Origin of the sequence: Pseudoalteromonas sp. SCSIO 43095 (assembly GCF_023650455.1) — a bacterium.
GTDB classification, from domain to species: Bacteria; Pseudomonadota; Gammaproteobacteria; order Enterobacterales; family Alteromonadaceae; genus Pseudoalteromonas; species Pseudoalteromonas tetraodonis.
Map to the genome: position 1 here is coordinate 519,043 of NZ_CP087996.1, position 57,671 is coordinate 576,713.

A 57,671-nucleotide genomic window follows, 5' to 3' on the forward strand; every position below is an offset into this window, starting at 1 on the left:
TTAGGGTTTTCAATTAACTGCTCATAACTTAAATTATAAATAGCTAAGCGGTTAAATTGCTGCCAATGGCTCATCAATTTTTCATAAAGCTGATGGTACAAAGTAAATTCATTTAAATCACAAAAATAGGGTTCGTTTTCAGCAAAGTAATTAGTAAACACTGAAAATGCGGTTGCATGAAAGTTTCGACTCAGGTTAATAAACTTAGCATCTGGGAATAAAATATAAATTAACCCTAAGTTTTGGTAATTGCTAGGCAGTTTATTGATCACAAATGCGCAATTGCTCCCAGAAGAACTTAAGGTATCTAAATACATGGCTCTGGCTTGGTTAATTAAAGGCGTTGTTAGCTTAGTTAAGCATTGAGGGTAGCGTAACCCTTTTTTTTGTTCTAAAAAAGCGACTATCTTATTACTAATACTGGTGTCTTCTCCAAGCGTTGCCCATTGACTGTGTCCTGCTAACATCTGCTCCAGTAAGGTTGAGCCGCTTCGTGGCATACCAATAATAAACACGGGCGTAACTGGATACTGCTTATTTAGGTTTGCAAAATTGAGCACACTTTCATTATTATATTCAATAAGTTGATCATAAAACCCAATTAAATCTTCAGTTTTAAATTCACTGAGTTTGTGTTGTTGCTGATTGGCAATCACAAAATAGTTAAACGCTTGATCAGTATCGTCTAACTTGTCGTAACTTTTAGCTAAAGCATAGTAGCAGACCATTTTTAAGCGTAGGTTATTTGTTTGAGTTAAAAAATGGTGTAATTGAACGATGTAATTATTTGCTTTATTAAAACGTCCTAATTGTACCAATTCAAATAAAACATAAGCCGTAACCGGTGCTATTCCAAGCTTTAATGCTTCCTCAAGCGTTGACTGTGCTTTATCGAGCTCGCCAAAGGTTAAATAGTGCTGAGCTAAATAATAATGGGTATCTGGGTTGTCTGCGGCAATACTGGTTGCGTACTCGAGTACTTTTTGCGCATTTTCAGGGGAGTTAACCGCATTAAATGCATCACTTAGTGCATACAAAGGTTCTAGTAAATAAGGGAGGTGCTGACACGCTCGTTGTAGTATATAGACAGCGGCATCAAATTGTTCTAAACGCAGCGCCACCTTACCTAGGCCAAACAGAGCATCACCATTATCAGGCTCTGCTTGTAAAAGCGTTTTGTAATGAAACTCAGCTTCTCTAAGCTTGTTTTGTGCTAATAAATGATCCGCTTTTTTTAGTAACATAATCCAAACAATATTCTTTTTATTAACTATAACCCTAAAACAGCAAAATAAGCGAGAGTAAGATTATTATTTGAGGCCAATAAAAAGGCGAAATGCACCACACATTTCGCTTTTGAGTATCATTAACACATGTTAGAAAGTATAGGTTGCTTTAGCGTAGTAAAAGCCACCATTAATTCCGTATGGAGATGTTTCAAAAGCTTAATAAACTAAGCGCACCTCCTGTGAGTCCTCGAAATAGACTATAGATAAAAAAACTAAAGAGGGTAATGGGTGATTAATCACTACTTAACAAGTTGAAACAAATGATTTATCTAAAAATAATGCATAGTTAATCATAAGTAGGGCAGGGAAAGGGGGAAAAAGCAGGCATTGATATATAGTTATTAACTAAATAAGCTATTTTAGCTACTTTCTATTATTGAATTAAACTGACTTGCTATTGATATTTTCACCATGATGTTTTTTCCACTGTGCAAGTTTTTCTTTGTACTCATCCCATACACATGGACAGCAACTACCGCCGCCGCAGCACTCATCAGATTTTGGCCTTTCGGGTTTAGTGTTGGGTATGTTTTTTTGCATGTTTTTAATTAAAACTGAGGAAAATGAACATTAAGAATAAATGATTGAATAAAGCGTGTAAATTATTCTTTGTGAACTGAAAGCGCTGTGTGAGAATACAGGCTATGCGATTATATAAAGTTATCCATCGTGCGCCCTGGCGGGTTGCTAAAATAAGTAAAAAGCGACAACAACTACGCTTTCGTCGTGCTATGGTCGCGCTTAAAATTGCGCTTGCCCAAGAAAGGCAAGAAACCAAAGAAATGCTAATAATTTATAGGCGTTATACCCAAGGGCAAACAAATAAAGCAGAACTAAAACGCGCCAACGAGCAGTTTGTTGATATATTAAAAGGACTAGGGCTAGGCGTTTTTGCGTTATTACCGTTTGCACCATTAACTATTCCACTGGTTGTTAAACTAGGTCAGTTAGTAGGGGTTGATGTATTGCCGAGTTCTTTTAGTATGAATAAGCCGATTAAAGAAATTGATCAAGAAATTGCTCAACAAAACCAAGAGCAAGACTCAACGCCCTCAAAGAAGAAGTAAGCTAGCAGAACATAATTAGCTATACCTTTTAATAGTGCTTATTGTTATGCTAAGGCATCATTTTCTATTATGTGAGTCATTTAATGAGTGCTTTACTTCGTCATACCTCTTCAGGAATTCCTCTATCATTTATCGTTAAAAACGAACTAACCGATTGGCTTACGCAGCAACCGAGTTTTGTACAGCGCTGGCTAGCAAACACAGATTTTGAAAAATCAGGACTCGCACTAGTACCAAATCCAGAAACGGGTGAGCTAAGTCAGGTATTTTGTGTAATGCAAAGCGCTGATGATTTTTGGGCTGCTGGCGAGCTTGCCAGTAAATTACCTGCGGGTTGTTATCAAATTCAAGGTGATGAGTCTTTAGTTGCTCAACTTGCTTTAGGCTTTGTGTTAGGTGGTTATGAGTTTAGTGAATACAAACAAAAAGCCACCGCTAAAGCTCAGCTTGGTATTGCTGATAAAACATTATATGAACAAGTAAAACAACAAGCGGATGCCATTAATTTAGCACGCGATTTAGTTAATACCCCAGCTGCCGATATGATGCCGCAGCACTTATCACAAGTCATGAGTGACCTAGCAGATACATTCGACGGTGAATTTTCGCAGTGGATAGGTGATGAGTTATTAGAGCAAAATTACCCAACTATTCATATGGTAGGGCGCGCGAGTGAAAATAAACCACGATTACTTGACTTGAAATGGGGGGCAGTCGATGCGCCACAAATTACGTTAGTCGGTAAAGGCGTGTGTTTTGATTCCGGTGGACTTGATTTAAAGCCCAGTTCAGGCATGCGCAACATGAAAAAAGACATGGGTGGGGCCGCGCATGTTATTGCCCTGGCTCAGCTAATTATGGCCGCTAACTTACCAATCCGCCTTCGTGTTTTAGTGCCTGCGGTTGAAAATGCTGTTTCGCGTAATGCATTTCGCCCTGGCGATGTAGTAAAAACCCGTAAAGGTATTATGGTCGAAATAGACAATACCGATGCAGAAGGGCGATTAGTTCTGTGTGATGCTTTAAGCGAAGCACAAAACGATGATCCTGAATTAATCATAGATTTTGCTACATTAACCGGTGCGTGCCGCGTTGCTTTAGGTACAGAGCTACCAGGTTTTTTCTCAACGGATCGCGCTGTAGCAAATGCCATTATGGACTCGGGCATGCAAGTTAACGACCCTGTTTGGCAATTGCCGTTATTCGAGCAATACAAACCATTTTTGAAAAGCGATGTGGCTGATATGGCTAACTGTGCAAGTACGCCATTTGGTGGCGCAATAACCGCTGCGCTTTATTTGAAAGAGTTTGTAGAGCCAAATACACCATGGGTTCACTTTGACGTAATGGCATGGAATTTACGTGCATTACCTGGGCGTCCAGCTGGAGGTGAGGCACTGGGTATTCGTGCAGTATTTACTTACCTACAAAATCGATTTAACTAAATTAAATATACCTTGAGTTATTAGATGTTAAAGTGCATATAACTCAAGGGGTAAGCCATCTGGATCGGCAAAAAAGGTGAATTTTTTGCCGGTTATTTCATCTTCTCTAATATTTTCGACGATGACATTGTGTGACTCTAAATAATGTTTAGCAGTATTAATACACCTAACTTTAAATGCTAAATGTCTAAGTCCTTGAGCTTCGGGGTAGCTTGGTCTACTTGGCGCATCATTAAACGAAAATAATTCTAACTGACTTCCATCAGGTAAAGCTAAATCGAGTTTGTAAGACTGACGCTGTGCACGATAATGCTCATTAATAATCGTGAGTTTTAATATTTCACTATAAAAATGTTTAGAGCGTGGATAGTTGCTACAAATGATGGCTACATGATGAATGCCTAGTAGTTGCATATATTTTCCTTAAAAAGCAAAAAGCGCACTAAAAGCAGTGCGCTGTTTATCAATACATGTGCATGGTTGTATATTAGCTTTTAGCTAGGCTCTGCGTCTTTACACGCTTTTACAGCCGGTGCAACAAGCTCTAAACCCGTTTTATTACACGGTGGAAGCTCAGCATCACTAAGTGCAATAGGCGTTACTCGCTCGCCCCATTTTATATAGCTTGCCGCCCAAGTAAGGCCAGCTCCAAATGCCGCCGACATAATATTTGCATGCGGTTTAATTAAGCCTTGCTCAACGGCTTCACATAATGCAATTGCAATGGTGGCAGCAGAGGTGTTGCCATATTCACCAATATTGACCATTACTTTTTCGTCATCCACTTTTAAGCGATTTTGAATAGCTTGAATAATGCGTAGATTGGCTTGATGCGGAACTAGTACATCGATATCGTCTAACTTAAGATTGGCTTGTTCAAGCACGTCGTCACAGGCTTCACTCATGCCTTTAACGGCACGTTTAAATATTTCACGGCCTTCAAATAAAAGGTCTGATGGACCAATTGGCTCATATTTATTTAAATCACTGCCAAAATTAGTAATGTGTAAAATATCACGATCTTCGCTGTCACAACCGGTTTTAGTCCCTAATAAGCCTGCAGGTGTTTCTGCTGCTTCAAGCACAACGGCACCGGCACCATCACCAAATAATACTGCGCTATCGCGTCGTGCCCAGTTTACGTACCACGTCATGCGCTCAGCGGCAATAACTACGGCTTTTTTGATCATACCGGCTTGAATTTGCGCTGTCGCCGCTTGTAAAGCATATAAGAAACCAGAACATGCCGCGTTGGTGTCCATGGCTGCAGCGCCTGTGGCACCAATATTTTTTTGTACTAATGAGGCGGTGTTTGCAACTACCGTTGAGGGGGTGCACGTTGCTAAAATAACTAAATCGATATCTTTTGCATCTACGCCAGCACAAGCAATGGCATGTTTTGCAGCCACACTAGCAAGTTCAGCAGTACTTACATGGCTAACTCTTCGTGCCTTGATACCTGTGCGTGTGGTGATCCACTCATCGGTGGTATCTACAATTTCGCTTATTTCGTCGTTGCTGATGCTTGCTGGTGGAATGCATTTACCCCAACCAGTGATATGTGCGTAAGGCATAGTGTGTTCTCTTAAAAGTGGTATGACGTGTTCGTCTAATGAGGACGTTATATCAAAAATTAGCTGTTAACACTAGTTTATAGCATGGTTTGCTTAGTAATTACTGCTATTTTACGGACTATTTGCTGCATTTTTGCTTAAAGGTAATTGACTTGTTTTTATTGTGTTAATTAAAAGCTTTTAATGATTGTGCCTGTTTTACACAATAGCTCATAGGCTTTCTAAGCTTAATAGAATACAAATACTTTGTTGACCATATATGCTTGAGTGCGGCTGAGTGAGCAGCTAATATGAGGCGCTTATTATGAAATCATTACTTAAAAAGCATTATTTATAATGGATAACAAAGCAATGTATATTCAATCAGGTGAATCTTATTGTGTTAATTAAAACCGATCCTGCTATTAGCCGGTTATTAATGCTGCGCAGTGGCGCCATTGCTGTGCAGCTTATTGCAGTGTTAAGCGTTTATTTTTTATTAGAGCATCAAATTGCGCTCATGCCGTTGCTAGCCGTTATTACGCTTGAGGCGGTTTTTCAGTTAGCAAGTATCTTTGCTTATAGAAATGTTAGCCAAGCAAAGCCTGTTGGCATGCTGATGCAACTGACCGCTGACGTACTTTTTTTAACTATTTTGTTGTCTTTAAGTGGCGGTGCAACTAACGCATTTGTGTCGTTATTATTGTTACCTATTATGATAGCGGCAATTACATTGAGCGCTCGTGGGCTTGCCTATATTGCTGTGCTGGCTATCGCTGCCTACAGCATGCTACTGATTAAAATGCCAGAGCATAGCATGCACCAAATGAACATGAGTGGCCACTTTATTGGCATGTGGGTTAATTTTGTTATCAGTGCCTGCGTGATTGCGTTGGTTATTGGTGCAATGAACCGTGCTTTACAACAACGTGAGCGCACTATTGCTAAAGTTAGAGAGAAACAGTTGCGTAGTGAACAACTGGTTACTCTCGATGGCGCAGCGGCGCAAATTACTCATCAATTAGCAACGCCTATTGCTAATTTACAATTATTGTTTGAAGAGCTTGTAGAAGAGCATCCCAACAATGAAATTATTCAGCAAATGCAAGCGCCCTTGCTGCAATGCCGCACTCAGCTTAATGATTTTAGAAAGCTCTCTATGCAGCTACGAGATAAAAACACGCAAATACCTATAAAAGCAGAGCAGCTGCAAAATCAAATTCATGATACGTTGCTATTACAATACCCTAATCAACAAATAAACTGGCTTAATGAGGCGCCTAAAGCCACATTAAAAAGTGATGCCATGCTGCTACCTGCTATTTTAAACTTATTACAAAATGCAGCGCTTGCTAACGAAAAAAAAGGCCAAATGCAATTAGAGTTGAGTTGGCAACAGTCAGATGCGCAAAGTATTGCGTTAATTATTCGGGATTTTGGCGCTGGTTTTTTATCCTCCGAGTTAGCGGAGTTAGGCGGGCAGCTCATGCCCAGCGAGCAAGGCATGGGAATAGCGGTTATGCTATCAAATGTCACGTTTGAGCGTTTAAATGGTTCGTTAACTGTTTATAATCACCCCGATGGTGGAGCGGTGGCCAAGATACAAATGCCACTATTAATAACCGAGTCGGCGCTATGAAGTTGCTAATTATTGAAGATGACATTAACCTTGCTACCACTTTGGTAAGGCGCTTAACAAAACACAGCTTTAACTGTGAGGTTGCACATAACCAAACAGAGGCCTTACTTAGGGCTCGCCAGCAGCAACCTGATTGTATTTTATTAGATATGAAGTTAGCAGATGAAAATGGGCTGGCGCTTATTGCACCGCTGCGACACTTGTTACCCAAGGCGCATATTGTATTGCTTACCGGCTTTGCAAGTATAGCTACAGCCGTAGAGGCGATGCGCTTGGGCGCTAATGACTATTTAACTAAGCCTGTCGATATGGCAAGCTTATTAAAAGCGCTAAAAGTAGAGCCGGTATCGACAGTAACCGAAATTCCTGAAGAGGTTATGTCACCCGAGCGCTTAGAATGGGAGCATATTCAACATGTATTGCACAGCAACAACGGTAATGTATCAATGACTGCAAGGCAGCTTAATATGCATAGACGCACTTTGCAGCGCAAGCTACAAAAAAAACCAGTGCAACAATAAGCCCTCGCTTGAGGAAGCAATTAATGACTAATGCCGCCGCGCTAATAAAAAGCCAAAAAATTATACTGTTCGACGCCCAGTGCAAACTTTGTAGTGCGTGGTGTAATTTTATTATTGCTTACGACCCTCAGGCCATGTTTAAACTATGCAGTGTACAATCACCAAAAGGGCAGCAAATATTAATGCACTTTGGCTATTCGACAACTGATTTTGCCTCTATGGTTTATATTGAAAACGCTCAAGCATTTATACAAAGCCATGCATTTTTCGAGGTGATTAAACAGCTAGGCTATCCGTGGAAACTTAGTGGTATATTTAGTGTGTTGCCAAATCGTTTTAACAATTGGCTTTATGATAAAATTGCATCAAATCGATATACCTTATTTGGTAAATATCACTATTGCAGGATCCCTTCAAAACAAGACCAAGCCCACTATTTATAAGTGCTTTAATAGATGCCTGAATGTATTGGCTGTGCTAAAATCGCGGCGTTTAAATTTTAGCATTAAAAAGGCACTTACATGGCAAATACGGCGCACGCACTGCATATTTTAGTAAAACATAAAGAAATAGCAGAAGACATCATCAAGCAATTAGGCAAAGGCGCAAAGTTTCAAACTTTAGCTAAAAAGTATTCGTCATGTCCATCGGGTAAAAAAGGTGGTGATTTAGGTGAGTTTAGACGAGGCCAAATGGTTCCGCAGTTTGATAAGGTGGCTTTTAGTGGTGCAATTTTAGAACCGCATTTAGTAAAAACGAAATTTGGTTGGCATGTTATTAAGGTACTTTATCGCACATAAACTAACGCAATTTTAAGTTGCCGCTATACTTATTATTTGTTCAGTTTGTTACATGCTAAAGCAACTTGGAATAACTATGAAGCTTATTATTTTATGCTGCAGTTTGATTTTAATGGCAGTGGCATTTTTTGCCAGTAGCACTGAGCAAACGCTCACCCTTAAGCTCGGTAAACCAAGCACGCAAGACATACCAAAAAACCACTATATTTTAACGTTATTAGAAAAGAGCTTTGCAGAGGTTAATGTAAAGCTCAATATTGCCTACAGCATTGAGCCAATGAATACTAAAAGGATTTTGCAAGAGCTCAAACGTAACGGTGATGTTGATTTAGCTTGGTTAACTATGCCAAGCGCCCTTGCAGAGCAAAGAAATTTAATACACACAAGTTATCCTATTTACAATGGGCTGCATTCAAAGCGCTTGCTCATGGTTAAACAAAGTCGGTTAAAAGAATTTTCTGAGATCAAAACCTTGGCACAGCTAAAACCATTTATTGCGTTGCAAAAACAAAGTTGGTCAGACTTTTATGTTTTAAAAAACAATGGTCTAACAGTTAATGGTGATTTGAGTTATGAAAGCATGTTAAAAGCGTTAGATGAAGGACTTGGCGATTATTTTCCGCGTTCAGTTACAGCAATAAAAGCCGAAATACGTAAACACCCTCAGTATAACTTTGTTATTGAGCCACATATTATGCTGCAATACGATAATTACTATTATTTTTACGCAAACGAAAATAACAAAGCAATCATTGAGTTATTAGAGCAAGGCTTAACAAAGTTAGCAGATAGCGGTGAGTTGAACGCGCTTTATGAGCGCTATTATCATGATGTTGAGGACGGGCTTAATTTAAACAACAGACAGGTGTTTAACTTAAAAAATTAATAATGTTAGGCCGCAAAATGCAGCCTAACCCGAAAAATTATTGCTCCTGCTTGGCTTCTTCTTCACTTATTTGCTTAAGTGCTTGAATAAACGATTCACTCGGTTGCCCACCGGTAAGCGCGTACTTATCATTTATAATGAAAGTAGGTACTGAGGTTATTCCCATTTGTTTAAAGTTATTTTGCTCTTGGCGTACCGCTTGTACGTATTTATCTGAGTGTAAAATTTCCTTGGCTGTGTTTTTGTTAAGGCTTACTTTTTCTACCACATCCAGTAATGCATCTTCTTGATTTAAATATTTTAAATCGGTGAAGTGTGCCTCAAAAAACGCCAGTTTTAACTCAGTTTGCTTACCTTCTTCACGAGCCCACATTAGCAAGCGATGTAAATCAAAGCTGTTGATCATGATGCGTTTACCGTCAAAATTAAAGGTAAAGCCAGCTCGTTCACCCGCATCCGCCATGTTTTGACGATTTCGTGCGCTTTCTTCTTCGGTTAAGCTGTATTTTTGCTGCAAGTGCTCGTTTAAGTCTTGCCCTTCAAGTGGCATATCCGGATTAAGCTCAAAAGGGTCCATGTAATATCCGCACTCATTTCGTCTTTTAATTCTGCCAATGCGGCTTCTAAGTTTTTATACCCAATAATACACCATGGGCACATTACATCTGAGACGATATCTATTTTTAAGTTTTTCATAAGGATCCTTGAAGGATTGCTTTTTAATAACAATGGATATTGAGATGAAGTTTAGTTTATCAATCATTGAACATAAAAAGAGCAGCGAAAGTGCTGCTCTTTTATTGAATGTTTTCAGGTTAGCTGTTTAAACCAAATGGGTCGTCAATGCTGTGGCTTGGCTGGGTAAACCAACGCGGTCCGTCATCTGTCATATAGAAGTGATCTTCTAATCTCACACCAAACTCATCTGGAATAACCAGCATTGGCTCGTTACTAAAACACATGCCTGTGGCAAGCGGGGTTTTATCGCCGCCCACTAAGTATGGCCATTCATGAATGTCTAAGCCAATACCATGGCCTGTGCGGTGTGGGCAACCTGGTGTTTGGTATTCAGGGCCTAAGCCTTGAGCTGCTAAGTAACTGCGGGCTGCTTCGTCAACCGATTCACAGGTTTTGCCAATGGCGGCTTGATTGAAAGCTGCTAACTGGGCTGCTTTTTCAAAATCCCAAAATAGGCGCTGGCGACTGGTTGCTTCACCAAATACGTAGGTACGCGTGATATCAGACAAGTAATCGTGTACTTTGCATCCGGTATCAATAAGGACCATGTCGCCTTTTTTCAAAATTTGTGGATCTTTTACACCATGAGGGAATGAGGTAGCAAGGCCAAACAATACAATACAGAAGTAATTTCCCGGAGCACCTACTTTTTGATGCGCTTTTTTTATAAATTCTTCGACTTCTACTGTACTAATTCCTTCATAAAGCATGCTCGCCGTAGCCTGATGAACCGCTAAAGTCATATCCATGGCACATTGCATTAATGCTAATTCATTGGCTGATTTATGCATTCTACAATGTGCGGTTACAGGTTGTGCGTTAACTAGTTTTAACCCTGAACTGGCTTTATTGATGCCATCAAAAATAAAAAACTGTGCGCTTTCATCAATGCCCACGGTAGCGGTGTCACTAATATTCAGTTGTTTAAGCACTTTAACGAATAGCTGAAACGGGTTCTCGTGTTCTTGCCAGCCGTGTATTGGGCCATCAATGACTTTAAAGCCATCTAAAGAGCCAATTTCAAAATGGGGGGCAATGTATTGCACCTCACCCATGGCGGGTAAAATAGCGCCGACTAGTCGTTCACTGGCGTACCATTTCATACCGGTAAAATACGTTAAGTTAGTACCTGCATTTAAATATATCGCATCAATATTATTAGCTTGCATATAAGCTTGCGCTTTGGCCATACGCACTAAATACTCATCGGCCTGAATTGGCGTTACTGAGTGGGTCATATTGCTTAAACTAGCAAGTGCTTGTTCGGGTGTGTGTGTACCAATACCAACTGTGGTCATATATTTCTCCTACAAAATTTTGCATAGTGTGTAGGCTAAATGCGTTCAATTCAAACTAATTGCGATTAGTGAACAAGGGATTGAACAAATAGGGAGAGTTATCAAGTCCCTTATTCCCAAGGACTTGATAACCTTGGGCTATTTTTTCGCGTAGGGTAAACGATTGAGCTTATTCGCCGTGTGGTAGCTATCTAATCCGGTTACTGCAACGGTATTGATGGCTTGTAAGTCTAAAAAGCCATCACTTTGGAGTGCTGATTTATCTACATAAACATCCATTATTTCGCCAATAACCAGCTCAGTGCCATTAACAGCTAAGTGCTGATTCTCTACAAATTTTACTGCGTATTTTAGTCGGCTTTGTGCAACAAAAGGCGCTTTAAAGTCGTTTAAGTACTCTGTTTTGAGACCGGTTGCATTAAATTCAGACTCATCTTTAGCGTAACGTGCCGATGTTTGGTGTGCCTGCTGGTAAATATCACTATTTACTTGGTTAATAGTATAAACGCCTGTTTCTATAATATTTTCGAATGTATGCCTTGGTACGCTGTGCGGGCGCATTATCATGCCCACTAGCGGTGGGTGAGCGCCTAAATGAATAACTGAACTGACAATGGCTAGATTGGTATTACCTTGTAAGTCTTGTGTGCCAATTAAGTTTGCACTTTTAAACCCTGAAAGTGAATTGATAAAGTGTGTACGGGTATGTTTTTCAAGTGCGGCTATGCGGTCTTTCGAAAAATGCATGTGTTTGTTCCTTACCATTTTATGGTGTTTCCTTGCCAATCTAGGTAGGCAGGTTCGCCGTTGAGTTCTAGCTGTGGGTTTTCGTAAGTAAATTTAAATAATTGCTGAGCAACAAAGTCAGGGGTAAACAGTTTACCTGCGGGCACATTTTTTTGAAATGGCTTAGAGAGCTGTGTATCTGTAGTACCTGGGTGAAATAAAACAAGTTTGGTATTTTTAGCGCGACGAGCAAGTTCAATGGCGGCTGTTTTAAATAGCATGTTCAGCGCAGACTTGGATGCGCGATAGGTATACCAGCCACCCAATTTATTGTCGTTAATACTGCCTACACGAGCGCTTAAAGCAGTAATTGTGCAATGAGTTTTGTGATTAAGCAGAGGCACTATACTTTGTAAACACAGCAGGGGGACAAGTGTATTAGAGTGCAAAAGCTGCATAAAATAATCACTGTTAATTTCTTCGAGCTTTTTTTCTGGCATGTGCTGGTCGTTGTGTAATTGACCATTAAATATTATTACCTGAGCAAGCTCAATTTGTTGTGACTTTAACGACTGGGTTAGCTCATTTAGGCTTTGCGCCGAGTAGTCGCTGTGGAAATAGGTTACCCTGTCATCATTATGCTCAATATTCGATGAGCTGACACAAATTATATTAAATTGTGCTGCTTGCTGATTTAAATGACTTACGTAGGATTGTGCAATGGCGCTACTGGCGCCAAATAAAATCACTGTTTTCATTTTTCACCTTTAGATTTGGTATTGCATTGACCATTACTACACTGCGCATTGGGCATTAAAAAACGGCTTATATGATGGCGGTATTTTGCAAAAAAAGTGTAAGCATGATCGGCAAAAAAGCGAATTACGGGCAAACGAATTATTTTAAGCCAACGGTATTTGCCAACGGTGCGCCAAGCTTGATAAGTGACGTCTAAGCCGTAAATCATCTGCCCCTTATCAGTTTGGGCGTGCAATAAATCCATGGCATTTTGTTTATCGATTGCAGGAAAACGTTCACTAAAATCATCCGCATTTAAATCTTCTAGTGTAATTTTATGATCAACATCGGCACGTTTTAAATGTTGCATTTCTGCATTGCACAGTGGGCAATTGCCATCGTAAAAAATGATCATGTTATCGCTTTGTGTTTATTTTACATATGCTTTTTTACGACAAGACAATGCAAATGGATCTATTAAATATTCCCTCTTAGTGATATTAATAGGTCTCCAAGAAACGAAGGAGAGCTAGAAATGAGTGAACAATATGCCGCCTTGCGAGGTAATGTAAATCTACTTGGTCAATTATTAGGACAAACTATTAAAGATGCCCAAGGCCAAGAGATTTTAGATAAAGTAGAAGAAATTCGGGCTTTATCAAAATCATCTCGCAGTGGCAATGAAGCCGATCGCCAAGCGTTAATTGATGTACTCCATGCGCTTAGTGATGAGGAGCTTTTACCGGTTGCCCGTTCATTTAATCATTTTTTAAACTTAGCTAATGTTGCAGAGCAGTTTCATACCGTATCACGTTTTAATGATGTTGGTTTTTGCCAACTAAATCCTCTCACTCAAACATTAAAAACGTTAGCAGCAAAGGCCGAACAAGGTCAGCTTAATCATAATCATTTAGCCGACACACTCTCAAAGCTCCACATAAACTTAGTACTAACCGCTCACCCAACCGAAGTGACTCGCCGTACTATTATTAACAAACATGTTGAACTAAGCGATTGTTTAGCGTCGCTTGAGCGAACCGACAACCTTGCGCAAGAGCGCGAAGCGATATTAAATCGAATTGCGCAGCTTATTAGCCAAGCTTGGCATACTGACGATATTCGTCGTTCTCGTCCAAGCCCTGTTGATGAAGCTAAATGGGGCTATGCGGTAATTGAAAATAGCTTATGGGATGCCGTGCCACGTTTTTTACGTGAGTTTAGCCAGCATGTTAAACAGCATTTGAGCCTTGAGCTACCAGCCAACTACAGCCCGATAGAATTTACGTCGTGGATGGGGGGAGATCGGGATGGTAACCCGTTTGTAACCGCTGAGGTGACTAAGCAAGTACTCGATCATGGCCGTTGGATGGCGCTGGATTTATACCAGCGTGATTTAGAAACTTTGTGTGCTGAACTTTCAATGTCTGATGCCAGTGATGAGCTCATTAAACTGGCAGGGCAAGAGTTTGAACCTTATCGAGCCGTGCTCAAAGAGCTTAAAAACCAAGTGGCTGAAACAGTGATGTACTTAAGCGCTAAAATTAAAAACAAGCGTACAGAATCACAAGATTTAATAACTGATATTAACCAAATTAAGCACCCAATTGAGGTGTGTTATCGCTCATTGTTAAAATGCAATATGCAAGTGGTTGCTGATGGCTTGCTATTAGATGTGATCCATCGTGTAAATAGCTTTGGTTTGCGCTTGGCAAAACTGGATGTACGACAGGATTCGTCAAGACACAGCGATGTGTTTTCTGAATTAACTCGTCATTTAGGTATTGGCGATTACAATCAATGGGAAGAGCAAGACAAACAAGCTTTTTTACTGACAGAGCTCAATTCACGTCGTCCGCTAATTCCTAGGCATTGGCAACCAAGTCCAGAAGTGCAAGAGGTGCTCGACACCTTTGATGTTATTGCGCAACAAGATGAAAAAACCTTTGGTTTATACATTATCTCTATGGCACGAACTGCCTCTGATATATTAGCAGTGCAGCTATTACTTAAAGAGTCAGGCTGTGGTTTTGAACTGCCTGTGGCGCCTTTATTCGAAACCTTGGATGATTTAAACGATGGCCACAACGTCATCACTACACTTTTAAATAACGAGTGGTACCGTGGACACATTAAAAACACCCAAAATGTAATGATTGGCTATTCAGACTCAGCCAAAGATGCAGGCATGATGGCTGCTGGTTGGGCACAATATGAGGCAATGGATAAGCTCGTACAACTAGCGGATGAACGCGGTATTGAGCTTATTTTATTCCATGGCCGTGGGGGTACGGTTGGCCGTGGTGGTGCGCCTGCTGCACAAGCATTGCATTCTCAGCCGCCGGGGTCGTTAAAAGGCGGGCTTAGGGTAACAGAGCAAGGTGAAATGATCCGCTTTAAATTTGGCCTGCCTAATGTGGCATTACAAAGCTTAAATATTTATGCGGGTGCGGTACTACAAAGTAATTTATTGCCACCACCAGAGCCTAAATCACAGTGGCGCGAAGTAATGGCATTAATTAGCGATGTGTCGTGTGAGCATTACCGTAATGTGGTGCGCCACGATGAAAACTTTGTGCCTTACTTTAGAATGGCGACACCTGAATTGGAACTGTCAAAATTACCTTTAGGCTCAAGGCCTGCAAAACGAAATCCAAATGGAGGGGTTGAGAGCTTACGTGCTATTCCATGGATTTTTGCGTGGAGTCAAAACCGGTTAATGTTACCTGCATGGTTAGGTGCATTGAGCGGGCTTAAAGCCGCGCTTGAAAAATACGGTATAGAAACCTTAAGTGAAATGAGCTTGCAATGGCCATTTTTTAGGGCGCGTTTAGAAATGCTAGAAATGGTATTTAGTAAAGCGGATAGCTGGTTGAGTGAGCATTACGATAATGCGCTGGTGGAAGAGATGTATAAGCCGCTGGGTGTAGCTTTACGTGATGAACTTGGTGAAGCTATAACGTTAGTGCAATCATTAAGCCCACAAAAAAGCTTATTGGCTGATCAGCCTTGGATCAAAGAGTCTATCGGGCTTAGAAATCCATACACCGATCCGCTGAATGTATTACAAGTTGAGTTATTACGTCGTTCTCGTGGCGATGATAAAGGCAATGAAAACGATATAGATAATGCTTTGATGATCACTATGACCGGCATTGCAGCGGGTATGCGTAATACAGGTTAATCCAAAACTAGATTAGTTTTAGAGGGAACACACGACGTGTTCCTTTTTTTTACGTTGAATAGGCTGGTATTTAGTTTGCCAACCTTTTACACTACTTAGCCATTGATCAAATAAAAACTATTATGGCTTCAGCAACTTTTAAAGTGCAACATAATACAGCACTTAGCAATTCACACATTTCATTAAACGTAGCGCAAACGCAAGCTCTACGCAGTCAATTAAAAACTCAACGCGGTATTTTATACCCAAACGATATTTCAGCGCTTTGCACCGAGCTTAATGTTAGCGAAGATATTTTATTACAAGGCTTAGTGCCTATGGCTTCAGAGTTTTCGGTTGCACCTATTTCCAAATTTCATGTCGGCGCAATTGTAAAAGGGCTCGATTCACAAGGAAACACTACTTTTTATTTTGGCGCTAACGCTGAGTTTGACCATCAAGCACTTAGTTTAGTGGTGCACGGTGAGCAATCTGCCATTAATAATGCCTGGTTAAATGGCGGTAAAAAAATTCTTAAAATAGCGATTAGTGATGTCCCATGTGGGTACTGTCGTCAATTTATGAATGAACTCGCTGATGCGAAAGAGCTTGATATTTTACTGCCAGCACAAAACTTTAAATTGGCAGAGTTATTACCTCACTCATTTGGACCAACCGATTTAGGCAATGAGCACAGCTTATTTAACCCAGCAAAGCAAACTAATTGTTTTGAAAACGAACAACTTGATGAAAAGCTGATGAGTTATGCTTTAGCGGCTTATGTGCCGTACAGCCAAAATTACAGTGCAGTAAAAATAACTACGTTTGAAAACGGTGATTTTTATGGCAGCTATGCAGAAAATGCAGCGTACAGCCCGAGTTTATCGCCATTACAAAGTGCTGTGAGTCAGTTGTTTTTAGCAGGACTGAGCTTTGATAAGCAAACAGTAAAATCAGTTACGTTATTAGAAACGGCTGGTCATGAAAACCAATCTGGGGTGGCAAAAGCCGTGTTAGCAAGCTTTACTGGCTTGCCAACACTTGAGGTTATTAGCGCAACATTAGCCAAGTAACACTTTAGCGGCTTCAAGTACCACGGCAACCGATTTTTTCTCAATCTCGCCGTGGTCTACGTTAGGAATTTCTTGACGTGTTCTATTTACTAATACACCGGCAACACAGGCTGCTTGTAGGCCAAGAGCGGCACACATAGTAAATAAAGTAGCCGATTCCATTTCGTAGTTCATCACGCCTAGTTTTTGCCATTCTTCACAGCTACCCTGTAATGACTTAGGAACATAACCAGAATGCGTATCGTAACGCTCTTGTCCTGGGTAGAAGGTATCGCTTGAAGCGGTGATACCGATATGAAAATCGATGTTTAGGTTTTCACAGGCTTTTACCATCGCTTGAGTGGCAAAAAAATCAGAAACAGCAGGGTAGCACAGCGGTGCAAAATGCTGACTCGCGCCATCCAAACGAACTGAGGCTTGGCTAATTAAAATATCGCCTTCGTTAATGTGCGGCTGAATCGCGCCTGTTGTGCCAATGCGAAGAAAGCTACGTACCCCAAGTTGAGCCAGTTCTTCAACCGCAATTGACGTTGAAGGGCCGCCGATACCGGTTGAACATACAACCACTGAGTGGCCGTTTAATTGGCCTAAATAAATGTGAAACTCACGGGTTTGAGCAAGGCAGGTTGGATTATCTAAGAACTGTGAAATGCGTGCTGCACGATCTGGATCCCCTGGAACAATAGCCAGTTTTGCACCTTTTAAATCATCAATACACAGTCCTAAGTGAAATACCTTTTCCATAACTAAGCCTTTTTAATAAGAGTTGTTGTCAATTTAGCATGATTACGAGAAACCTAAATGAAGTACAGGACGGATGTCCGTATTGGTTTATTCATTAACTCTGAATATTCAATCAATGGCTAAAATTACTAACAAAATGAGCCAGTTGACTTGTTTGCTCAGACACTATATTCATACCTCAGAGCAAACCAGTAGCTAGCTAAAAGAGTTGTTAGCTAAATTTTAAGTTGTTTATATTCATAAGGTTAGTTAGTAGGTTTTGTATTGTTTTGCCGCTGACCTAACCTCGCAGAACACAACGTTCAGTGATTTTTATAACCACATACAATTAATTTTTAATTTATTCAGCGTTCGTCGTTTTGCATAACTACTCAATAATAGACAAGATATTCAGATTGAAAAAGGGTTTACAATGAGCACACAATTTCAAGCATTTAAAAATAAAGTTGAACACTGTTTATGTGCACCTGGCGATGGTGTATTCACGGTTAATACGGCAAAAGAACGCAAAGCAGCACTCAGAAATAAATTATATGGTCAAACTGAAAATGTCGATGCTTTATGGCGTGACTCGCTAAATGAATTACCTAACTCACCCCACAAAGCGGTTATGCTGGGGATTAGCTCTGATTGTGGTGGTGGTATTTTACGCGGTGCTAACTGGGGGCCTTTATTTTTACGTTCAGCTTTAATTGACCAGCAAACACAGTGTCGTTCATTTGATTTAGGTGATGTGCGCGTAATACCGCATTTATTACACGATAAATACTTAAACGAGGCAACAATTACCAATTGCCAAAAAGCGCTTTATGGCAATGACAATAACGATCATTTCGTAAGTCCACTGTCTATTACCGAAGATGTATGTGATAGCTTTTATGCAACATTTCACGATAAAGGAATTTTTGGCATTGGTGGCGATCATTCTATTAGTTACCCGCTGACAAAAGCGTACTTAAAAGCCAAACGCGAGCAAGGTAAACGTACGGCTATTATTCATTTTGACGCCCACACCGACTTACTCGTAGAGCGTTTGGGCATCGATTTATGTTTTGGCTCTTGGTGTACCCATATTTTAGAATTTTTACCCGCGCCACATCATTTAATTCAATTTGGTATTCGCTCAAGTGGTAAGCCTAAATCACATTGGGAAAGTACCTTTGGCGTTAAACAGCACTGGGCTGCTGAAATTATTGAGCGTGGCGCAGCCGCTGTTGCTGCCGATACAATCGCGCAACTAAAGGCTGACAAGGTTGATGAAGTGTATGTAAGCTTTGATATTGACGCACTAGATGCTCAATTTGCTTCAGCAACAGGTACACCTGAAGAAAATGGGTTAACACCACAGCATGCGCTTGATATTTTGTCAGCCATTGCCGATGAGTTTCCAATAACCGGAGCAGATATGATGGAAATCGCGCCGTTTACCGACAGCTCATTAGTGGGTCAATCAAGCTCAGAGACGACGCTTAGAGAAGGCGCTAAAATTTCAGCATTCTTAATTGCAGCAATGAATCGTTAATCCCACAGGCCCAAAATTGGCTATTTGTAATTAATCCGCTATATTAAATTTGCTTTTACCAAAAAAGTAACATCTTAAATTTTATATAGTGGGTTATTGTGACTAAGTGGTATTTCGTATTATTGCTCATTGTAAGCCATCATTGTGCGGCTAAACTTACTGTTGTAACAGAGAACTTTGCGCCTGCGCAGTATCTGGACGCGAATAACAATTTAGTAGGTGATGCTGCCGATAAAGTCCGATTGGCGCTTGATAGCGCAGGCATTGATTATTCAATCTCTGTAAGCGATTGGAGTATGGCTTACAATATTGCACTGAGAGATCCCCAAACCTGTATATTTTCCATTTCTCGTTCGCCTGAACGGGAAAATAATTTTATTTGGTTTGCTAAACTCGCCCAATTTGACACTAATTTTTACTCCCTTAAAAGCAAAGGTATTTCCTTAACTAATTTAGAGCAGGCTAAGCAATACCGTATTGCGGTTTTAAAAGATAACTACAGCCATCATTATCTACTTTCAAAAGGCTTTAAAGAAAACGAAAATTTAATGCTGTTTAGTAGTTTTGATAATATTTTTAAGATAATTCAAACACGAAGTTCGAGTATTGATTTAGTGGTTATACCTGCGCAGCGAATAAACCATGAACAATCTCATTTATTAAATAAATTACAACTCGAATTACTAATGCCAATCAATGCCCATCAAGCCCCTTTATATTTTGCCTGTAATAAAAACCTCCCCGATAACGTAAAGCAACAACTTAGCGTAGCTTTTTCTTCATATGAGTCTAAACTATAAATATTAAGCTTTTGATTTTTATTAGTTATTAATATTATTTAAATATCAATTGCCCTGTCTATAAAAGCGTCTATAATCCAGCTGCTTTTGCTTGTAAAAGCGATTATTTTGGAGTTATAAATGGGTGATTTAATCGGGATTGCGTTATTAATCTTGATGAGTGCGTTATTTGCGATGTCAGAAATTTCGATTGCCGCTTCACGCAAAATTAAGTTAAGAGTAATGGCGGACGAGGGCAATGTTCACGCTTTGGCGGTTTTAAAGCTGCAAGAGCAGCCTGGGGCTTTTTTCGCCATGATCCAAATTACGCTCAATGCGATTGCGATATTAGGCGGGATTGTTGGCGAGCAAGCATTGTCTCCTTATATGCAAGAAATACTACAGCTGTTTTATCAAGGTCCATTACTTGGGCAAATTAGCTTTGTATTATCGTTTTTAATTATTACCTCGTTATTTATTTTATTTGCCGATTTACTACCAAAGCGTTTAGCGATGATTTTACCTGAGGCCGTTGCGGTGAGAGTGGTGACAATTATGCGCTGGGTTACTTTTGCGCTCACGCCACTGGTACTATTTTTTAATGGCTTAACCAATATTGTTTTACGGGTGTTTAAAGTGCCCAGTGAACGTGAAGATATTGTGACCACTGAAGATATTGTTGCGATGATGGATGCTGGTGCTGAATATGGCAGTTTACAGCAACAAGAGTATGATTTAATAGGAAATGTATTTGATTTAGAAGCGCGTTTTTTATCAAGCGTTATGTCACCGCGTGAGCAAATTGTTTATTTTGACATTGATGAATCTAGCGACGATATAGCAAATAAAATTATAGATCACCCGCACAATCACTTTTTAGTGTGCAAAGGCAATCTTGATAAGTTAATTGGCTCTGTTGAGTCTAAAGATATTTTACGCCAAGTACTCAAAGGTGAGGCGGCAAATATTAACGATGACATGCTTGATAAAGATATTTTTTTCTTGCCCGAAACATTGAGTTTATCTGAAGCGTTAAATGCGTTTAAAACCGCTGTACATCCTTTTGCGGTGGTAGTTAATGAGTATGCTTTGGTGGTTGGGATTGTTACGGTTAAAGATTTAATGAAAGGTTTTATGGGCGATTTAATTACTCATCAAAGTGAAGAGTTAATTATTGAGCGCGACGCGAGTTCTTGGTTAGTAGATGGCTTAACCCCGATTGTTGAGCTGGCGAAGGTACTTGAAATTGATGAATTTCCTGATCAAAATCATTATGAAACCGTGGCCGGATATTTAATCTATACCATGAAACATATTCCTAAACGCGCAGAGTTTGTTTTATTTGCAGGTTTTAAATTTGAAGTTGTGGACGTGGAAGGAATTCGTATTGAGCAATTACTAGTCTCTAGAGTTAATACTGACAACGAATAATGACAGCCAACATAGCTTAAGAGCAGCCAATGAAAGTTCATTGGCTGCTTTTTTATGGGTGTTGCTTAAATAACTCAGCTGTTATTTGTGTTACTTATCTATTCAATTGTAAAAATGTAAAAATGTGTAAATGTTGCTCAGTAGCTATTTTTAATTGCTTTACTTTAGTTTAGAATGATCGTTCATTCTAAACTAAAAGGTATTTTACATGCAGCGTTCCCGCATCGCTTTTTTTGTATTTTCGGCCCTCGTTGGTTCTGTTGCTTTAAGTGGTTGTGATCAGGTTGCTGAACAGCCTAAGGCTTCTGCTCCTGCAGCGACACCTGTTGGTGTGGTCACCTTAACAAGCCAAGCTATTACACTTAAAAAAGAATTACCAGGGCGTGTTAGTGCGTTTCAAATTGCTGAAATTCGTCCTCAAGTAAGTGGTATTGTTCAATCTCGCTTATTTGAAGAAGGCATACAGGTTGAGCAAGGCCAAGCGCTTTATCAAATTAATCCTGACATTTATGAAGCAGAACTCGCAGCCAGCAAAGCGGCCGTTGCGCGCGCAGAGGCTAGTATTGCAAGCAGTAAATCTAAAGCGTCGCGTTATAAAGAATTACTAGAAATTAAAGCGGTAAGCCAGCAAGACTTTGATGAAGCCGATGCAGCATACAAGCAAGCACAAGCCGAGCTATTAACAGCAAAAGCACAGCTTAAATCTGCACAAATAAACTTAGATTACAGCCATGTATCTTCTCCGATTAGTGGTCAAATTAGTAAATCGAACGTTACTGTTGGTGCGCTTGTAAGTGCTAATCAAACAACGGCACTGGCAACAGTAACCCAGCTTGACCCTATCTATGTTGACTTAACGCAATCAAGCAACGAGCTAACTCAACTTAAAAAAGCCATTTCTTCTGGTTCACTAAGTGTTGACTCAAAAGCACAAGCCGACGTTGAGCTGCAAATGGAAGATGGCTCTATTTACCCAATTAAAGGCACGTTACAATTTTCAGAAGTAACTGTAGACCCAAGCACTGGGTCGGTAACTTTACGCGCTAAATTCCCAAATCCAGATAAGTTATTACTACCGGGTATGTATGCACGTGCCTCAGTGGTTGAGGGTGTAAAACAAGACGCTATTTTAGTGCCGCAGCGTGGAGTAAGCCGAAACACCAAAGGTGAGCCAACAGCGATGGTTGTAAGTAAAGAAAACACCGTAGAAAGCCGTGTGTTAAAAGTAGATAGAACGATTGGCTCTAACTGGTTAGTTACCGCTGGATTAGCTGATGGCGATAAAGTAATTGTTGAAGGCTTACAAAAAATTCGCCCAGGTGCGCCAGTTAGCCCTTCAGAAGTTTCACCGTCTGCAACAGCCGACAAAGCGCAATAACGGAGAGTTTTAATGTCACGATTTTTTATCGACAGACCCATCTTTGCGTGGGTGCTTGCTATCGTGGTTATGCTTGCAGGTGTGTTGGCTATTCAAAGTTTACCAATAGCACAATACCCGTCAATTGCACCGCCAGCAATTAGCATTACCGCTACTTACCCAGGGGCATCAGCTCGTACCCTAGAGGATACGGTTACCCAGGTTATAGAGCAAAAAATGAAAGGACTAGATGGCTTGTTGTATATGTCATCTACGTCTGAGTCGAGTGGTTCGGCTACGCTTACGCTTTCATTTAGCGCCGATACAGACCCAGACATTGCACAGGTACAAGTGCAAAACAAGTTAGCCACAGCTACACCGCTTTTACCAGAAGAAGTGCAAAGGCAAGGTGTATCGGTGGCTAAGTCTGCACGTAACTTTTTAATGGTATTAGGTTTTGTATCAAAAGATGGCAGCATGACCAATATCGACATTGGTGATTATGTTTCATCTAATGTGCAAGATATTATCTCGCGTGTTGAAGGGGTGGGTGAAGTTCAGCTATTTGGCTCTCAATATGCTATGCGTATTTGGTTAGACCCAGCTAAGTTGCAAAACTACAAATTAACCCCTGCTGATATTAGCACCTCAATTAGTGCGCAAAATGCACAGGTATCTGCTGGTCAATTAGGGGGCATGCCAGCGGTTGAAGGCCAGCAGCTCAATGCAACGGTAACAGCACAAAGCCGTTTGCAAACCGCAGCAGAGTTTGAACAAATTATAGTAAAAGCAAACGCTGATGGCTCGTTTGTTCGCCTTAAAGATGTAGCGCGTGTGGAGCTAGGTGGCGAGAGCTACCGTGTTGTAGCTCGTTACGATGGAAAACCTGCATCAGGCCTAGGTATTAAGCTTGCCAGTGGCGCCAATGCCCTTGATACAGCTGAAGGTGTAAAAGCTGCGATTGCAGAGCTTAAAGCGTTTTTCCCTGAGGGATTAGACGTTGTTGTACCCTACGATACCACCCCTTTTGTATCACTATCGATTGAAAAAGTGGTTCATACCTTAATAGAAGCAGTGGTACTCGTTTTTGTTGTTATGTATCTGTTTTTACAAAACTTCCGCGCTACGCTTATTCCAACGATTGCTGTGCCGGTGGTGTTACTCGGTACTTTTGGTATTTTGTACACGTTTGGCTATTCAATAAATACATTAACCATGTTTGCCATGGTACTTGCCATAGGCCTACTGGTTGATGATGCCATTGTTGTAGTAGAAAACGTTGAGCGTGTAATGAGCGAAGAAAAACTCTCTGCGCTTGAGGCAACACGTAAATCAATGGATGAAATTAAAGGCGCGCTAGTGGGTATTGCTATGGTGCTGTCGGCGGTATTTATTCCGATGGCGTTCTTTAGTGGCTCTACAGGTGTTATTTATCGTCAGTTCTCTATTACGTTGGTATCAGCAATGGGACTATCGGTATTGGTGGCGCTTATTTTAACACCTGCGTTGTGTGCTACGCTTTTAAAACCAAGCCATGTTCACGATAACAGCTCGTTATTCGGTCGTTTTTTCAGTGGTTTTAACCGCGGATTTGATAAAACTAATTCAGGCGCACAAAGTCTTGTCAGTCGTATGATCCGTTTATCTAAGCGCTATCTTTTATGTTATGGCCTTATTGTAGCGGGTATGGTGTATATTTTTTCAAGCTTACCAACGGCATTTTTACCAGATGAAGACCAAGGTATTTTGTTTAATCAGGTGTCATTACCAGCAGGCTCAACGACTGAAGAAACGCTTGAAGTAGTTAAAAAAGTAGAAAAACACTTTTTGAACGATCAATCGGATGCTGTAAATGGTATTTTCACGGTGACTGGATTTAGTTTTGCAGGTTCTGGCCAAAACTCAGCAATTGCCTTTGTTAACTTTAAGCACTGGGATGAGCGTCAAGGCGAAGGTTTATCTGTGCAAGCAGTTGCAGGTAAAGCAATGGGCTATTTTTCTACCATTAAAGAAGCGTTTGTATTTGCATTTCCGCCGCCAGCGATTGTGGAACTAGGTACAGCCAATGGCTTTAATATGTTTTTACAAGACCGTGTTGGACTTGGCCACGAGGCTCTACTGGCCGCGCGTAACCAGTTATTAGGCTTAGCAAGCCAAAGCCCAATTCTCGCGGGCGTACGACCTAATGGCCAAGAAGATATGCCAGAGCTCCAGCTTGATGTAGACCTTGCAAAAGCTCAGGCACTGGGCGTTTCGCAAGCTAATATTAACAGCACGCTTGCAACAGCCTGGGGTAGTAGTTATGTAAATGACTTTATTGATCGCGGCCGTGTAAAAAAAGTATACCTACAAGGCGATGCTGAATCTCGAATGGTGCCAGAGGATTTAAACAAGTGGTATGTACGTAATGATAGCGGTGATATGGTGCCATTTTCAGCATTTGCCAGTTCGCATTGGACCTATGGTTCGCCACGTCTTGAGCGTTATAATGGTTTTTCTGCTATGGAAATTCAAGGAACAGCTGCGCCAGGTTACAGTACAGGGCAAGCAATGGATGAAATGGAACGTTTAGTCAAGCAACTACCTAACGGTATTGCCTCTGAGTGGACTGGTATTTCGTTTCAAGAGCGCTCAAGTAGCGGCCAAGCGCCATTGCTATATGGCTTATCACTGTTGTTTGTATTTTTATGTTTAGCAGCGCTTTATGAAAGTTGGTCAGTACCATTTGCAGTAATGATAATTGTGCCACTGGGTATTTTTGGTGCGATTGTAGCCGCCTTTATGGGTAACTTATCAAACGATATTTACTTACAAGTGGGTTTATTAACCACCATAGGTTTAGCCTCTAAAAATGCCATTTTAATCGTTGAGTTTGCGATTCATAAAATGGAAGAAGGCTTAAGCTTAGTTGACTCGGCGATTGCCGCTGTACGCCTTCGCTTACGTCCTATTTTAATGACCTCAATGGCCTTTGTGTGTGGTGTGCTTCCATTAGCTATTGCCTCAAGTGCTGGTTCAGGTGCACAAAATGCATTAGGAATTTCAATTATTGGTGGAACACTTGCCGCCTCGTCATTGGTTGTTATTTTTGTACCGTTGTTTTTTGTTTTAGTACGTAGACTGTTTTCAGGAAAAGCTAAAACCACCTCGCAGGAGGAAGTATAATGAGTTTAAGAGCAATCAGTTTTAGTGCTTTTACTTTAGCAATTTTATCTGGATGTCAGTTAGCTCCTCAACAAGAAGCGCTAAATTTACCTGTCCCTGATGCGTATGCATCAGAGACAGGGGATGAGCAGGTGTCCTCGTTAAAATGGCAGCAGTTTTTTAATGATGAAAAACTTAAAACACTGATATCACAAAGTCTTGAACATAATAAAGACCTACAAATAGCTGCTTTAAATGTTCAGCGCGTGCGTGGTTTGTATCAGATTGAAGATTCAGCGTTATATCCATCACTGGATTTTAATGCATCAGGAAGTCGTCAGCGTTTACCCGGCGATTTATCAGCAAGTGGTCAACCACAAATAAGTTCTCAATACAGTGCAACGGTAGGCATGACGGCTTACGAGTTAGATTTATGGGGTAAAGTACGCAATCAGTCAGAGCAAGCATTACAAACGCTTTATTCCACTCAGCTGAGCCTATACACCATGCAAGTCTCGTTAATTGCAGAGCTAGCTAATGCTTGGTTAAATTACGCGACCGATCAACAGTTGTTAGCGTTGGCACAAGAGACGTTATCATCGCAGCAAGCATCCTTATCATTAACCCAAAAAAGTGTTGATTTAGGGGCAGCTTCTAAAATTACGCTGGAACAACTTAAAAGTACGGTAGCCACAGCGAAAGCTGATATTGCTAAATACCAACGTTTAGTGAAACGCGATAAAAACGCGCTTGATTTATTAGTAGGTAAAACGGTAGGTGAGGATTTACTGCCAAGTAAGTCATTAAATTATTTATTAGACTTGCCTAGTGTGCCTGTGGGTTTACCTTCTGATTTACTAACGCAGCGACCAGATATAAAAGCAGCAGAGCATCAGCTGTTAGCCGCTAACGCTAACATTGGTATTGCCCGTGCAGCGTTTTACCCGAGCATTAGTTTAACTGCCAATGCAGGAACAGCATCACGTGATTTAAGTAATTTATTTGATGCAGGATCAGGTACGTGGAGCTTTATGCCGTCGGTAAATTTGCCTATTTTTAATATGGGACGTAACCAAGCTAATTTAGATGTCGCTAATGCAGAGCAACAAGTTGCTGTAGCAACGTATCAGCAAAAAATTCAGCAAGCGTTTCGTGAAGTTGCTGACGTGCTTGCTGATAGAGAGGGTTACAATGCCCAATTAAGCGCACTTGAACAGCTACTACAAAGCCGAAAAATAACCTATGACTTGTCACAGGCGCGATACGATAAAGGGGTCGATAGCTTTTTACAAGTGCTCGACGCTCAGCGAACTTGGTATAGCGCAAAGCAACAACTGATCACCGGTCAACAAGCTTTGCTTGCAAGTCAAATTAATTTGTACAAAGCCGTTGGTGGTGGGTGGGAAGTTACTACCGATCAAAGTAATTAGCATGCATTAAACCGGTGAGTTATGGCTGGTTTATCTGTAGTAAAGTGATACCGTTTAACGTTTACCTCTTTATTATCAAGGGTAAACGTTAGACGTTTCGAGTCTAGTGACTCGATAATGGAGTTTCGAATGAATTCTAAAAATAAAAAACACCTTGATCCGGTGCAAGCACAAGCGCGTCGTGAACAGGTATTAACAGCGGCTGCTGATTGCTTTCATCGCAAAGGTTATCATGGCGCAGGTATGGCTGAAATAGCAAGAACAGCAGGTATGAGCGCAGGCCATATTTATAACTATTTTGATAGTAAAGAAGCAATAATCGAAAGTATTATTGAAAAAGATATGGAAGAAATGTTCTCCATATTTCAAGAGTTTGAAGATCAACCTGGTGATATTTTAACTGTGTTACTTGATGGTCTACATCATGGTGTGCAGCGTCATATGGACACGGGGGCCTGCGTTATTGACCTAGATATGATGGCAGAGGCGAGTAGAAACAAAAAAGTTGCTTTACTACTACGCGAGGCTGACACGCAAGCACGTAACAGAATGCGGGATTTATTAGTGAGTGAAAGCAGTTTAATAAAATCACATTCAGAGCAAGAACTTGAAAGCCGCATTAATGTGATTTTTTCAGTGATGGCAGGATTGTTATTACGAAAAATGCTGTTTCCTGAGTTAACAGAAGAAACCGTGCTTATTGCACTGCGTCCAGCGATGAAAACATTACTTATGCCGTTTGATAATTAATACGCTAAGTTATTAAGTAACCCTGAATATTTGACCGTTACAATTGTAAAAAAGAAAGGGCTAGTCTTAGCTATAAACAGCTTTAAGGTTAATATTATAAATAAAGGCTAGCTTTGAATAGCTGAAATGGAAACCGAAAATAAAAATATAACTTAGTATTATCAATGCACTAGGTTTTTTTGGCGGTTTGTTGCAAGCTTGCGTTTTATACCTGAATACAGTAAACAAGAATAGTTGCTTTTTGGCGTATTACTTGCAGTCTTTGAGCTATATTAAAAGCGTTAATTTTGCGTTACCAACTTTAAGGAGAGCACATGTGGGCTGCAGTAAGTTATCTTGTAACAGCATTGGTATTTATAGTCTTAGGATTAACGGTTAACTCCATTTACTTTGCAGTTGCGTTTTTTTGGACCGCACTTTCACTACTATTAGTCAGCGGTGCTTATTTTTTTAATGCGGGGAAAATATTCAGAAAGCGAGAAAATGGCGTTATCCCTTTTTACATTCGCTGGGCTTTTGTACCTTTTTTATTAGGTGCACAATTTTATAATGCGTGGTCACGCAAGCGCGACAAAGTACCGCCTATTCAACAAATAAACGATAATCTATTTTTAGCATGTCGTTTGTTCCCCTCAGATATAGATACATTAAAAGAAAATGGTATTACCGCTGTTTTGGACGTTACCTGTGAATTTGATGGACTTGAGTGGACATCTACCCAAGAAAATATTGATTATTTAAATATTCCTGTTCTTGATCACAGTGTGCCTACACATTCACAGTTAAACCAAGCCATTAACTGGATCCATCACCATATAAAGAAAGACCGTCGTGTTGTGGTGCATTGTGCATTAGGTCGCGGACGTTCGGTGTTTGTTATGGCAGCGTATTTATTGAGTCAAAATAAAGATGCAGATGTACATGATATTCTGGCACAAATCAAAGAAACACGTGAAACTGCTAACCTTAATAAACGCCAATTACGCCATTTAGTTAAGCGCCACCGTAAGGGGGAGCTACTGATAAAAAATAAAGCGTACTTAATTGCTAATCCAGTTTCAGGCACTAAGTTATGGTCTGAAAAAGAGCATTTAATTGTTGCGCGTTTATCTGCGTATTACGATTTAACTATTTTAAAAACTACACCGGAACAAAATGGCATTACATTGGCTAAACAAGCTATAGAGCACGAGCCTGATATTATAATTGCCTGCGGTGGAGATGGCACAGTCACTGAGGTTGCCAGTGTGTTGGTGGGTACATCGTGTCGATTAGGAATTATACCGTTGGGGACAGCTAATGCGTTGGCCCATGTGCTGATGGGAATAAAATCTAAATTTATTCCTGTTGAGCAAGCGTGCGATTTAATAATTGATGGTCAGACAAACCTGATCGATACCGCATATTGTAATAACGATTTGATGTTATTGCTAATTGGCATTGGCTTTGAGCATGCAATGATTGAAAAAGCAGATCGAGAGTCGAAAAATAAATCTGGCCAGCTTGCTTATTTAAATGGGTTTTTACATTCCTTTGGCGAGAATAAAGCGCAAAAGCTTATGGTCAAACTCGATGATAATGAGCCTGAAGCTATTAATACAAATAGCTTTATTGTCGCTAATGCTGCCCCATTTACAACCCTTTTAGCCCAAGGAGGGGGACAACCCGACCACCGTGATGGATTATTAGACGTAAACTGGTTAACGCCAAACAAAGATAATGAAACGACGGTATTGAGTATTGCTGAGCTAATGTTTAGCAGTATTACGCAAACGCATTTTGCCATTAACTCACATTATACCAATGCAAAGCGTGTTGAGATAAGCGCAGATGAGAGACTTAATTATGTGATTGATGGCGAGGTCAAATCTGCAGATAAAGTGGTGGTGAGCATTCAGCCAGCGTCGTTAAATGTAATATGCCAAGAGCAAACAACTGATTAGAAAGGCGTATGTATTACGCCATTGCTATTTTTTGAGCCTTTTATTTTTTAATAGAAGGCCATACAAAACCTGCTGTATCAGGTTGTGGGGATTCTGACTGCTTAGTCGATTTATTTCTAGGCTTACGTAACGGCTTGTTATTAATGGTATGGATATAAAGCGCTTCTACTTTATCTCTTGCCCATGGGGTTTTACGTAAAAATTTTAAGCTTGATTTGATACTCGGAGAATCAGTAAAGCATTTTATGTTTACTTGTTCACCCATTGTTTTAAAGCCTAAACGTTGCTCTAGTTCTACAAGAATTTGCTCTAAAGTTATCCCATGTAGCGGGTTTTTTGGTTGATTATTCATAGTCACACTGCTTTTTTAAACTGCATGTATTGTAACGTATCCCGCCGCATCTTAATAGTTTGGAGATGGCTGGCAGATTCCAGATTGTTAACCTTGATTAATTTACAGTAATAGTTGCAGGTTTCTTGGGGTAAATAAGGTTACCTTGCTTATCAAGCTTTAGCCAAATCAATTGACTGTTGTTATGTTGGGGGTACTTTGCAGCACAAATAAGCGAAACTGAGTGAACCTGCAGTATAGCTCCTTCGCTGTAACGTTTATTATCATACCAGCACTGAGTGTTTGTGTTTATAAGCTGGGTAGCATCAACAACAGGAAGCGTTTTTATTGTGCTAGCGAAGCTTAAAGCTGAAAAACACAAGCATAAAACAGTAATAAACGAAGTAAAATAATAACGCATCAAAAACCTCAAGGTGTTTAAAATAACTACACTTAGCAAAAAAACATGCTAGGGTAAGTAAGACAACTTCAGTAAAACACAGAACAATAAAAAGGTGAACACATATGCTATTTAATCAAACCATGATTGACGAATTTACGCTATTAGCAAAATTTCCACGCGAGAGCAAAATGCAAGGAATTAAACTCCATTCTGATGCTGAGCCGGCTTTGTTAAGTGCCGCACAGCGTTTGTTTGATAAGGGAGTGATAGACAGCCCAGATGGTGGCTATTTAACCGAACTGGGCTTAGATTTAATTGAGCATGTAACGGTAATACACAGTGTACTAAAAAGTTAATCTACTTTATTAGTTTGCATCAGGTTGATTTTCAGGGGCTGCATCAACAAAAGCTGCCAACTCATTACAACGCTGATATATGGCTGCTATTTTAGGGTAGGCAGCCATATCTACTTTAAAACGAATGGCATTAAATACCTGCGGTACTAAACACACATCAGCTAAGCTTGGCGAGTCGCCTGCACAAAATGTGTTTTTGCTATCTAGCATGCGTTCTATTTTTTCAAAACCCACTTCAACCCAGTGGCGGTACCATTTATTTTTTGCTTCATCATCAACATTGAGCTCACTACTTAAATATTTCAGTACCCGTAAATTATCAATCGGATGGATATCACAGGCAATAGCATAACTTAAATTGCGAATGTGTGCTTTTTGCCATGCATTACCAGGCAGCAATGGTGTTTCAGGGTATTGCTCTTCAAGGTACTCTAAAATTGCTAGAGATTGACCTAATACGCCGTCTTCTGTTTCTAAAGAAGGTAAAAGTCCTTGAGGGTTTTTCTGTAAGTAATCTGTGCTTTGTTGCTCTGATTTTAGTAAGTTTACCGGCACCAACTGGTGATCAATATTTTTAAGATTTAATGCAATGCGCACACGATATGCTGCCGATGAGCGAAAATAAGTATAAAGCTTCATAATCCAATTATCCTTGATTGCCATTAAAGTGTTTTTTGATTGTGCGCCAGCAGTCAGTGTAATTAGCTTGACGCTCTTTACCTTCTAATGCGTATTTAGTCGGCGATATTACATAACGTGACTCAAACATAAACGCCAACGTATTATCGTAGCGTTGTGGTTCTAAGTCCGCATTTGACGCTTTTTCAAATACGTCTGCTTCAGGACCATGCGGCGACATACAGTTATGTAAGCTCATGCCACCTGGCACAAAGCCATGCTCTTTTGCATCATATACCCCTTCTATTAAGCCCATAAATTCACTCATAATATTACGGTGATAGTAAGGCGGGCGGAAGGTGTTTTCAGCGACCATCCAACGCGGTGGAAAAATAGCAAAATCAATATTTGCAACGCCTTCAGTGCCTGATGGCGAGGTTAGTACCGTGAAAATTGATGGATCGGGGTGATCAAAGCTAACGGTATTCATGACATTAAAGCGAGCCAAATCGTATTTGTAAGGCGCGCTGTTACCTGTCCAAGCAACAACATCAAGAGGAGAATGACCAATATCACAACGAAACATATTGCCATTAAATTTAGCAATAAGTTCAAATTCGCCTTCAATGTCTTCAAAAGCCGCTACTGGATAGTGAAAGTCACGGTCATTAGCATAACCATTTGCGCCAACAGGGCCGCGCTCAGCAAGAACATAAGCATGGCCGTAGTTTTCACAAATATACCCACGCGCTGTATCAGTTAATAGCTGCACCTGAAACTTAATGCCACGCGGAATAACCGCAATTTCACCGGCTTTAATACTTAAATGCCCGAGTTCTGTTTTAAGTAATAGCTCGCCGTGTTGTGGTACAAATAACATTTCGCCATCGGCGTTATAAAAAAAGCGCTTGTCCATTGATTTGTTGGCGACATAAACATGAATGCCAATACCGGCTTGCCCATTGGCGCTGCCATTTGCAGCCATAGTGATCAGCCCATCAATAAAATCAGTAGGTGCTGCTGGTATATCAATGGGATCCCATCGCAGCATGGTAGGCGGCGTTGGCACTTCAGTAATAGGCGCTGTTCTAATTAAGCCATTGTCTATGGCTGTGTAATCACCTTGCACAACAGATGGACGAATACGGTACATCCACGTGCGGCGATTATCGGCGCGCGGAGCGGTAAATGCAGTGGTACTAAATTGCTCTGCATATAAATCATATTTTACTTTTTGCGGGCTAAATTGCCCAATCGGTAATGCACCAGGCAGCGCTTCGGTTTCAAATTCATTGCCAAAGCCGGTCATATAGTTTAATTGTGTCGCCATTACTGACTCCTGTGAAAGTGGGGGAGTGTTATATTTTTGTTATTTACGCTAAGATACTCTCAAGTGAGACTAATATCAAACACACTGATTATGACCCTTGTAAATAAAAGTGAACAAATAAAAGTCGTATGTAAATAAATAAGTGATTCAATATGAAAATAGATTTAACGACATTTTTACCTTATCAATTAACACACTTAGCAACACAGGTAAGTAATGATTTTTCGAGTATTTATAAAAAAGAGTTTGATTTAACTATTCCTCAGTGGCGAATAATGGCTAATTTAGCGCAATCAGGCCAAAGCACAGCTAAGCAGTTATGTACTCAAGCGGATATGGATAAGTCGACAGTATCAAGGGCAGTAAAAACGCTAATAGATAAAGGGCTTATTTATAGCGAGTTAAATAAGCATGATAAGCGCGCTGCATTTTTGATGCTAAGTGATAAGGGCATGGCTTTATATGAAAAAATAACCCCACAAGCATTGCAGTGGGAGCGTGCATTATTAAGCTGCCTGTCGGATGCTGAACAGCATCAGCTAATCGCAATTTTTGATAAATTAAAAAATAAATTACAGGCATAAAAAAGCCCACAAAGTGGGCTTTTAAATACACTAATTTAATCAATCAAATTAGAACGTGTAACGAACACCTACACGCATTTCCCATAAAGAGGCATCGCGTTGTACAGACTGTTCAGCACTACGTGCACTGAAGTTTGAGTAAACGTATTGACCTTGGTCATTAATATTTACTTCAACCATCTTATTACCCACGAAAGAGCCTTTTCTTAATACACCCCAATCATCGTTTAACATATTCGTTAAGTTATCGATTACGAAGAATGCTTCACCTTTATGGCCATCCATAAAGCCAGGTACTTCTTGAGTGATTTTAAAGTTAAATTTCACGAACCAATCAGAGTTCTGTTGGTTACGACCAGTGATTTCACCACGTTTAAGACCTTCAGATGCGATAAAGTCATTAAACTCATTGATTTCATCAGCACTCATGTCGTAGACAACGTTTGGATCATTTTCAAGTGGTACATACAATAATTGACGCGCGCCATTAGAGTTTCTATCGCCAAATTGAATATCGCCCGCACCCGTGTCGCGATTACTCTTGTAGGTAAAGCTATATGGTAAACCTTTATATGCTTCACCAAATAAGTTGAAGCGCGTGTTATAACCATCAAAGAACTCGTGCTTATAACCTAGGTTTAATGTAAAGCGATGTGGGATTTCGTAATCAGATGATGCCACGCCAGGGTTACCTGGATTTGATGTTGCTAGGTTACCGTAGTTTGAGCTGGCCACAGAGCTAGTCATTGGGTTTACATCATCTGCATCAGTGTAAGCGTATGAGAACTGAACACTTACGCCATTATCAAACGCTTTACTTACTGCAGCAGATATAATTGAAGACTCACCACTATCACCATTCACATTCGTTAGTAATAGTTCACCACTACGGTATTTACCTGGATTTAATGGATCTTCTTTTCTTTCATAGATAGGACGACCATCAAAAGTAGTTTTACCAGAATCTTGTAAAGCAATATCTACAAGAGTCGCTGCATCTCGTTTCTTAGTGTAAAGGTAATCCAAAGCAATAACATAGTCGTTTTCTGTAGTATATGTAGCACCTAAAGAGTACTTCCACTCTGATGGGATTTCAAAGTTAGGATCTACCGCGTTCGTTGTAGCATCACCCGAACCAATTTCAGTATTTGCTACTTTGTCAAACATATCTTGTGGAACGTCGTAACCTGGAGTACCACCATTTACATTTGGCGTATCAAATAGGTCAACTAGAGTGACTTCATCATCACCAGAACCAACTTTATAAGAATTACTGATATCGCTGATATAAGCACCAATATTGGTGATACCATCATTTGAATATGAGTTAGACAACCATACATTAGGGTTACCGCCTGAGAACAAGCCAACACCCGCACGTACTTCTAGTGCATCGGTTGCATACCACTCAAAACCTACGCGTGGTTGAATTAAATCAATACCGTCAAAAGTAGACTGATTGCTAAAACCGTAACGATTAGTGAAATTCTGATTTAATGTTGGTTTGTCATCGCTTGAATAGCTGTCGTAACGAAGACCAAATGTTAATGATGCATCGATATCTGAAAAGCTGTATTCATCTTGTACATAAAATGTATTTTGTGAATAAGCAAAGTTAGCAGCTGCATCATTTGGGTTATTCGTACTTGCAGAGTTATTATAATAAACTGCATTAGCAATCCCATTTCTGTATGCGTCAATCGAAGCAAAACGCCATTCACCTTCAGTATGTTGTACGAATTGGTTAAATACTTCTAACTTTTCATACTCAAAACCAGCGGTAATCGTGTGCTGATCAAGGTAGTAGGTACCTGAGAATTTAGCTGTTGTGGTATCGTAGTTTAAATCATTTGATTGACGAGAGTCATCAGGACCAACGTACACCGTGGCATTATCTGTGCTGATTTGGAACTCACCAAAACCGCTTGCTGCGTCTAAAGATTGAACGCGAGCGTCAAGCTCTGATTTACCTAAACGAACTTCAGTTGAAAAGTTGTCATTCCAATCAGAGTAAAGTGATGCAACGATTGAGGTAAACTCAGCACCTTGCTCATAAAAGTGGCTGTCAAATGCGAGCTCATCACCATCTGCATCTGATTGAGATAGGGTAAAGCCATCATTGTAGTTATAAATTAGGTTAGCACGGTGATCATCGTTGATGTTCCAATCTAGCTTCACTAAGATTTTTTCATCTTCTACTGGTGAGCTTGCTGGTGTAGCACCGGCTTCGTAACCATAAACATCACGTGTAATTTGTTTAATTTCATCAATTTCTGCAGAAGACACTAAAGATGAATAGTTAAACTGTTTAACACCTTCAAGTTTCTCGTAAGAGGTAAACAAGAAAAGCGTATCATTGATTAGTGGTAAGCCAACGTTGAAACCATAACGTTTTTCACTGTAATCGCCGTTGTCAACGTCATTACCTTCAATCTTATCACCTTTCATCGAATCGTTAGTGTAATCGTAGAATACACCACCGTGAATGTCGTTGCCGCCAGATTTGGTAACTGCATTAATGTTACATGATGTGAAACCACCATATTGAACATCAAAAGGGGCTAATTCTACCGCTACTTGCTCGATTGAATCAAAAGAGAACGGAGCGCGAATAGTAGGGTAACCGTTTGAGCTTAAGCCAAAGTTATCGTTCATGCGAACGCCATCAAGGGTTAAGCTATTAAATTTTGGATTACCACCACCACAATTGATTGTACCGCGGCTATCATCAATTGCCACACGAGGGTCAATACGAATAATATCTTTTAAATCACGGTTAATAGCTGGTTGATTTTCAAGATCGCTTAGTGTGAAAGTTGAGGCTGGGCCCGTACCACCAGACATAGTGCTGATAGGGCGACCTGTAACAACAATTTGCTCAATATCTGAGATGTTTTCAAGTGAAGTATTAACAGGGTAGTCGCTACCAATGTTCAAAATAATATTATTGAACTCTTGGTCAGCGTAGATGTCTGAGTCTACGATTACTTTGTAAGGGCCGCCAACACGAAGTCCTTTAGCAGTAAAGTAACCAGCGTCATTTACTTCAGTTGTTTTAACAGAGCCTGAAGGAACGTGTAAAATAGTAATTTTAGTTCCTGCAGCAGGGTTACCGTTAGGTCCAGTTATTTGACCTTTAATTGCTGAGGTTGTTTCGTTTGCAATTGCAGCACCACTCACACCAACACATGCTGCTATAGCAAGTGATAGAGCTGTTTTGCGAAGTTGAATTTTCATTTTATTTTCCCGTGTAGTTAAATAAACTTTTAATAGCTTTTTTATTTTAATTTTGGATTAAGCGACCGCAAAATACACTTAACCCAAAATACTTACATAGTGTACCTCATTTGTTTGTTACAAATAAAATACAACTGTAATTTTTTTATTATAAAACACTTTATTTATGAAATTTAGCATTTTATCTATGTTTCAATATTTTACCGTGCAAATAGTAAGTAGTTTTTATGACAAACAGATGAAAAGTGATTTTTTCCATAAAAAAAGCCATTACATGCATGTAATGGCTTTTTTAATTTTACGAGTTTTTGATGTACAGGCTATCTATTAAAACTTATAGCTAACACCAATTTTAGCTTGCCAAGCAGACGAGCTAGTTTGATATTGGCTATAGTTACGAACATCAGCGCCATTAAATCTGCTATCAATTATATAACGACCTTGATCGTCTAAGCCGCCAAAGTCGTAAACTGCTTGGTCAGAGAAACCTAAGCGCTTTTCTACGCCCCAATCACTGTTTAATAAGTTAGCAAAGTTATCAATCATAAAGTAAACCTCACCGCTATGACCTTTTGCAAAACCAGGGATCTCTTGTTTAACGCTAATATCCATAGTGGTAACCCATGGTTGCGTGCCTGAGTTACGATCTAAGATTTGACCTCGCTCAGAAATACCCGCTCTATTAAGTAGTGTTTCAAGTTCACTCCATGATAGCCCTGATTCATCCCAATTTACATTGGTATCATCTGCACCAGTTGGAATATACGCTAAATAAGCTGAGCTTGAATAAAAGTCACGCGTATCACCTAAGTCACGATCTTCATACATACCCATAGTATAGCTAAATGGACGACCAGAGCGACGTTCGAAATACACATTAAATCTTGTGGCATAACCACTGAAGAACTCAGTGTTATACGCTAAATTAACTTTAAAGCTATGCTCTACTTCATACGCACCACGGGCAGCAAAGTCTTCATTTCGGCTCTTAGTGATATTGTACTGATAGTTGCTTTGTGCACGTGAAGAAGAACCTGAAGACGCTTCTGTTACATCTTGATGCGCATAGCTTGCTGAAATATAAAGGCCATTTTCCCACTCTTTAGCTAGTGCTGTTGTAATAATAACAGAACGACCATCATCAGTTGAGTTAGTCATTGCTATATCAAAGTTATCAGCTAAATCACCGCTGTAAATACTTTCATAGATGATACGCTCGCCGTCGGCCGCTACACCTCCAGGTTTAATGGCGGTGTTATGCCACACAGCTTCGTTTTCTTTTTTGTGATAAGCAATTTCTGCTTGCCATTTAAAGCCTTCACCTAGTAATTCAGAATCAAAGTCGTACTCAAATCCAAGTTGTGCACGAATACTTGACGGTAGTTCAAAATTTGGGTCAACATAGTTTGTACTACCCGCACCTTGTACTAGTGACCCTTTTATAGCGTCTGGTACTTGAGTGATATCAGCTTGATTATTAGCATAGTATTCGTCAATAACGCTTTGTGGTGCATCTACAAAAGTAATGCCATCGTTTTGGAATGAGTTATTGTACCAAACGTTAGGAATACCGCCTTGGAAACGACCTACACCACCGTTAACTGTTAACGCTTCAGTTGCGTAATACTTAAAGCCAATACGCGGTAGAATAATATCTAACCCATCGAGGTTTTCTTGATTGCTAAAGCCATAGGTGTTTAAAAAGTTTTCGTTGAGTGTTGGTTTATCATCAGAAGATAAACGCTCATAACGAACACCTGCCGTTACTTCTAAATCATCACCAACATAAAAAGTATCTTCAATGTAAAGCGCTAATTGATTACGGGTTGCGTCGTAAGCAGTGTCATTAGGGTTATTTGTAAAGGCATTGCTGTAGCTAAAATCGTATTCTCCTTTGTAGTTACCTACTTCACGATTTTCGAAACCATTAAAGTTATCAAATTCCCATGAACCGAGAGAGTTAGCTGCAAAAAGGTTGTATAAGTTTAACGACTCATATTGCATACCAAAGTTAATTTCATGCTCGTCCATTAAATAAGTGGCATCAAGAGAAAGTGTTAAATTTTCTGTTGCTGAGCTATTTGCATGGCGAAACTCATCGGTACCAAAGTTATAAGAAGGCCCGCGGAAGTATTCTTCAACTTTAACGCTACCAATATCAGAATTTGTTAAACTTCTCGATGATACATCTTTGTATGCAATACCGATTTCAGTTGAAAAGTCTTCATTCCAATCTGAATATAATTTGGTAGCAAAGTTATTAAACTTGGTTGCGTAGGTATAACGACTTGATGCAAACTGAACTGATGTGCCACCAGTACCAAAGTTTGTTTCATCTTTGTCATCTTGCCACTGATAGGTAAAATCTAAGCGATGATCATCAGCAATGTTCCAGCTTAATTTTACAAGTAATGTTTCGTTGGTGTCTTTAGGATCGCCTCCAAGAGAGTCTGTTAAGCCGTATTCGTTATTTAGAATATTAAGAAAGCGGTTATAGCTTTCTTCACTCACATCGTATTCGTTGGTTGCGCCTGAACCTTCAAAACCATAGTCTAAATCTAGTTCGCTCGACCATTTATTGTAGTTAACAAAGTAAAATAAGGTATCGTCTATAAGTGGGCCGCCAACATTAAAACCGTAGCGTTTTTCAGTTTGATTTGGCTCTACTTGTTCGACAATATATGTACGGTGGCCATCGTCATCTAAAACAGGACGGTTATCAGCAAACACTTGAGATATGCTGTCTACATCGCCTGCAATATCAGGTGTTGATGTTTCGTAAAAACCAGAAAACTTAAATTCGTTAGTACCTGACTTAGTTACCGCGTTAATAGTACCACCACCAAAGTTACCTTTAGAAGCAGAGAATGGAGAAACATCAACAGATATTTGCTCAATTGCATCAAGGGCTACCGGAGGCTGTGAAGTCGGGTAGCCGCCGTAACTTAAACCAAAGTCATCATTTTGGCCAATACCATCTACGGTTAAACCATTCGTACGTGGGTTGCTGCCAGCAAAAGTTAGCTCACCATTACCATTAATACTCGCAAGCGGATTTAAACGTGCGATATCTTTAATGTCGCGGTTAAAGCTAGGCATATTATTGATAGTATCTTCGCCAAACGTACTACTAGAGCCACCTGACTGTTGTACAATTTTATAACCAGAGACTTCAATCTTTTCAATGTTTAGCGGCGCTAATTGCGATGTTAATCTGTAAGTTTCGCCAAGGTTTAAAAAGATGTTTTCAACGGTGGTATCGTTAAACGTATCAGAGTCGATGATCACAGTGTAAGGTCCACCAACACGTAAACCATTCGCAATGAAAGTACCACTTTCATTGGTCGTTAGTTCACTAATTGTGCCGGTAGGTTGATGAACGACCTTAATTTTAACGTTTGCAGCGCTCGCACCTGAAGGTGTGGTTATTTTACCACGCATTGCAGATGAAGTGTCAGCAGCCATAGCGCTTGTTGAAACTCCTAGAGCTAGAATTACAGCCCCAGTTAATTTCGAAAGGCGAAGCTTAGTCATAATGTTGATTTCCCATGTAGATGATTTAAGTTAGAAACTAAATTTAATTTTGTGTTTGCTGTGTTAAGGCCATTTTTGATTGCGTGTTAGCAGGATCAAATAATGTATTTAACAATCCAGCCAAGCGAATTCCCGCTTGTTGCAAGCGTGTTTTCACAATAGGGGTGTTGTTGTAGATATAGTCGTAACTAATTTGTTCTTCTGTTGATTCATATATTTTTAGGGCTAAGTTGTGCGACTCTTCAAGCCAGCTTGTTGGTGTACTTTGTAAATATTCACTAATTAGCTCGCTGTTGTTGGTATTTATAAACTGAGCGTACTCAGTAAAAGATAAGTTTTCGTTTTCAACTAGTTTGGTGTCCCATAAGCTATGCAGGTTGGTCTGTTGATTAAATAAAGAAACCTTAACGCGATTGCCGCCTCTATCTTCTGCTCTTCCTGCATGAAATGGTTGATGGCTGTCACCCACTAAATGCACCAAAAAACGCAAGCTAAACTGTTTGGCCGCGAGGCTTGATTTATCATCTTTCAACACGCGGATAGAGTAGTGAATGCCTTCTAATATGTTTGTTACTGATTCTTTGTGTTTAGTGTGGTCGTGGTCAAAACTAAAGGTCGCGTTGTCATCAGCATTAATGTAATGCCAACGAGATGATTTTTTTTGCCAAAAGTCACCTGGTGCAGATCGCATTTCGTCAGGCCATGTTGAAATCTGAGCTAAAGATTCGCCATTGAGATAGGGGATAAGTGCAGTCTTAGTAGTTTCGCTTATGTGCGACTCTGCAATTTTACCCACTACACGATGCCCGTTTTGGCCCCAAGCATTACAATCTGTGCTTGCAAATATTGCACTAATTAAAAGTGTTAAAGAAAGCGAATATTTTACATTTTTGTACATTGAAGCATCCTAGTTAGTGTGACATTTATTTGGTAAACGGTGATAAGGTCAATTGTCCTCATTTTTTTAGTTGATAGAAAGGACTCAATAAAATTCATACTTTCTTATTTAAAATTATTTATATTCAATGGGTTGTGTTTAATGAGTAAAATTACCTGTTGTAATAAGTAATTAAAATTGTTCAAATGAGCTATTACTCTAATTTAAACGGGTGTTTTTTGAATATTAAGAAGTTAATGTTGCATAAAACAGCGATTGTTACATTTATGTTTCTGGGCGTGTTGCTAAGTTGGTTTTCAGGTCAAGTTATTGTGGGCGAGGAAGATATAACGTTTCCAGTAATAATTGAGACATCAACGACATGTCAAACAACGGCAACAGCTAATAAGAGTCAACTTATAGTATTTACCCCCTCAAAATACGTTGCTCAATTACTTACTCAAAATCTCTGTGGTGACAAAGTAGTGGCAAAACAGTATGGCTCTGTCATTGGCTATTGGGGGTATAGAACCGTTGATAGCTTAGAGTTTGTAGGTAAAGGTATTGCAGATTTAATTTTAGCGAAAAATAATATTATGGATGCGTTTAAGGCTGAATCTACTTACAACTATCAGCCTGTGGTTGGCTTTTCTGATTACACTGCGTTTTTTATCTCTTCAAAAGAAAAACCAAAGATCAGCAAACAATATTTTTTAGATAAAAAAATCGGTCTGTTAGATTATCCAACGAGTCGCTCAGGGCACATTTTACCCAAACAAGCCTTTAAAGAGCTAGGCCTAAACATTGCTCATCTAAAAATAACCTATGCGAGTTCACATAATGAATTGAGAGAATTATTGGCGAACGGGGAAGTAGACCTTATTGCCTCTTTTTGGAGAGAAAGTGACAGTCAGCGTTTTTCAAAAAATTATATTACGCCTATTAGTAGTAATGTGGCAGGCACCCGTTGGTACTTAAAAATGCAGCATAACAATACTGATTTACTCTGTGCTGTACAGTCTCACTTATTGAGTATGTCTAAAGAACAATCGTTTCAATATTATCAAGATGTTGAGCCATATTGGCAGTGCAATAGTTACCCTGTTACCTTTATAGGGGAGTCGTAATGAATAGGTTAATATGGATAATATGCACAATTTTTTTATTCTTGGTTTTCTCGTCTGTTTTTTATGTTTCGACAATGCAAAAACAACAGCAAGTAAATAAATTACAAATAATACAAATAGAAAAACGAATCGCTTTAGACTTACCTTTGTTAGATTTATCAAATGAGCTGCTTAAACACTCAGGTAATAAAGCAGCTTTACTTAATTATATTCAAATCTTAAACACCTTTATTGATAGAACCGGTATTGAGGTTGTAGCTATAACGCCACAACATGAATTTGATGCTTCTTTAAAAACTTCCACAGAGTTTATTCGAGAGTTAAATAGTAATAATGGTGTGGTGTTTATTGTTTTGTCTTTGAGGCAGCCGTATTTTAAGCATGATGTGGTGGCTATTTATGGGATGCTTTTTATTCTTAGCGTATTACTAACATACCTAATAAAATTAGCCTATATCAACAAAAATGATGATAAGCAGGTTATTCACGCAGAATCAAATACTACAGAGTCAAAACCATTAACCCTGATCATTGATTTAAAAAGTAAAACATTATCGAGTAGCGCTTCTTTGGAGCACCAAGTGGCTTTGGCAAACAAACCTCTATGTTTTTATTTAGCGCTTGTTGAATATTGCACTAACAATTCAGAGATCAAGCTTAATCATAACAAGAATGTACCCGAGGAATTGATAGAGCTTGCCAATAAGTATTTCTATCGTTTAGTTGAGCTTGGTCATACAGTAAGAAAGCGTCCAAACTTTAATAACAGTCTAGAGAAAACATTAAGTGAAATTCGTGCCGCACTGGATGACGTGTTAAATGATTGCCCTGAACAAAAGGGATTATACTACCCACCGAAAGCATTTGGAGAGGGCTCACGCTCACGAATGCACAGTTATGGGTTAGCAAATGTGGGTCAAGGAAATATAGAAATAATAGGAAAGTAATTTAGTTTTATCGTTTAGGGTGAGTGATTTGTGGGCTGAAATGTTTGATTAACTAGCTTTGCTCTCAGATAAAGTTTAATGAAGAGTGTCATTAGCATTTTAATGACACTCTTCGCTGTTCACATTAGATTATTTAGGTGCAAATTCACGAGCATCAACGGGGCTATGTTCAGCAAAAAATCGCTTTAAAGCTTGCGAGTCAGTTTCATCAGTGCTTACAAAACCTGCCATTTGTGTAATTTTTGGATAACTATCGCCACCAGAAGCATTATATTCATTAATACTCATGCGGTATGTTTTGTTTATATCAAGCGGCTTGCCGGCGATGAACACGTTAGTTACTTGATCCTCTTTAAGTTCAAAGGCTAGGTTGTGGTATTGCATGTAGGCTCCAGAGTCTGGTGGGAAACGCGTCACGACATTTAAATAGGTTAAAATATCATTGCCTTTGAAATCGATATAGGCGACACGGTTTTTAAAAGGCTGTACTTTGAGTATGTCTTTATAACTCACGTCACCCGCATTGATGCTATCGCGAACACCGCCACCACTGATAATGCCAAAATCGGCACCTACGGTATTCATTTGCGCTTGAATAATTACCCGAGCAAGGTTAGTTTGTTCAAAGCGTACTTTGTTACGATCACCCTCGAGTCTGTCATTCACAAAGCCAATTTTACCTTCAATTTGCTTTGCACCTTTTTTTTGGTACGCCGCTAAAAAGGTTTGTAGCGCTGGATCTGGTTTAATGTAATTTGCAGCAAGTACGGATTTTACGCTACCGTCTTTTTGCTTTTTATCTACGTACAAATTAACGGGCAATAATTGATAACTTAGTAGTGATAATTGACCGTTTTCTAATTTAAACTCCGCTTTACCCACATACTTACCCCATTCATGTGCTTGCATTATCCAGGTTCCATTTTGCTGATCAGGTTTACAGGCTAAACCTGGCTTAAAATTCTCATCTGTGACATTTTCTGCAGCCATACACACTGGCTCTTGGGAATGGCCACCAATAATCATATCAAGGGCGTTTCTATCTAAAGAGCGGGCAAGCGTAACATCACCTGGGGCATTTATCCCATAATTGGCATCTACATAATGCCCCATGTGCGTTACCGCAATAGTAATATCGGGATTGTATTTTGCTTTTAATGTTTGGGTAAGTGAGGCGGTTATCTCAACCGGATCTTTAAAATCTAAGTGACCAATGTATTGCGGGTTACCAATTTTAGCGGTGTCTGTCGTTGTTAACCCAATTACGGCAATGGTTAAGCCGCCTTTGTTGAATATTTTATAACGTTCAAAAATAGTTTCGTTAGTTTGTTTATCAAAGATATTAGCCGATAAAAGAGGGAAGTTAGCCCATTGCTGTTGCTGTCTTAATACACTCAATGGATTATCAAACTCATGATTACCTAGTGCCATTGCGTCATAGCCAATTTTCGACATGCCTCTAAAATCAGGCTCAGCAAATTGCAGGTCTGATTCAGGGATACCAGTATTAATATCACCACCTGATAATAATAACACCTGATGCCCTTGTGCTTTTGCATCGGCTCTTAGCTGGTCGATTAGGGTTTTACGCGCAGCCATACCATATTCGCCTTTTTCATTATGCCAAAAACGACCATGATTATCATTGGTATGAAGAACAGTTAAGTAGTGTACTGCAGGTTTATTGACAGAGTCACTGGCACAGCCATATAAACCAAGAAATAAAATGAGAAAAACAAGAGTACGCATAAAATACCTATCGATTAACAAAACTCAGTATAGTAGGCGGCTAGTTTAAACTAGTTCGAGTTTAAAAAAACGCACTTATTCATGTTTTTTCAGCCAATGAGGCTTCACGTTGCTGCTCTACAACCCGTTTTCTGCGTGCGAGCTCATCATGTGCGTATTGAGATTTTTGATGATTTACATCAATCATCCATTTCAAAAAGCTGACGGGAAGTTGGGTGTATGGTTCACCTTGGTGTAGCCCAAAGTCACAAATAGTCGTGTTGTTCGCCATTATATTTACTCCTATCACTGTGTAGGCTGATAATAACAAAAAAAGAGTGATTGATAAGGGGCTTTTTAAGTACCTTGCTAGGCTTAAAGTTAATTAAAAAAGAGTCACCTTGATGTATTGCAAGGCTCTCAGACAATTAACTCACCATAACGTGTTTAAAATTAAAATGTAAACAGTTGTAACTGCAGTGTAATTACTTTGATATGAATTGTAGTGTTAAGTGCTTATGTATCGATTTATAAAATGAATAACACTACTCTATGACGCCTAATGACAATAAAAAATAGGAATAATAATGAAGAAGCTTATCTTAGCGTCAATTTTAACTGCAGCGAGCTTTTCAAGCGCAGCAACCATAGTCGAAATGCAAACGAGCCAAGGAACGATAGAAATTAACTTGTTTGATCAACAAACACCTAAAACAGTAGAAAACTTCCTAAGTTATGTTAATGATGCTGCGTATAATCAAACAGTAATACACCGCTCTGTTGATAAGTTTGTCATTCAAGGGGGAGGTTTTACTTTTTCTGATGAAATGGATCCCATTACAACCAAGCCAGCGGTTATTAACGAACCTGTTTACTCAAATGTAAAAGGCACAATTGCCATGGCAAAGCAGGGCGGCAATGAAAACAGCGCCACTAGCCAATGGTTTTTTAATATGAGTGATAACAGCCAAAACTTAGATTTACAAAATGGTGGGTTTACCGTTTTCGGACAAATAACAGCACAAAGCCAAGAAACTTTAGATAAAATAGCGGCCTTAGTTCATTGTGCAGAGGTACCATTGGTTGGTATTACTAAAGAGCAATGTTCAGATGAAAATGTGGTTATTAGTAATCAAAACTTAGTATCAATACAAACGGTGGTTGTGCTTGATGACGATCCTAATTCAGCACAAAATTTAACACCTAAAGAGAATACATTAATTGATAACGTAGAAGTGACACCACCACAAAGTTCAGACTCTAGTGGCAGTATGGCATGGTTATTAGGCGCACTATTGCTTGTAGCACCTAGGTTAAAACGCACTAAATAAGCCGTAAAAATAACGGCGACTTATCATAGCCGCCGTTTTTTTAGTTGTAAAGTACGCTCACCAGTAGCATTACCCACATTACAAACACAGCTAAGCAGCCTAGCAAAAATACTCTAAAACGGGCTCTTAAATGATTACTACCAAGATGAATGAGGCTATGAATAATGCGTGTCGCTACAAATATACACGCCAATACTGCAATAGGGACACTCGCCATATTAAGCTGTAAAGCAAGCAAACATCCCGCATAAAAAAGCACAGGTATTTCAAATTGATTACTAAAATTACGATCAGCGACTCTGACATGATCGCCCGCATTATCAAGGCGCATAGCAGCAAAGTCACTTAGCTGTATGTGTTTGTTTTTAGCCGCCGCAAAACGTCGTTTTCCCATTATTACCATCACAACTAATGAAAGTGTTACCTGAACGAACATGGCAATTATTATTATCTTTTCCATAACTTACCTTATTATTTATATTAACTATTCACAATGTGTTACACAATTAAGTGCTAATTAGTAGCATAGTTTTAATAGATAATGGTAGTTTATAAGTGATTTAGTCTTTTTATAACACTAAGCCCATATTTAACAGCAATGGATATAACTAAAATGAAACACATCATCGGCTTAAGTGCAATTGCACTGGCAATATTAAGCGGTTGTTCGAATACCGCCACTCTTTCTCAATCATCACAAACATCACTTTTATCACCAACGCTTGTTGTAAGCCCTAACGATAATCGTGAATACAAAACACTAACACTTGCCAATGATATTGAAGTGATTTTAGTTTCTGATCCAAGCGCAGAAAAATCAGCTGCTTCATTGAGTGTCGGTGTCGGCCTGCTGCACGACCCAATGAGCCAACAAGGTATGGCGCATTACCTAGAACATATGTTGTTTTTAGGCACTGAGCGCTACCCTGACACTAAAGGGTACTCCGATTTTATGACTAAAAACGGCGGGGCGCATAATGCCTATACGTGGCTCGATATTACAAACTACATGTTTAAAATTAATAACGATGCGTTTGATGAAGGCTTAGACCGCTTTTCAGACTTTTTTAAAGCCCCTAAGCTTTACCCAGAATACACAGAAAAAGAAAAAAACGCAGTGAATGCTGAGTGGTCAATGCGTCGTGAAATGGACTTTTTTGGCCAATTTAAACTTGCACGTAAAATGATGGGTGAACACCCAGCTAATCGATTCTTAATTGGTAACCTTGAAACGTTAGGCGATAAAGCTGATAGTTCATTACACAAAGAAACTGTTGATTTTTATAATAAATATTATTCATCAAACATTATGAAAGTGGCGTTAATTTCTAATTTACCACTTGAAGAAATGCAGAAAAAAGCAGAAAAATATTTCGCTGATATTAAAAATAAAAATATTGAAAAGCCAAAAGTATCAGCCAAGCTAGATTTTGATAATGCCGGTGGTAAACGTGTTTTTTACTCGCCAAACGAAGACGTTAAACAATTACAACTCGATTTCACAATTACTAATAATCAAACTGAATTTGCAGTAAAACCTAATCGTTTTGTTGCCTATTTACTTAGCAATGAAATGCCAGGTAGCCCAGCACAAATATTACGTGATAAAGGCTGGGTATCGCAGTTATCAGCATCTGCTTCACCAAATCAATATGGTAACTATGGCTCTTTAAATGTGAACATAGAGCTGACTGATGAAGGCATGAAAAACCGCGAATCAATTGTCGCGACAATTATGCAATATATTGACTTGATTAAGCGTGAGGGCGTTAATAGTAAGTACTTTAATGAAATTCGCACTTCTTTAAATAATCAGTTTAAATTTTTAGAAAAGGGCGATGAGTTTAGCTACGTCAGTGCGCTGACTCAAAGCATGCAAGATTATCCGTTAAATCATGCGATAAACGCACCGTACTACTATGCTAAGTTTGACGCTGATGCGGTGAACAATGTACTTAAGCAACTTAATGCCGATACACTGCGCATTTGGTATATTTCTCAACAGGAAGATACAGATTCTGAGCTGCATTTTTACGATGGCAAATATAAAATTAACGATATTAGCGACGCAGAAATTGCCAGCTGGGAAAAACCAAATGAATTTAATTTAGCCTTACCCAGTGTTAACAATTTACTGCCAGAGAGTTTTGCAATTAAAACGCAGGCTTTTAAAGAGCAAAAACACCCTGAACTTAGCTATGATAAAAACGGTGTAAAAATCTGGCGCCAAGCAAGCCAGCAGTTTGCAGAGCAGCCTAAAGGTTTAGTTGAGGTGTATATCAACACACAAACAGGGTTGCGTGATATTAACTCAACCGTTCTTTATTCTGTGTGGGCAGATTTATATAACACCCAATTAAGTCAGCTACGAACCGAAGCGGCTATTGCCGGTATGAATGTTAATTTAAGCTCAAGCAATGGCTTAGTTTTATCATTAAGTGGTTTTACCGATAAACAAGATACTTTACTTAAACAAGCGTTAGCTGGATTTGACGATGAAATTTCAGCGCAAGCATTTAATCAAGCGATTGACCGTTATCAACGTGATTTACTCAATCAGCAAAAACAGTTCCCGTATGCACAAGCGTTTAGTGAATATTCAAAACTGACTAGAACCGGTAGTTTTGATACTGACGCGCTTATTAAGGCAGCTCAATCACTGACTCTCGCTGATTTACAAGCGTTAAAACAAAGCACCTTAGCGAATAATAACTTACGTGTATTTAGCTATGGTAACTATGATCAAAAAGATATTGATGCCATTGCTGCTGAATTAACGGCTATCTTACCAAATAATCATACAAAATCTGAGTTTGCTCGCAGTAAAGCGTGGTTACCACAACAAGGTGAAGCGCGCGTATTACACAAAGATATTGATGTAGCCGATGTAGCCGTTGTCGATATGACCATTCACCCAACGCCAGGTTACAAACAAAAAGCGCAGGCGGCGGTTTTACAAGGACACTTTAGAACAATCGCGTTTGATAAAATGCGTACCGAAGAACAACTAGCTTATGCGGTAGGGGCGTTAGCGCGTCCTATTGAGGATTACTCTGGTATTGGTTTGTTTATTCAAACACCGGTTAAAGGGCCAAAAGAAATTCAAGTACGCTTTGATAAGTTCAAAAAAGAGTACGCTTCTGAGCTTAATGCTATGAGTGAAGAAACATTTGCACAGCTTAAAAATGCAACTTTGGTTTCGTTAAAAGAACAGCCAAAGAATTTAAGCGACGAAATGAGTCCATTGATTAACGATTGGTACCGTGAGAACTTTGATTTTGATTCAAAACAAAAGTTAATTGCAGAAGTAGAAAAAGTCACCCTTGCTGATATTAAAGACTACTACCAGCAAACCATGTTAAATCCACAAGCAGCACGCTTAAATGTGCAATTACGTGGCAGTAAGTTTAGTGATAGCGAGTTTGCTGATTTGCCAAACCAAACTAAAGTGACAAGTTTAGATGCTTACTACAGCGATATAAAATTGCAAAAGTAAGTTGAAATTACTCAAAAACCAAACAAAACCCAGCCATTGTTGACTGGGTTTTGTTTTAACGGCGTTAATTATGGTTTTAGTAAAATGGCTACCATTGCCATGTTAGGCCATAAGTAAAAAGCCAATGATGGCAAAGCCTGCGGCAATTAAGGTATAAGGTAATTGCGTTATAGCATGACTGATCAAATTACAGCCAGAGCCTTGTGCTGCTAGTACGGTTGAATCAGAGTAAAAACAGGCTTGGCTACCAAATGAAGACGCTGAAAGCAATGCGCCAATCACCAATGGAATATTTGCATCAACCGCCGTCGCAAGGGGCATGACAATAGGAATTGAAACCGCAAAAATCCCCCAACTTGAACCCGTCGCAAACGCTAATATCGACATCGCAATAAATACCACCGCAGGTAAATAGCCAGCGGTCATATACGGGCTTAAGCTGCCAATCACAAATTGTGGCAAGCCAATTAAGTCGCATACATCTTTAAAAATAAAGGCGGCAATCACGGTTCCTATTGCGGGGATCATACTTTTAAAACCATCCAGCATACGCTCAATCATTTCGCTGAAGCTCATTAATTTTTGTAACGCATAAAATGGCAAAGTGACAGCCATTGTCGCTAATAGACCTTTGTACACATCTATTTCAAAATATACGGTAAATGCAACTAATAAAATAATCGGCAACAAAAAGTTATATAACTTACCTTTAGGATCGGCATCTTCAAAGTGTTCTTCCGCTGCTTTTACTGCATATTCATCGGCGGTTTGTACTTGAGTATAAATCACAGGCTCTAAAATAGGAGCGTGACTTAGCGCCTGTTGCTCGGCTTTTTTCATTGGGCCAAAAGTAGGGATCACGCCGGCAATAACCAGCACCACAGTCAACACCGCAAACCAGGCATAAAACATGTACGGAATGGCTTGAATATAAACGGCAATGCCTTTGCCTTCTTCTGCGATGCCGTTATCCACTAACAGGCCACCAAAAAATACAGCCCACGTTGACAAAGGGACGAGTACACAAATAGGCGCTGCCGTTGAATCAACAACGTAAGCGAGCATTTCACGACTCACTTTGAATTTGTCGGTGATCCGCTTCATGGTTTCACCCACGGTAAGCGCGTTTAAATAATCGTCAATAAATATCACGACACCCAAACAAAAGGTCATAAATAAGGAGGATCGTTTACCTCGGGTGTACTTTAAAGCCAAACTACCAAACGCTGAAGCCCCTCCAGTACGCACTAATAAGGCAATAAGCGCACCAAAGCCGCCACACACAAGTATTAACCAACCAATGGTTTCATCTGTCATTACTTTGAGTGATGTGCTGGCAAAATTTGAGAGAACTTTGCTAGGGTCAGCTAAAACAAAGCCAACTAATGCACCAATCAGTAACGATAAAATAGGGCGGCGTAAAACAACAGCCAATACAACCACTACCGCAGGCGGCAGTAGAGTTAACGCAGAAGGTTCAAGCATTTATAAGATCACAAAATTAAAAGCAGATTTAAAAAGTAAACTGCTTATACAAAAACAAAGAAGATGATAAGTTTGTTGTTAAATCATTTTCCAAGTCACTGCTTTTGTACGCGTGAAGGGCACTTAAAAAATTATGTTGAATTAATAGTTTTAGTGAAACGCGTTGGCTTTGGCGCCAGCCGGCGCAAGGAATGCATGCCGCTATTGTTGTGCCTTTAAAAACATCGGCGCAAAAATAATCTTCTTTTTTATTTCAGTCAATAAAAAAATATCGGGTCGTGAAAAATATTATCAGGAGTTATTTTGAATATTGCTTTTACAACAGAGCGCTTACACATACGCTTCGCACAAATAGCAAATGCGTCGGAGTTACTTAAGTTGGTTAATCAGGCTAATTTCACTAAATACATTGGTGATAAAGGTATTTATACCTTAGACGACGCTAAAAAATACATCAAAGACAGTTTTATATCTGCCAATAAGCAGCATGGCTTTGGGCCTTATATAATCGCATTACATGATGAAACACTAGTTGGTATTGTTGGGTTTTATCAGCGAGCTGTTCTGCAATATCCCGACTTAGGGTATGCGCTAAAAGACGGTTTTGAAAAAAAGGGCTATATTTTTGAAGCGGCAAATACCTTGCTAAACCATAGACAAAACTTGGGGATTAAACAGGTTACGGCGATCGCCCGCTGTGATAACCGCGCATCAAAAAATGTATTACAAAAGCTCGGTTTTAAAACCCAAGGTCAAGTTATAATAGAAAGCACTAACATTGCGGTAGATGTATATTTACTTGATACAGAGCGAAATTAAATTCGCGCTTTTTCAATTTCTTTTGCCGCAAGGATGTTGATTTGTTGCCACATTTTTTCAAGAGTAGCCACCAATGAATCATAGCCATCAGCATCGATTGGCATAACAGATGAGAAATTATGGATGCTTAGTAAACGCCTACCCGATTCTGGGTGAGTGTAGTATAAACGCCATAGACCTGAAATATCTGCATTACCTTGCAGATCACCGTTAAAGTGGTGTAGTTCGTATTCTAATTCGTAAAATGTTTGTTGCTGTTGGTCGGTAATAACGGGTAAGCCTTTAATAACCATCCAGTTTGTCATGGTATTAAATAATGTTTGCTGCGCGCTGGCACTGAGCATAATATCTGGCGACTCACCCCATAGATGATAATTAGCAGCATGGATTTGATTACTATCTACTTTCATAGCAATACCCCGATTATTCAATGCGCCTCTTAGGGTAACTGTTTGCACGCGCAGTTGTGCCTGTGTATCTTGCACATTTCGCGAAGAGTCATTAATGGGCTGCTCAAATTGGTAATACTGAATTGTTGTTTGAATAGCAGAGCTGCAACCACTGATAAAGATCACACCCGTTAAAAGTAAAAATAGTGCTTTCATTATTGCTTCCTCGGTTGTGGATCGTTAGGTAGTGATTTGTCAAAAATGAGCATATTAGGTTGCTCGTTCAAGCCACGAGTAAGAGGCTGAAACTCTTCTGTTAAACGCTTAATTTGTAGCAGTGTTTGCTCAAGTTGGTAGTGCATTTGAGAGCCTGCTTGATAGCTTGCCATGGTTTTGTCAAACTGGCGCATGGTTATTTCAAATTGTTCCATACTTTTGGTTATTTTTTCGAGATTACGATTAAAGTCGCCAGGTAAATTTTGTGTATCGGGCTTATTTAATAATGTGCGCATCTCACTGGCCAGAGCTTGATACTCGCTAAACGTAGTTTGCATTTTGGCTAAACTGTCTTCAATTTTTAAGTTATTCACTTTATTAAGTACATCCGATACTTGATCGGCAAGTACCGTTATACCGCTCGATACACTAGGAAATACATCGTATTGAGCAAGTTTTTTAAGCTCGCTTTTTGGGGTGTCGGTATAAAAGTCAAAATCGACGTAAACTGCACCGGTTAGCAAATTACCCGGTTTAAGTGACGCTCTCATGCCATTTTTAATCCACTCGTTAACGCTTGTTTTCCAATACTCTTTTGCTACCGAGGTGATATGGTATAAACGACCATATTCTACTTTTATCAATACTGGAACTGCGGTATTTTTGGCGCGAAAATGAGCCGGTTTCCCATCTATAATTACATTGGTGGGCGCTTCAACCACTGTGCCGACGCGTGTACCTCTATACTCAACTGGCGCACCAACACGGAGTCCTCTAATCGATTGTTCGAATTCAATAAGGTAATAATCAAAATCATAAAAACGCTCTTCTAAAGCTTGCTTATAACTTTGACTTAAAGAAAAGCTATGACCATCTTGTGCTAAATCGCCAGGGGCTTGCTGATCAGGTAAGCCAACAGAAATACCGCCTTTTAATAATTTGCTTAGTGAACCGGTGTTAATATTTATGCCATCAGCAGAGAGATCTATTTCAATACCTGAGTTAACCCAAAAAATAGAGTTTAAGGTGATCAGGTTCTCATAGGGGGCTTTAATAAAAATACCGTATTGCATTGCTTGGTTTTTCCAATCAAAGGTGGCGGTTTCTATTTGGCCTATTTTGTAGTTTTTAAAAAATATGCCAGTACTCACATCAAGTACTTCAGCATTGTAACTGAGTAACTTAAAGCGCCCACCTTGAACATCTTTACCAATTAATGCGGGCTCTTCTTGCAGGGTAAAGCGTTTTTTAAGCTGGCTACTTTCTCCCGGTGAAAACTCTAAATAAACTCCTGAAAGTAGGGTGCTCATACCACTGATACCAGTTTCATCAATGCGTGGTTTTACTACCCAAATACTGGCATCTTCGGTGAGTAAATTATCATAGTTTTTATCTATTTGTGCTCGGGCTATTACACTGTCTTGGCTATCAGAAAGGCGGACGTGATCAATTTGACCTATTTTAACACTTCGCACTTTAATTTCTGTTTTACCAGCAATAATCCCCTCGGCTTGGGGCATAGTGATGTAGATTGTTTGCCCTTTATTTAATTGATACTGATAAAGCATCCAAACACCAACAAATAAGGCAACCACAGGAATGATCCAAATTGCAGAAATACTTGGTTTTTGTGCTACGTTAGCTGTTTTAATCATGCTTTATTCTCTGCGTTATTATTTTTGGTGAGTCCCACAGTAGGCGAGGGTCAAATGCGTGTGCCGCCATCATTTGGCATAATACCATAACGGTAAAAAAGACGATGCCCAAACCGGGTGTAACCGACATTAAGTTTCCTAGCTGCACTAGTGCAACTAATATAGCCACAACAAACACATCAATCATAGACCATTTACCTATAAATTCAGTAAGTTGATACACTTTTGTGTAACCTTTTGTATGCAGGTTGGCAGGTTTTGTAACCATAAAGCACAAAAAGCTCAAAATAAGCGCTTTGGCTAACGGTACCACCACACTGGCAAAAAATATAATAATAGCAATAGGGTATGAGCCGCTATTCCATAACGTAATAACACCCGAAATAAGGGTTGCAGGTGTTTCATCCCCTAGGCTAATAGTGTACATAATAGGGAGCAAATTCGCAGGAATATAACAAATCAGAGAAGTAACTAACCATGCAGCCGCTTTTTGTACGCTGTAGGGGTTTCTTAAATACGTTTTACTGTGGCAACGAGGACAGATTGATTCAACGCTCAGTTGATGGCAAACATGGCAGGCTTTTATATTCTCATCAATAGCCCGCTCAGTGTTTGAAGTATTTTGAAGTGTAGTGACAGGGCTTACTTGTGACCACAGCCTAGCACGATTTAAACGCGTTAATGCACTAATATAAAAAATAACAAATCCCACATAGGCAAAAAAGCTGATACCAAAGCTAACCTCAGCCAATGACATTATTTTTACCATGCTAACTAAAACACCAATCAAAAATATTTCTGACATGATCCAAGGCTCTAGCGTTAAAGTGAATTTTAATAGCTTTCTTGCAACTGCTTGCGGCAGTGCTTTGAGTGCGCCTAAATGCAAAGGGATCAAAATAATCAGCAAACTCATAGGTAAAATAATAATGCTGATATCGATAAATAAGCCAAGTAGGTCACTATCATAGTTAAATAAAATCCGTGCTGCGTCGGGCAGGGTAATAGTTTGGGTAATGCCATTACTACTAAAAGAGATAAACGGATAAAACATACTGCTGAGCAACATTAATAATGCGCTTAAACTCAGTGCGACTATTTCAGTGTCATGGTTTATGTTAATACCGCGGATCTTATGGCTACAGCGTGGGCACAATGCCACTTGTTTGGCATTAATCTCGGGAATATCAATGATAAGATCACAGCTTGGGCAGGCAGTTTGCAAAATGTTAGCTTGTAATTAATTTAATAATTTAAATATTGCTATAAATAATAGTTAAATACAAACGCTGCGGCTAAATTACTAAAGAAAAGTAACCCCAATAACTGAAAATAAAAACGGATTAGGTGAAAGAGTGAAAATTGTATTTTTATTGGCCTTAGTGTGTTTATGTGGCGATAGTTTTGCATTTGTTAATGGTATTAAGCAGCACCAAGTCATTATTGCGGCTAACCCGACTGTTGCGCCTTATGTAATAAGTGAAAATGATTCAGGTATTCAGCTCGAGATTGTAAAGACAGCACTTAACAATCAAGAGATAAATTAGGTTGATGTACATTACATGTCAAATCAGCGTGCAGATGCTTTATTGAATCAAGGCCATGTTAATATTGCATTGAATTACTCGGGTATTTTAATTGCTGGCATATATCGAAGCCAATCGGTTGTTAGTTATGAGAATGTGGTAGTGAGTCTTAAAAAGAGTAACTTCACTATTAATACTATTTACGATCTGGCGACTAAAAGTGTTTTAGCATTTCAAAATGCGCCTGCTTATTTACCTAAAGAATTTGGTCACAACTTAGAGAACTTGAGAGGCTATGAAGAAGTATTCAATCAACAAGCGCAGATACACCATTTAATGGCAGGGTGGGTTGATACGATTATTCTCGATAGACTTATATTTCTTCACTATTTAAAGGAATATCAAAAAGCCAATGCCACTAAAGATTTTGTTATTCATGCTATTTTTCCATCTGTGGCAAGGCCTGCGTATTTTAACAATGATTTGCTGAGACTGCAGTTTGATAAAGGCTTGGCCAACATAATTCAAAGTGGTGAATATCGCACCATCATGCTTAACTTAGATAAGCAATATACTCAGCGCGACTTCACTGCTCTTTAATTAATCAAATAAGGCAACAGTTTGACGGGTGAGTGCAATAAGCTCCCCCGATTGTGACCAAATACAGCCATCTTCTAAGCCGTAGCCATCTTTTGAATGATGAGTGATTGCTTCAAAACCCAACCATTCACCTGGCACTAAATTAGGCGCTTGTACAAACTCTAAATACCACGACATGCTACTAGCCGGTGCTGGTTGCTTAAACATTTGTAGTAATGTTGGCGGCCATGCGTCAGTAAGAGCAATAACATGAGCTTCTGTAATTTCTTCAGGCTTGTGTTTAAATCGCATCCAACCACCAAGGTGAGAGGTTTGCGCACTACTAAACGGCATGGCGCCTTGCTGTGGGCATAAATCAACATGCTGAAAAAACTCTGGCATTTTCCCAGGTACAAAGCCTAAACAATGGCCTTCGTTTACAGGGTGTAAGGTTAACGACTTTGATACCGGCACATTAATTGATGAGTTACGATTTTTTGCAAAACAGGCCTGCACGATGACACACACCGCATCATCTTGAATAGCCTTGGCGAGCACTTGGGTACTGCTTTTACCTTCACGTAATATTTCTACCGATAATGAAAACGGTTTTTCAGCCAATAATGGCCCTACAAAGTTTGTACTTAAAGAAAGCAATCTTCTTGATGAATCAACTTTATTGCGCATTGCTTGATAAAGTAACGCAGCAGAGAGGCCACCAAAAGCAGTACGACCTTGGCACCAGTTAGCAGGAAATTGCATGGTATTGGTTAACGGGTCTGTTTCCTGACTCGCTTGGGCAGCTTGTTTTAATAATTGTTCAAAGTGCACAAATAATGTCCTTTTGCTGTTATTTGCTAAATTTATATCACACCCAAACTCATCAGACTAGACAAAAAATAAGCTCCCAAATTACAAAAAATCAGCAATCCCTACTCTTTTTAGGGTTATTTAGTAAATAAATTAAAAAAAATGCGTTTTTTTTCATTTTTACAGTTGAATTAAGTTTGTGGCATCCCTATTTACTAGTCATCGAACGTATTAACGAATTTGAAGTTGGAGAAGATTCA

At 39.5% G+C, this 57,671-nt stretch carries 51 protein-coding genes and 1 pseudogene (2 of these 52 only partly in view); 27 read left to right on the top strand and 25 right to left on the bottom strand.

Going from position 1 to position 57,671, the window contains the following annotated elements:
* Both LOC50_RS16690 and LOC50_RS16695 read right to left on the bottom strand, forming a co-directional pair.
* Positions 1-1,244, bottom strand: partial view of a tetratricopeptide repeat-containing sulfotransferase family protein gene (locus LOC50_RS16690; protein ID WP_214552671.1) — the 5' portion only. The gene continues 199 nt to the left of window position 1, outside the view; only the first 1,244 of its 1,443 coding nucleotides appear in the window; the start codon lies at positions 1,242-1,244; the stop codon falls past the left edge of the window.
* Positions 1,245-1,670: 426 nt separating this feature from the next.
* Complete coding sequence (locus LOC50_RS16695) at positions 1,671-1,829, bottom strand: oxidoreductase-like domain-containing protein (protein ID WP_076921669.1); 159 nt, start codon at positions 1,827-1,829, stop codon at positions 1,671-1,673.
* A gap of 104 nt (positions 1,830-1,933) precedes the next feature.
* Between LOC50_RS16695 and LOC50_RS16700 the strand changes: the two genes are divergently transcribed.
* The gene (locus tag LOC50_RS16700) at positions 1,934-2,356 is read left to right on the top strand and encodes a hypothetical protein (RefSeq protein ID WP_013463120.1); all 423 of its coding nucleotides are present in this window, start codon (positions 1,934-1,936) and stop codon (positions 2,354-2,356) included.
* Positions 2,357-2,439: 83 nt separating this feature from the next.
* A complete protein-coding gene (locus LOC50_RS16705) occupies positions 2,440-3,801 on the top strand; it encodes a leucyl aminopeptidase family protein (RefSeq protein ID WP_069439004.1) in 1,362 nt (453 codons plus the stop codon).
* A 27-nt stretch (positions 3,802-3,828) separates the two neighbouring features.
* Here the strand turns inward: LOC50_RS16705 and gloA2 are convergent, their stop codons facing one another.
* Both gloA2 and LOC50_RS16715 read right to left on the bottom strand, forming a co-directional pair.
* The gene (gloA2, locus tag LOC50_RS16710; protein WP_248474517.1) at positions 3,829-4,215 is read right to left on the bottom strand and encodes an SMU1112c/YaeR family gloxylase I-like metalloprotein; all 387 of its coding nucleotides are present in this window, start codon (positions 4,213-4,215) and stop codon (positions 3,829-3,831) included.
* Positions 4,216-4,295: 80 nt separating this feature from the next.
* Complete coding sequence (locus tag LOC50_RS16715) at positions 4,296-5,375, bottom strand: ketoacyl-ACP synthase III (protein ID WP_248474516.1); 1,080 nt, start codon at positions 5,373-5,375, stop codon at positions 4,296-4,298.
* Between the two features lie 379 nt (positions 5,376-5,754).
* Between LOC50_RS16715 and LOC50_RS16720 the strand changes: the two genes are divergently transcribed.
* The 5 genes from LOC50_RS16720 (at position 5,755) to LOC50_RS16740 (ending at position 9,200) form a co-directional block, all read left to right on the top strand.
* Positions 5,755-6,993, top strand: a complete 1,239-nt coding sequence (locus tag LOC50_RS16720) for a sensor histidine kinase (protein ID WP_248533474.1) — start codon at positions 5,755-5,757, stop codon at positions 6,991-6,993.
* The gene (locus tag LOC50_RS16725) at positions 6,990-7,514 is read left to right on the top strand and encodes a response regulator transcription factor (protein WP_248533472.1); all 525 of its coding nucleotides are present in this window, start codon (positions 6,990-6,992) and stop codon (positions 7,512-7,514) included. The genes LOC50_RS16720 and LOC50_RS16725 overlap by 4 nt, the downstream gene beginning before the upstream one ends.
* A gap of 23 nt (positions 7,515-7,537) precedes the next feature.
* Positions 7,538-7,957 carry a thiol-disulfide oxidoreductase DCC family protein gene (locus LOC50_RS16730; RefSeq protein WP_248533470.1) on the top strand — a complete coding sequence of 140 codons (420 nt, stop codon included), beginning with the start codon at positions 7,538-7,540 and terminating at the stop codon, positions 7,955-7,957.
* Positions 7,958-8,035: 78 nt separating this feature from the next.
* Entirely contained in the window at positions 8,036-8,314 is a 279-nt protein-coding gene (gene ppiC, locus LOC50_RS16735; RefSeq protein ID WP_008464312.1) for a peptidylprolyl isomerase PpiC, read from the top strand.
* Positions 8,315-8,390: 76 nt separating this feature from the next.
* Positions 8,391-9,200 carry a substrate-binding periplasmic protein gene (locus LOC50_RS16740; RefSeq protein ID WP_248533468.1) on the top strand — a complete coding sequence of 270 codons (810 nt, stop codon included), beginning with the start codon at positions 8,391-8,393 and terminating at the stop codon, positions 9,198-9,200.
* Between the two features lie 37 nt (positions 9,201-9,237).
* Here the strand turns inward: LOC50_RS16740 and LOC50_RS16745 are convergent.
* From LOC50_RS16745 to LOC50_RS16765, 5 genes and pseudogenes are all read right to left on the bottom strand, one after another.
* Positions 9,238-9,896, bottom strand: a pseudogene (locus tag LOC50_RS16745) (DsbA family oxidoreductase).
* Positions 9,897-10,015: 119 nt separating this feature from the next.
* Positions 10,016-11,236, bottom strand: coding sequence for a M24 family metallopeptidase (locus tag LOC50_RS16750; protein WP_250653998.1), 1,221 nt, complete (start codon positions 11,234-11,236; stop codon positions 10,016-10,018).
* Positions 11,237-11,374: 138 nt separating this feature from the next.
* Positions 11,375-11,983 (bottom strand): flavin reductase family protein, encoded by a 609-nt coding sequence (locus tag LOC50_RS16755; protein WP_214552665.1) that lies wholly within the window; start codon positions 11,981-11,983, stop codon positions 11,375-11,377.
* 11 nt (positions 11,984-11,994) lie between these two features.
* Positions 11,995-12,720, bottom strand: coding sequence for an SDR family NAD(P)-dependent oxidoreductase (locus LOC50_RS16760; RefSeq protein ID WP_036983872.1), 726 nt, complete (start codon positions 12,718-12,720; stop codon positions 11,995-11,997).
* On the bottom strand, positions 12,717-13,115 hold the full coding sequence (locus tag LOC50_RS16765; RefSeq protein WP_214552664.1) for a thiol-disulfide oxidoreductase DCC family protein: 399 nt from the start codon (positions 13,113-13,115) through the stop codon (positions 12,717-12,719). The genes LOC50_RS16760 and LOC50_RS16765 overlap by 4 nt, the downstream gene beginning before the upstream one ends.
* A 120-nt stretch (positions 13,116-13,235) precedes the next feature.
* Between LOC50_RS16765 and ppc the strand changes: the two genes are divergently transcribed.
* Both ppc and cdd read left to right on the top strand, forming a co-directional pair.
* Positions 13,236-15,881, top strand: coding sequence for a phosphoenolpyruvate carboxylase (gene ppc, locus LOC50_RS16770; protein ID WP_036983873.1), 2,646 nt, complete (start codon positions 13,236-13,238; stop codon positions 15,879-15,881).
* A 122-nt stretch (positions 15,882-16,003) separates the two neighbouring features.
* The gene (gene cdd / locus LOC50_RS16775) at positions 16,004-16,933 is read left to right on the top strand and encodes a cytidine deaminase (protein WP_214552663.1); all 930 of its coding nucleotides are present in this window, start codon (positions 16,004-16,006) and stop codon (positions 16,931-16,933) included.
* Here the strand turns inward: cdd and udp are convergent.
* A complete protein-coding gene (gene udp / locus LOC50_RS16780) occupies positions 16,922-17,677 on the bottom strand; it encodes a uridine phosphorylase (RefSeq protein WP_008112319.1) in 756 nt (251 codons plus the stop codon). The two genes, cdd and udp, sit on opposite strands and share 12 nt — an antisense overlap.
* A 412-nt stretch (positions 17,678-18,089) precedes the next feature.
* On the opposite strand from udp, the gene LOC50_RS16785 reads away from it, so the two are divergent.
* The 8 genes from LOC50_RS16785 (at position 18,090) to LOC50_RS16820 (ending at position 30,033) form a co-directional block, all read left to right on the top strand.
* Complete coding sequence (locus LOC50_RS16785; protein ID WP_036983875.1) at positions 18,090-19,199, top strand: arginase family protein; 1,110 nt, start codon at positions 18,090-18,092, stop codon at positions 19,197-19,199.
* Between the two features lie 98 nt (positions 19,200-19,297).
* Complete coding sequence (locus LOC50_RS16790; RefSeq protein WP_069438996.1) at positions 19,298-19,999, top strand: substrate-binding periplasmic protein; 702 nt, start codon at positions 19,298-19,300, stop codon at positions 19,997-19,999.
* A 120-nt stretch (positions 20,000-20,119) separates the two neighbouring features.
* Entirely contained in the window at positions 20,120-21,409 is a 1,290-nt protein-coding gene (gene paeA, locus LOC50_RS16795) for a polyamine export protein PaeA (protein WP_036983877.1), read from the top strand.
* Positions 21,410-21,617: 208 nt separating this feature from the next.
* Complete coding sequence (locus LOC50_RS16800; protein ID WP_069438995.1) at positions 21,618-22,787, top strand: efflux RND transporter periplasmic adaptor subunit; 1,170 nt, start codon at positions 21,618-21,620, stop codon at positions 22,785-22,787.
* A 12-nt stretch (positions 22,788-22,799) separates the two neighbouring features.
* Positions 22,800-25,931 (top strand): efflux RND transporter permease subunit, encoded by a 3,132-nt coding sequence (locus LOC50_RS16805; RefSeq protein WP_138626293.1) that lies wholly within the window; start codon positions 22,800-22,802, stop codon positions 25,929-25,931.
* Positions 25,931-27,340, top strand: a complete 1,410-nt coding sequence (locus tag LOC50_RS16810) for an efflux transporter outer membrane subunit (protein ID WP_214552660.1) — start codon at positions 25,931-25,933, stop codon at positions 27,338-27,340. Before LOC50_RS16805 ends, LOC50_RS16810 begins: the two co-directional genes overlap by 1 nt.
* A gap of 129 nt (positions 27,341-27,469) precedes the next feature.
* A complete protein-coding gene (locus LOC50_RS16815; protein WP_193050247.1) occupies positions 27,470-28,090 on the top strand; it encodes a TetR/AcrR family transcriptional regulator in 621 nt (206 codons plus the stop codon).
* Between the two features lie 314 nt (positions 28,091-28,404).
* Positions 28,405-30,033 carry a diacylglycerol kinase family protein gene (locus tag LOC50_RS16820; protein WP_036983882.1) on the top strand — a complete coding sequence of 543 codons (1,629 nt, stop codon included), beginning with the start codon at positions 28,405-28,407 and terminating at the stop codon, positions 30,031-30,033.
* A 40-nt stretch (positions 30,034-30,073) separates the two neighbouring features.
* Here LOC50_RS16820 and LOC50_RS16825 read toward each other — a convergent pair whose 3' ends face one another.
* Positions 30,074-30,385, bottom strand: coding sequence for a VF530 family protein (locus LOC50_RS16825; protein WP_214552659.1), 312 nt, complete (start codon positions 30,383-30,385; stop codon positions 30,074-30,076).
* Between the two features lie 97 nt (positions 30,386-30,482).
* Complete coding sequence (locus LOC50_RS16830; protein ID WP_248474505.1) at positions 30,483-30,785, bottom strand: DUF1496 domain-containing protein; 303 nt, start codon at positions 30,783-30,785, stop codon at positions 30,483-30,485.
* Between the two features lie 104 nt (positions 30,786-30,889).
* Here LOC50_RS16830 and LOC50_RS16835 point away from each other — a divergent pair, with 104 nt between their 5' ends.
* Positions 30,890-31,123 carry a TIGR02647 family protein gene (locus tag LOC50_RS16835; RefSeq protein ID WP_036983885.1) on the top strand — a complete coding sequence of 78 codons (234 nt, stop codon included), beginning with the start codon at positions 30,890-30,892 and terminating at the stop codon, positions 31,121-31,123.
* A 9-nt stretch (positions 31,124-31,132) separates the two neighbouring features.
* Here LOC50_RS16835 and maiA read toward each other — a convergent pair whose 3' ends face one another.
* Positions 31,133-31,762: a maleylacetoacetate isomerase gene (gene maiA, locus LOC50_RS16840; RefSeq protein ID WP_138626290.1), complete on the bottom strand. Its 630-nt coding sequence runs from the start codon at positions 31,760-31,762 to the stop codon at positions 31,133-31,135.
* A gap of 7 nt (positions 31,763-31,769) precedes the next feature.
* On the bottom strand, positions 31,770-33,071 hold the full coding sequence (hmgA, locus tag LOC50_RS16845; protein WP_214552658.1) for a homogentisate 1,2-dioxygenase: 1,302 nt from the start codon (positions 33,069-33,071) through the stop codon (positions 31,770-31,772).
* 152 nt (positions 33,072-33,223) lie between these two features.
* Between hmgA and LOC50_RS16850 the strand changes: the two genes are divergently transcribed.
* Positions 33,224-33,655, top strand: coding sequence for a MarR family winged helix-turn-helix transcriptional regulator (locus LOC50_RS16850; RefSeq protein WP_248474503.1), 432 nt, complete (start codon positions 33,224-33,226; stop codon positions 33,653-33,655).
* A 48-nt stretch (positions 33,656-33,703) separates the two neighbouring features.
* Here LOC50_RS16850 and LOC50_RS16855 read toward each other — a convergent pair whose 3' ends face one another.
* From LOC50_RS16855 to LOC50_RS16865, 3 genes are all read right to left on the bottom strand, one after another.
* Positions 33,704-36,892 (bottom strand): TonB-dependent receptor, encoded by a 3,189-nt coding sequence (locus tag LOC50_RS16855; RefSeq protein ID WP_250653999.1) that lies wholly within the window; start codon positions 36,890-36,892, stop codon positions 33,704-33,706.
* A 327-nt stretch (positions 36,893-37,219) separates the two neighbouring features.
* Positions 37,220-40,426, bottom strand: a complete 3,207-nt coding sequence (locus LOC50_RS16860; RefSeq protein WP_250654000.1) for a TonB-dependent receptor — start codon at positions 40,424-40,426, stop codon at positions 37,220-37,222.
* 43 nt (positions 40,427-40,469) lie between these two features.
* Positions 40,470-41,324, bottom strand: a complete 855-nt coding sequence (locus LOC50_RS16865) for a S1/P1 nuclease (RefSeq protein ID WP_250654001.1) — start codon at positions 41,322-41,324, stop codon at positions 40,470-40,472.
* A 236-nt stretch (positions 41,325-41,560) separates the two neighbouring features.
* Between LOC50_RS16865 and LOC50_RS16870 the strand changes: the two genes are divergently transcribed.
* Positions 41,561-42,430 (top strand): type 2 periplasmic-binding domain-containing protein, encoded by an 870-nt coding sequence (locus LOC50_RS16870; RefSeq protein ID WP_214552654.1) that lies wholly within the window; start codon positions 41,561-41,563, stop codon positions 42,428-42,430.
* On the top strand, positions 42,430-43,377 hold the full coding sequence (locus LOC50_RS16875; protein ID WP_214552653.1) for a hypothetical protein: 948 nt from the start codon (positions 42,430-42,432) through the stop codon (positions 43,375-43,377). The genes LOC50_RS16870 and LOC50_RS16875 overlap by 1 nt, the downstream gene beginning before the upstream one ends.
* Before the next feature lie 129 nt (positions 43,378-43,506).
* On the opposite strand, the gene ushA is transcribed toward LOC50_RS16875, so the two are convergent.
* Both ushA and LOC50_RS16885 read right to left on the bottom strand, forming a co-directional pair.
* Positions 43,507-45,126 (bottom strand): bifunctional UDP-sugar hydrolase/5'-nucleotidase UshA, encoded by a 1,620-nt coding sequence (gene ushA, locus LOC50_RS16880; RefSeq protein WP_250654002.1) that lies wholly within the window; start codon positions 45,124-45,126, stop codon positions 43,507-43,509.
* 79 nt (positions 45,127-45,205) lie between these two features.
* A complete protein-coding gene (locus LOC50_RS16885) occupies positions 45,206-45,397 on the bottom strand; it encodes a hypothetical protein (protein ID WP_036983896.1) in 192 nt (63 codons plus the stop codon).
* Between the two features lie 295 nt (positions 45,398-45,692).
* Here LOC50_RS16885 and LOC50_RS16890 point away from each other — a divergent pair, with 295 nt between their 5' ends.
* On the top strand, positions 45,693-46,436 hold the full coding sequence (locus LOC50_RS16890) for a peptidylprolyl isomerase (RefSeq protein WP_008112351.1): 744 nt from the start codon (positions 45,693-45,695) through the stop codon (positions 46,434-46,436).
* A gap of 40 nt (positions 46,437-46,476) precedes the next feature.
* On the opposite strand, the gene LOC50_RS16895 is transcribed toward LOC50_RS16890, so the two are convergent.
* On the bottom strand, positions 46,477-46,896 hold the full coding sequence (locus tag LOC50_RS16895) for an MAPEG family protein (RefSeq protein ID WP_028834120.1): 420 nt from the start codon (positions 46,894-46,896) through the stop codon (positions 46,477-46,479).
* 153 nt (positions 46,897-47,049) lie between these two features.
* Here LOC50_RS16895 and LOC50_RS16900 point away from each other — a divergent pair, with 153 nt between their 5' ends.
* The gene (locus tag LOC50_RS16900) at positions 47,050-49,932 is read left to right on the top strand and encodes an insulinase family protein (RefSeq protein WP_250654003.1); all 2,883 of its coding nucleotides are present in this window, start codon (positions 47,050-47,052) and stop codon (positions 49,930-49,932) included.
* A 102-nt stretch (positions 49,933-50,034) separates the two neighbouring features.
* On the opposite strand, the gene LOC50_RS16905 is transcribed toward LOC50_RS16900, so the two are convergent.
* On the bottom strand, positions 50,035-51,417 hold the full coding sequence (locus LOC50_RS16905; RefSeq protein ID WP_250654004.1) for a Na+/H+ antiporter NhaC family protein: 1,383 nt from the start codon (positions 51,415-51,417) through the stop codon (positions 50,035-50,037).
* A gap of 303 nt (positions 51,418-51,720) precedes the next feature.
* On the opposite strand from LOC50_RS16905, the gene LOC50_RS16910 reads away from it, so the two are divergent.
* Positions 51,721-52,236: a GNAT family N-acetyltransferase gene (locus LOC50_RS16910; RefSeq protein ID WP_250654005.1), complete on the top strand. Its 516-nt coding sequence runs from the start codon at positions 51,721-51,723 to the stop codon at positions 52,234-52,236.
* Here the strand turns inward: LOC50_RS16910 and LOC50_RS16915 are convergent.
* Genes LOC50_RS16915 through LOC50_RS16925 form a run of 3 tightly spaced genes read right to left on the bottom strand, consistent with a single transcriptional unit; the run spans position 52,233 to position 55,721 of the window.
* Positions 52,233-52,841: a PqiC family protein gene (locus tag LOC50_RS16915; RefSeq protein WP_250654006.1), complete on the bottom strand. Its 609-nt coding sequence runs from the start codon at positions 52,839-52,841 to the stop codon at positions 52,233-52,235. The two genes, LOC50_RS16910 and LOC50_RS16915, sit on opposite strands and share 4 nt — an antisense overlap.
* Positions 52,841-54,496: an intermembrane transport protein PqiB gene (pqiB, locus tag LOC50_RS16920; RefSeq protein WP_036983903.1), complete on the bottom strand. Its 1,656-nt coding sequence runs from the start codon at positions 54,494-54,496 to the stop codon at positions 52,841-52,843. The genes LOC50_RS16915 and pqiB overlap by 1 nt, the downstream gene beginning before the upstream one ends.
* The gene (locus LOC50_RS16925) at positions 54,489-55,721 is read right to left on the bottom strand and encodes a paraquat-inducible protein A (protein ID WP_036983904.1); all 1,233 of its coding nucleotides are present in this window, start codon (positions 55,719-55,721) and stop codon (positions 54,489-54,491) included. Before LOC50_RS16925 ends, pqiB begins: the two co-directional genes overlap by 8 nt.
* A 130-nt stretch (positions 55,722-55,851) precedes the next feature.
* Here LOC50_RS16925 and LOC50_RS16930 point away from each other — a divergent pair, with 130 nt between their 5' ends.
* Positions 55,852-56,043, top strand: a complete 192-nt coding sequence (locus tag LOC50_RS16930) for a hypothetical protein (RefSeq protein WP_250654007.1) — start codon at positions 55,852-55,854, stop codon at positions 56,041-56,043.
* 15 nt (positions 56,044-56,058) lie between these two features.
* On the top strand, positions 56,059-56,622 hold the full coding sequence (locus LOC50_RS16935; protein ID WP_250654008.1) for a transporter substrate-binding domain-containing protein: 564 nt from the start codon (positions 56,059-56,061) through the stop codon (positions 56,620-56,622).
* Here the strand turns inward: LOC50_RS16935 and LOC50_RS16940 are convergent, their stop codons facing one another.
* A complete protein-coding gene (locus tag LOC50_RS16940; RefSeq protein ID WP_036983906.1) occupies positions 56,623-57,432 on the bottom strand; it encodes an acyl-CoA thioesterase in 810 nt (269 codons plus the stop codon).
* A 238-nt stretch (positions 57,433-57,670) separates the two neighbouring features.
* Between LOC50_RS16940 and dnaK the strand changes: the two genes are divergently transcribed.
* Position 57,671: a 1-nt sliver of a molecular chaperone DnaK gene (dnaK, locus tag LOC50_RS16945; RefSeq protein ID WP_069438975.1), read on the top strand. 1,916 nt of this gene lie beyond the right edge of the window; only 1 of the gene's 1,917 nt is visible here; its start codon straddles the right edge of the window (only 1 of its three bases is visible, at position 57,671); its stop codon lies beyond the right edge, outside the window.

Coding starts and splice junctions, on each gene's coding strand:
- paeA (WP_036983877.1), top strand. CDS start 20,120: ATGGGTGATTTAATCGGGATTGCGTTATTAATCTTGATGAGTGCGTTA.
- LOC50_RS16760 (WP_036983872.1), bottom strand. CDS start 12,720: ATGAAAACAGTGATTTTATTTGGCGCCAGTAGCGCCATTGCACAATCC.
- ushA (WP_250654002.1), bottom strand. CDS start 45,126: ATGCGTACTCTTGTTTTTCTCATTTTATTTCTTGGTTTATATGGCTGT.
- LOC50_RS16750 (WP_250653998.1), bottom strand. CDS start 11,236: ATGACCACAGTTGGTATTGGTACACACACACCCGAACAAGCACTTGCT.
- LOC50_RS16915 (WP_250654006.1), bottom strand. CDS start 52,841: ATGAAAGCACTATTTTTACTTTTAACGGGTGTGATCTTTATCAGTGGT.
- LOC50_RS16695 (WP_076921669.1), bottom strand. CDS start 1,829: ATGCAAAAAAACATACCCAACACTAAACCCGAAAGGCCAAAATCTGAT.
- LOC50_RS16700 (WP_013463120.1), top strand. CDS start 1,934: ATGCGATTATATAAAGTTATCCATCGTGCGCCCTGGCGGGTTGCTAAA.
- LOC50_RS16785 (WP_036983875.1), top strand. CDS start 18,090: ATGAGCACACAATTTCAAGCATTTAAAAATAAAGTTGAACACTGTTTA.
- ppiC (WP_008464312.1), top strand. CDS start 8,036: ATGGCAAATACGGCGCACGCACTGCATATTTTAGTAAAACATAAAGAA.
- LOC50_RS16820 (WP_036983882.1), top strand. CDS start 28,405: ATGTGGGCTGCAGTAAGTTATCTTGTAACAGCATTGGTATTTATAGTC.
- LOC50_RS16935 (WP_250654008.1), top strand. CDS start 56,059: ATGTCAAATCAGCGTGCAGATGCTTTATTGAATCAAGGCCATGTTAAT.
- LOC50_RS16725 (WP_248533472.1), top strand. CDS start 6,990: ATGAAGTTGCTAATTATTGAAGATGACATTAACCTTGCTACCACTTTG.
- hmgA (WP_214552658.1), bottom strand. CDS start 33,071: ATGGCGACACAATTAAACTATATGACCGGCTTTGGCAATGAATTTGAA.
- LOC50_RS16885 (WP_036983896.1), bottom strand. CDS start 45,397: ATGGCGAACAACACGACTATTTGTGACTTTGGGCTACACCAAGGTGAA.
- ppc (WP_036983873.1), top strand. CDS start 13,236: ATGAGTGAACAATATGCCGCCTTGCGAGGTAATGTAAATCTACTTGGT.
- maiA (WP_138626290.1), bottom strand. CDS start 31,762: ATGAAGCTTTATACTTATTTTCGCTCATCGGCAGCATATCGTGTGCGC.
- LOC50_RS16805 (WP_138626293.1), top strand. CDS start 22,800: ATGTCACGATTTTTTATCGACAGACCCATCTTTGCGTGGGTGCTTGCT.
- LOC50_RS16705 (WP_069439004.1), top strand. CDS start 2,440: ATGAGTGCTTTACTTCGTCATACCTCTTCAGGAATTCCTCTATCATTT.
- LOC50_RS16870 (WP_214552654.1), top strand. CDS start 41,561: ATGTTGCATAAAACAGCGATTGTTACATTTATGTTTCTGGGCGTGTTG.
- cdd (WP_214552663.1), top strand. CDS start 16,004: ATGGCTTCAGCAACTTTTAAAGTGCAACATAATACAGCACTTAGCAAT.
- LOC50_RS16815 (WP_193050247.1), top strand. CDS start 27,470: ATGAATTCTAAAAATAAAAAACACCTTGATCCGGTGCAAGCACAAGCG.
- LOC50_RS16740 (WP_248533468.1), top strand. CDS start 8,391: ATGAAGCTTATTATTTTATGCTGCAGTTTGATTTTAATGGCAGTGGCA.
- udp (WP_008112319.1), bottom strand. CDS start 17,677: ATGGAAAAGGTATTTCACTTAGGACTGTGTATTGATGATTTAAAAGGT.
- LOC50_RS16855 (WP_250653999.1), bottom strand. CDS start 36,892: ATGAAAATTCAACTTCGCAAAACAGCTCTATCACTTGCTATAGCAGCA.
- LOC50_RS16765 (WP_214552664.1), bottom strand. CDS start 13,115: ATGATCATTTTTTACGATGGCAATTGCCCACTGTGCAATGCAGAAATG.
- LOC50_RS16800 (WP_069438995.1), top strand. CDS start 21,618: ATGCAGCGTTCCCGCATCGCTTTTTTTGTATTTTCGGCCCTCGTTGGT.
- LOC50_RS16835 (WP_036983885.1), top strand. CDS start 30,890: ATGCTATTTAATCAAACCATGATTGACGAATTTACGCTATTAGCAAAA.
- LOC50_RS16905 (WP_250654004.1), bottom strand. CDS start 51,417: ATGCTTGAACCTTCTGCGTTAACTCTACTGCCGCCTGCGGTAGTGGTT.
- LOC50_RS16850 (WP_248474503.1), top strand. CDS start 33,224: ATGAAAATAGATTTAACGACATTTTTACCTTATCAATTAACACACTTA.
- gloA2 (WP_248474517.1), bottom strand. CDS start 4,215: ATGCAACTACTAGGCATTCATCATGTAGCCATCATTTGTAGCAACTAT.
- LOC50_RS16895 (WP_028834120.1), bottom strand. CDS start 46,896: ATGGAAAAGATAATAATAATTGCCATGTTCGTTCAGGTAACACTTTCA.
- LOC50_RS16830 (WP_248474505.1), bottom strand. CDS start 30,785: ATGCGTTATTATTTTACTTCGTTTATTACTGTTTTATGCTTGTGTTTT.
- LOC50_RS16900 (WP_250654003.1), top strand. CDS start 47,050: ATGAAACACATCATCGGCTTAAGTGCAATTGCACTGGCAATATTAAGC.
- LOC50_RS16755 (WP_214552665.1), bottom strand. CDS start 11,983: ATGCATTTTTCGAAAGACCGCATAGCCGCACTTGAAAAACATACCCGT.
- LOC50_RS16810 (WP_214552660.1), top strand. CDS start 25,931: ATGAGTTTAAGAGCAATCAGTTTTAGTGCTTTTACTTTAGCAATTTTA.
- pqiB (WP_036983903.1), bottom strand. CDS start 54,496: ATGATTAAAACAGCTAACGTAGCACAAAAACCAAGTATTTCTGCAATT.
- LOC50_RS16890 (WP_008112351.1), top strand. CDS start 45,693: ATGAAGAAGCTTATCTTAGCGTCAATTTTAACTGCAGCGAGCTTTTCA.
- LOC50_RS16875 (WP_214552653.1), top strand. CDS start 42,430: ATGAATAGGTTAATATGGATAATATGCACAATTTTTTTATTCTTGGTT.
- LOC50_RS16865 (WP_250654001.1), bottom strand. CDS start 41,324: ATGTACAAAAATGTAAAATATTCGCTTTCTTTAACACTTTTAATTAGT.
- LOC50_RS16715 (WP_248474516.1), bottom strand. CDS start 5,375: ATGCCTTACGCACATATCACTGGTTGGGGTAAATGCATTCCACCAGCA.
- LOC50_RS16730 (WP_248533470.1), top strand. CDS start 7,538: ATGACTAATGCCGCCGCGCTAATAAAAAGCCAAAAAATTATACTGTTC.
- LOC50_RS16825 (WP_214552659.1), bottom strand. CDS start 30,385: ATGAATAATCAACCAAAAAACCCGCTACATGGGATAACTTTAGAGCAA.
- LOC50_RS16860 (WP_250654000.1), bottom strand. CDS start 40,426: ATGACTAAGCTTCGCCTTTCGAAATTAACTGGGGCTGTAATTCTAGCT.